The organism is Variovorax boronicumulans, from assembly GCF_019352895.1.
GTDB lineage: Bacteria > Pseudomonadota > Gammaproteobacteria > Burkholderiales > Burkholderiaceae_C > Variovorax > Variovorax boronicumulans_A.
The window spans coordinates 458682-512997 of record NZ_JAAAFX010000007.1 but is presented as its reverse complement, the minus strand read 5'-3'; the positions used below and the strand labels follow the sequence as shown (position 1 = coordinate 512997).

Genomic DNA, 54316 nt, shown 5'->3' with positions numbered 1-54316 from the left:
ACCTTGACGCCACCGCCCTTGCCGCGGCCACCCGCGTGAATCTGGGCCTTGACCACCCACACGGGGCCGCCAAGTTTCTGGGCGGCCTCGACCGCCTCCTGGACCGTGTAGGCCGCAATGCCGCGCGGCACGGGCACGCCGAACTTGGCAAGAATTTCCTTGCCTTGGTACTCGTGAATCTTCATGAGGTTTCTCTCGGACGGAGGTTTGAAAACGGGAGATGGTTGATGCTGTTGCTCGTGGGCCACGGCGTCCTGCAGGGCGGGGGCGACGAACAATCAACGACTGTATCATGGTGCGCCGCACCAAAGGCGAGCGCCTTCCTGCGGACATCACGTACCCTCTTTCTCCGTAGAAACACCCACCCCATGGCCAAGGTCTTCATCGACGGCGAAGCCGGCACCACCGGCCTCCAGATTCGCGAACGTCTCGCGAAGATGCCCCAGATCGACATCGTGAGCATCGCGCCCGAGCTGCGCAAGGACGTCAACGCCAAGCGCGACCTGATGGCCGGGGTCGACCTGGTGATCCTGTGCCTGCACGACGACGCGGCCATCGAGTCGGTGGCGCTGATCGACCAGTTGCCGGGTAAAAAGCCCAAGATCGTCGACGCCTCGACCGCGCACCGCACCAACCCCGACTGGGTCTTCGGCTTCCCCGAACTCGTCGAAGGCCACTGGCAAGCCGTCGCCAAGGCCGAGCGCGTGGGCAACCCCGGCTGCTATGCGACCGGTGCCATCGCCATCGTGCGCCCGCTGATCGACGCCGGCCTGCTGCCCCAGGATTTCGCGATCGCGCTGCCTTCGGTCAGCGGCTACTCCGGCGGCGGCCGCAGCATGATCGAGGCCTACGAGGCGGGCGACGCCGCGCCCTTCGAGACCTATGCGCTGGGCTTGAAGCACAAGCACATCCCCGAGATCATGAAGTTCACCGGCCTGACCCGTCGACCGGTGTTCATTCCGTCGGTGGGCAACTTCAAGCAGGGCATGCTGGTGCAACTGCCGCTGCACCTCGACGACCTGCCCGGCCAGCCGAAGGCCAGCGACCTGCACGACGCGCTCGCCGCGCACTATGCGAAGAGCAACACGCCCGAAGGCTTCGTCAAGGTGCTGCCCCCCACGGCCGACGGCAAGCTCGAGCCGACCGCGCTCAACGACACCAACGAGCTCGAGCTGCGCGTGTTCCCGAACGAGGACCACCGCCACGCCGTGGTGATCGCGCGCCTGGACAACCTGGGCAAGGGCGCCAGCGGCGCCGCGGTGCAGAACCTCAAGCTGATGCTGGGGCTCTGAGCCCCGGCCTCCTTTTCGCTCCGGCTTCCCGGACGCCCCGCGCTGCGGGCACCGGCGCGGGCCGCCTCACACGGCCCAGACCGCCCGCGCGCCACCTGCCACGGCCCGGCCGCATCGCACCATAATCGCGCCTCCAATCACATCGAGGAGGCTCTCATGGCTGTCAGTTTGCAGAAACCCACCGGCGCATTCGTCGCCGCGTCCTGGGCCGCGCTGGTCATCGGCTCGCTGGTCTATCTGATCGGGCTGTGGAACGGCTCCATGCAGCTCAATGAAAAGGGCTACTACTTCACCATCCTGATGTACGGCCTGTTCGCCGCCGTGTCGCTGCAGAAGAGCGTGCGGGACCGGCTCGAGGGCACCTCGGTCACCGCCATCTACTACGGCCTGTGCTGGATCTCGCTGCTGCTGTCGGTGGCGCTGCTGGCCGTCGGCCTGTTCAACGCCACGCTCGCCAACAGCGAGAAGGGCTTCTACGGCATGTCCTTCCTGCTCGCGCTGTTCGGTTCGGTGGCCGTGCAGAAGAACGTGCGCGACATCGCCTCGTACAAGAGCCAGCAGCCGCTGGCCGACGACGTGCCCGACGTGGGCTGACCCCCGCCCGGCACAGAACGCACGCAGGCGCCTGCGCGCGCTCCTCAGGCCAGCTCGTTGAAGCTGCTGTGCCCCATCAGCGCCGACAAGCGCGCCGCGATGTTGGCCACGATCTCGCAGACCTGGTCGACGTCGGGCGTGACCTTCTGGTCGATGCGCTCGATGTGCGGCACGTTGATGGCCGCGATCACATGGTTGGCCTGGCCCAGGATCGGGAAGGCGATGTTGCGCACGCCCTTGATCTGCTGGCTGGGCATCGAGGCGTAGCCGCGGCTGCGCACCTCGCCCAGCAGCGCGAACAGCTCGCCCGGGTCGAGCTCCTGCTCGCCCTCGACCTTGACCCGCGCGGCCAGCATGCGGGCGCGGTCCACCTCGTCGCGGAAGGCCAGCAGCACATGGCCGGCCGAGGTGTCGGTCAGGCCGATGGTCACGCCCACCTTGAGGCCGAAGGTCCAGCGGTCGGGGCCGTCGACCTGCGCGATCACCACCACGCGTCCCTGCTGGTACATGGCCAGGTGGCAGGACTGGTGGGCGCGGTTGGCCAGCTCGCGCATCAGCGGCAGCGCGGTCGCAACCAGCGACTTGAGCGGCTGCTGGCGGTGCGAGAGCTCGAACATGCGCAGCGTGAGCGTGTAGCGGTCGTTCTCGTCGACGCGCACGAAGCCGCGCCGCTCGAGCGTCACGGCCATGCGGAAGATCTCGCCGACGCTGCGCGACACCTTCTGCGCCAGCTCGTTGAGCGTGTAGCCATGCAGGCTGTCGGCCAGCGCCTCCAGGATGTCCAGGCCCTTCTCCAGCGCGGGCGCCGAATAGCGCGCGCTGGCGGCATCGTTGGCAGGGGCGGTCGGTTCGGTCATCTCGTCTCTCCATCACGCCGCAGCAGGCCGGCGTGCCTCGTTCATGTCAGGAATGCCGCGGCTCGCCGTCAGGCATGAAACTCGTACTGTCGCAGGGACTCGGGCTTCATGGTGATGGAAAAACCGGGCGCCGTCGGCGGCATGTAGGCCGCGCCGCGGATCACGCAGGGCGTCTCGAAATGCTCGTGCAGATGGTCCACGTATTCGATCACGCGGCCCTCGCGGGTGCCGGAGATGCAAAGGTAATCGATCATCGACAGGTGCTGCACGTACTCGCACAGGCCCACGCCGCCGGCGTGCGGGCAGACCGGCAGCTTGTACTTCGCCGCCATCAGCATCACGGCCAGGATCTCGTTCACGCCACCCAGGCGGCAGGAGTCGATCTGCACCACGTCGATCGCGCCGCGCATGATGAACTGCTTGAACATGATCCGGTTCTGGCACATCTCGCCGGTCGCGATCTTCACGGGCGACACGCCCTCGCGGATCTTGCGGTGGCCTTCGATGTCGTCCGGGCTGGTCGGCTCCTCGATGAACCAGGGCTTGGCGAAGGCCAGCTGATTGACCCAGTCGATGGCCTGATCGACCTCCCACACCTGGTTGGCATCGATCATCAGGTGACGGTCCGGGCCCAGCACTTCACGCGCCACCTTGAGGCGCCGGATGTCGTCCTGCAGGTCGCGGCCGACCTTGAGCTTGATGTAGTCGAAGCCCGCGTCGACCGCCTCCTGTGCGAGCCGGCGCAGCTTCTCGTCCGAGTAGCCCAGCCAGCCGGCCGAGGTGGTGTAGCAGGGGTAGCCCTCGGCCTCGAGCGTGCGGATGCGCTCCTCCTTGCCGACGGCGGCCTGCTGCAGCAGCGTGAGCGCTTCCTCAGGCGTGATGCAGTCCGTGATGTAGCGGAAGTCGATGCAGCGCACCAGTTCTTCCGGCGACATCTCGGCCACCAGTCGCCACACCGGCTTGCCCTCGGCCTTGGCCCAGAGGTCCCACACGGCGTTCACGATGGCGCCGGTCGCCAGGTGGATCGCGCCCTTGTCCGGACCGATCCAGCGCAGCTGGCTGTCGCTGGTCACGTGGTGCCAGAAGCGCCCCATGTCGGCCGCGATCACCGCCAGGTCCTGACCCACCAGCAGGTGGCGCATGGCGCGCAGCGCGGCGCAGCAGATCTCGTTGCCGCGGCCGATGGTGAAGGTCAGGCCATGGCCCTCGAGGCCCGGCTGGTCGGTCTCGAGCACCACGTAGGCGGCCGAGTAGTCCGGATCGGGATTCATCGCGTCCGAGCCATCCAGGTGCTGCGATGTGGGGAAGCGGATGTCGAGGACCCGGAGGTCGGTGATGCGCGTCATGGTGTGTCCGATAAGAGAAAGTGAAGGGCAGGTCAGCCGATGCAAGCGCACAGCCCATTCCAGGGATACCGCGGAACCGGCTCCGCCGGGCCGCCGGTATCGCCCCCTCGAGGGGGGAGTTGAGCTACACGAAGTGAGCGAGAGACGGGGGTGGGATTAATTTGACCAACCGCCATCGATCATGTGGATGGTCCCCGTCGTGAACGCCGATTCGTCCGACGCCAGGTACACCACCAGCGCCGCGACTTCCTCGGGCCGGCCGACGCGGCCGATGGGCTGGCGCGCCACGAAGGCCGCGCGCACCGCCGCCTCGTCGGCGTTCGCATCGCGCGCCTGGGCCGCGATGCGGCCGCGCAGCGAGGGCGACTCGATGGTGCCCGGGCAGATCGCGTTGCAGCGGATGCCCTTCTGCACGAAGTCGGCCGCCACCGCCTTGGTCAGGCCGATCACCGCCGCCTTCGAGGCGCCGTAGACGAAGCGGTTGGGCACGCCCTTCACGCTCGAGGCCGCCGAGGCCATGTTGATGATCGAGCCGCCGCCGTGCGCCAGCATGGCGGGCAGGAAGCTGCGGATGGTGCGATACATCGACTTGACGTTGAGGTCGAAGCTGAAGTCCCAGTCGCTGTCCTCGCATTCGAGGATGCTGCCGCCGTGCACGAAGCCCGCGCAGTTGAAGAGCACGTCGAGCGGGCCGATCTCGGCCGCCATGCGCGCCACGGCCGCGCTGTCGCGCACGTCCAGCTTCGCGGTCGTCAGGCCCGTCAGGCCCTCGGCGCGCGCGTCCTCGGCCAGTGCGGCCAGCGCCTCGTCGTTCATGTCCGTGGCCCAGACCTGCGCGCCTTCGCGTGCCAGCGCCAGCGCGCTCTCGCGGCCGATGCCGTTGCCGGCGGCCGTTACCAAAGTTCGTTTGCCCTGGACTCGTTGCGTCATGGTGTGCTTCCCGCGACGCATGCGCATCGCATTAATAAAAGAGTTTTTCGTTAGTGAAATTTAAGCGCGTCACGATACCAAAGGAAGGCCGCCCCTGGAGAACCCTTGCGCTCGGTGTTAACCCTATGGAGAAAGCAGGGTTCGGCCTGACAGAATCGCCGCCGACAACATAAAAACATCTTTCATTTGCAAAAACACAGGGCGCTGACTTTCTGTCGCGCTTCAGGGCCGGCCCCCACCGCGCGGCCTGCTTCCAAGGAGACCTCGTGAACTATCAGTTCGATTTCGAGCCGGTGCTCGCGCAGTGGCCGCTGCTGCTCGAAGGTGCCTGGACCACGGTCCAGCTGTCCTTCGTGGCGACCGTGCTCGGCTTTGCGCTCGGAACCGTGTGCGCGCTCGGCCGCAACAGCCGCCATCGCTGGCTGCAGCGCCTGACCGGCGGCTACGTCGAGGCCATCCGCAACTCGCCGTTGCTGATCCAGAGCTACTTCCTGATCTTCGGCCTGTCGAGTGCCGGCGTGACGATGCCGATCATGGTCGGCGCGGTGCTGGCGCTGGTCATCAACATCGGCGCCTACAGCTGCGAGATCATCCGCGCGGGCATCGAGTCGATCCACAAGGGCCAGCTCGAAGCCGCCGAATGCCTGGGCCTGTCGAAGGCGCAGGTGTTCTGGCACGTGATCCTGCGCCCGGCCGTCGAACGCGTGTATCCCGCGCTGGCCAGCCAGTTCGTGCTGCTGATGCTGGCCTCCAGCATCATGTCGTCGATCGGCGCCGAGGAGCTGTTCGGCGTGGCCAACCGGATCCAGTCGGACACCTTCCGCAACTTCGAGATCTTCCTGGTGCTGTGGGCCGTGTACCTGGCGCTGTCGTATGCGATGCGCCTGGGCTTCTGGCTGCTGGCGCAGATCGTCTTCCCGCGCCGGCGCAAGCTCGGCACCCCGCTGTGAGGGCCGCACCATGACATTCATGCCGGTCGATCACTTCGGTTTCCTTCTCATGGGCGCGTGGGGCACGCTGCAGCTCTCGGCGCTGGCCTTCGTCGGCGGCGGCCTGATCGGGCTGGCCGTGGCGCTGGCCCGGGTCTCGCCGCTGCGCGCCGTGCGCATCGCCGCCACCGCCTACATCCAGGTGGTGCAGGGCACGCCGCTGCTGGTGCTGATGGGCGTGTGCTTCTTCGGCCCCAACATCATGGGCATCGGCTCGGTGCCGGCGCTGGCCGCGGCGGCGCTCGCCATCACCATCTACTCCAGCGCCTTCCTCGGCGAGATCTGGCGCGGCTGCATCCAGTCGGTGCCCAAGAGCCAGTGGGAAGCCGCCGAATGCCTGGGCCTGACGCGCCTCGAACGCATGCGCCGCGTGATCCTGCCGCAGGCACTGCGCATTGCGACGCCGCCGACCGTCGGCTTCCTGGTGCAGATCATCAAGAACACCTCGATCGCCTCGCTGGTGGTGGGCTACGCCGAGCTCTCCTACAACGCCAAGGTGCTCAACAACTCGACCTTCCAGCCCTTCCTGTACTTCGGGTGTGCGGTGGTCCTTTATTTCATCATGTGCTATCCGCTGTCCCGCTGGAGCCGCACGCTCGAAAGGAAGCTCAATGCAACCCGTGGTTGAACTCGAACAGGTCCACAAGCGCTTCGGCCAGAACCATGTCCTGCGGGGCGTGTCCTTCTCCGTGAACCGCGGCGAGGTGGTCGCCATCATCGGCAAGAGCGGCTCGGGCAAGAGCACCGCGCTGCGCTGCATCGACCGCCTGGAGACCATCGACAGCGGCACCATCCAGGTCTGCAACCATCAGGTGCATGACGCCGCGCTCGACCTGCGCGCGCTGCGCCGCGACGTGGGCATCGTGTTCCAGAGCTACAACCTGTTCCCGCACCTGACGGTCAAGCAGAACATCACGCTGGCCCCGCAGTCGGTGAAGAAGCTGGGCGCCAGCGAGGCCAACGCGCTGGCGCTGGACGTGCTCCAGCGCGTGGGCCTGGCCGAGAAGGCCGACGCCTACCCCGAGCAGCTCTCGGGCGGCCAGCAGCAGCGCGTGGCGATCGCGCGCTCGCTCGCCATGCAGCCGCAGCTGATGCTGTTCGACGAGGTCACCTCGGCGCTCGACCCGGAACTCACCGGCGAAGTGCTCAAGGTGATGGAGAAGCTCGCGGGCGAGGGCATGACCATGATCCTCGTGACGCACGAAATGGCCTTCGCGCGCGGCGTGGCCAACAAGATCATCTTCATGCACCAGGGCCAGGTCTGGGAGCAGGGCGACGCCAGCATCCTGAGCGCGCCGCAGACGCCCGAACTGCGCCAGTTCCTCGGCACGGGGCTCTGAGCCAGCACCGCACCGGGGCCCGGTCCGCCCGCGTTTCTTCGTTCCCATAACTACAGGAGACTTTTCGATGACCCGTTCCCGCCCCGTGCGCCGCCGCGCCCTGCTGTCCGCGCTGCTGCTGGCCGCGCCCTTCGCGCTGATACAGCCAGCGCAGGCCGACCAGCTCGACAGCATCACCGCGGCCAAGAAGATCCGCATCGGCGTCGATCTTTCCGTGCCGCCCTATGGCATGAAGGACGAGCGACTCAACTCGACCGGCTCCGACGTGGACACCGCGCGGCTGATCGCGAAAAGCCTGGGCCTGGAGCTCGAGATCGTGCCCACCATGGGCGCCAACCGCATCCCCTTCCTGGTAACGGACAAGGTCGACATCGTGGTCTCGAGCTTCTCGATCACGCCCGAGCGCCAGAAGGTCATCGACTTCTCCACACCCTACGCCGCCATCCTGGCGGTGGTCGGCGCGCCGAAGGCGATGTCGATCAAGACGCCGGCCGACCTGGTGGGCAAGCGCATCGCGGTGGGCCGCGGCAGCACCAACGAGGCCGAGCTCAACAAGATCGTGCCGGCCGGCGCGCAGGTGGTGCGCTTCGACGACGACGCGACCTCGATCACCGCGGTGATCAGCGGCCAGGCCGACGCCTTCGCCACCGCGCCCTCGCTGTTCAACCGCATCAACCAGCTGGCGCCCGCCAAGCAGATGGAAACCAAGATCGTGATGCAGGCCAACATGCTGGGCATCGGCCTGCGCAAGAACGAGCCGGCGCTCAAGGCCCGCATCGACGCCATCGTGAAGGCCAACCTCAAGGGCCCGCTCAACGACATCTACCGCAAGTACCACGGCACCGAACTGCCGGCCGACCTGCTGAAGAGCGGCGACTGAGACCAAGGAAGCCCATGCTCGACCGCGAACTCCTTCCCTTCGTCGCCGCCGGCAAGAAGGCCTGGCCGATCCCGCCCGAACAGCTGCCGGTGGCCGAGTGGCGCCAGCGCTACGAGAGCCTGACGGTGGCCGCGCGCAAGCCGCGCCCGGTCGGCCTGAACGTGGTCGACACCACGATGGGCGACCCGGCGCAACCGGTGCCGGTGCGCATCTACCGCGGCGAGGGCACGCAGCCCCGACCGGCGATGGTGTTCATGCACGGCGGCGGCTGGGTCATCGGCAGCATCGAGTCGCACGACGAGATCGCTGCAGACATCGCGGCCGACACCGGCTGCACCGTGATCAGCGTGGGCTACCGGCTCGCGCCCGAGCACCCCTTTCCGGCCGCCTTCGAGGACTGCCTGAGCGTGCTGCACCACGTGGCCGCGCATGCCGCTGAACTGGGCATCGACGCCGCGCGCATCCTGGTGGGTGGCGACAGTGCCGGCGCCAACCTGGCGGCGGCGCTGAGCCTGGCGTTGCGCGGCACGCCGCAGGCGCCGCTCGGCCAGGTGCTGCTCTACCCCTGCCTGGACGTCGACTTCACGACGCCCTCGTACCTGGTCAACGCCGATGCGCCCGTGCTCACCAGCACCCAGATCCGCTGGTTCCTGCGGCAGTACCTGCAGGCCCCCGGCGATGCGAGCGACCCGCGCGCCGTGCCGATGGCCGCAGCCGACCTGCGCGGCTGTGCACCGGCCTTCATCGGCTCGGCCGAGAACGATCCGCTGCACGACGACGGCGCGCTCTACGCGCAGCGGCTGCGCCAGGACGGCGTTGACGTCACCTTCGACGACGGCCCCGGACTGATCCACGGCTACCTGCGTGCCCGCAGCACGTGCGCCGCCGCACGCCACAGCTACGCCGAGATGCTCGCCTGGGTGCAGGCCATCACGCGCGGTTGAACCTCGCCCCTTTCACCTCCTCACCCCGACGAAACACCATGACCCACAACCTGCACCGCATCGCCTCCGCCCTGCTCGTGGCTTCCGCCGCACTCTGCGCCACGCACGCCAGCGCCGACCAGCTCGACACCATCACCGCCGCCAAGAAGATCCGCGTCGCGATCGACCTGGCCGTGCCGCCGTACGCGATGAAGGACGAGAAGCTCAACGCTGTCGGCTCCGACGTCGAGACCGCGCAGCTGCTGGCCAAGAGCCTGGGCCTGGCGCTCGAGATCGTGCCCACCACCGGCGCCAACCGCGTGCCTTTCCTGCAGACCGACAAGGCCGACATCGTGATCTCGAGCATGTCGGTCACGCCCGAGCGTGAGAAGGTGGTCGATTTCTCGATCCCCTACGCCGCCATCCTGGCGGTGGTCGGCGCGCCCAAGAGCATGACCCTCACCGGCCCGGCCGACCTGGTGGGCAAGAAGATCATCTCCACGCGCGGCACCACCAACGACCAGGAAGTCACCAAGATCCTGCCGGCGGGCGCGCAGATCGTGCGTTTCGACGACGACGCCACCTCGATCACCGCGGTGGTCAGCGGCCAGGCCGACATCTTCGCGACCGCGCCGCCGCTGCTCAAGACCATCAACGAGAAGAACCCGGCCAAGCAGATGGAGCCGAAGTTCACGATGAAGGTCAACATGCTCGCGATCGGCCTGCGCAAGAACGAGCCGCGCCTCAAGGAAAAGCTCGATGCCTTCGTGAAGGCGCACCTGCAGAGCGGCGAGCTCAACACCATCTACAAGAAGTACCACGGCGCCGACCTGCCCGTGGAAGTGACGCGCAACGGAGGCTGAGCCGATGGCCAAGATCGACCAGGTCGAGATCGCGCAGATCGACATCGCACCCAAGGTGGTGCGCACCGACGCCATCCAGTCCTTCGTGACGCAGGAGACCGTGATGGTCACCGTGCGCTGCGACGACGGTTCCACCGGCACCGGCTACACCTACACCATCGGCACCGGCGGCTCGTCGATCGTGGCGCTGTTGCAGGACCACCTGGCGCCGCGCCTGATCGGGCGCGATCCGCAGCACTACGAAGCCATCTGGCGCGACCTCTTCTTCCACACGCACGCCACCGCGGTCGGCGCGATCACCAGCCTCGCGCTGGCGGCCGTCGACACCGCGCTGTGGGACCGCAACGCCCGCGTGGCGAAGCTGCCGCTGTGGCAGCTGGCCGGCGGCGCGCAATCGCGCGTGCCGGTCTACACCACCGAAGGCGGCTGGCTGCAGATTCCGCAGGCGCAGCTGGTCGAGCAGACGCTGGCGGCGCAGGCCGCGGGTTTCCTGGGCGCCAAGGTCAAGGTCGGCAAGCCGCACGTGGCCGAGGACATCGCCCGGCTGTCGGCGGTGCGCGCGGCGGTGGGCCCAGGCTTCGAGCTGATGGTCGATGCGAACCAGAGCTTCACGGTCTCCGAGGCGGTGCGCCGCGCGCGCCAGTACGAGGCCATCGACCTCGCCTGGTTCGAGGAGCCGATGCCGGCCGAGCACGTGCGCGCGCATGCGCAGCTGCTGGCCAGCACCAGCGTGCCGGTGGCGGTGGGCGAGTCGATGTACCACCTGTCGCAGTTCGCCGAGTACATCCAGCAGGGCGCCTGCTCGATCGTGCAGGCCGACGTGGCGCGCGTGGGCGGCATCACGCCCTGGCTCAAGATCGCGCACCTGGCCGAAGCGCACAACATCGCGATGTGCCCGCACTTCCTGATGGAGATCCACGTGAGCCTGTGCGCGGCCGTGCCCAACGGCCGCTGGGTCGAGTACATCCCGCAACTCGACGACCTCACGACCAGCCGGCTGCAGATCGAGTCCGGCTACGCGGTGGCACCGTCGACGCCCGGCCTGGGCATCGAATGGGACCCGGCCCAGCTCAAGGCACGCCGCAAGTTCGAGCCGCTGGTGGTGCGCGGCTGATCCTCGCGCGGGGCGGCCTCAGGCGATGAGCCAGAGGCCGAAGCCCAGCAGCAGGGCGTGCGCGGCCAGCGCGATGTAGAGCGCGGTGCGCGACGGGGTCGCCATCTCCTGCAGCGTCTCGCCGATGCGTTGCTGCAGCAGCGCACGCAGGGCCGGGTCTTCCACGCCAGCCTCGGTGCCGCCATGCGCGGCGCGCTCGGCCTGCCAGTCGGCCAGCAGCGTCGACAAGGGCAGGCGGTTCAGCACGAAGCCGATCACGGCCCGCACCGCGCGGCCCTCGCCCAGCACCGGCGCGAGCTGGCGGCTCAGTGCATCGACCGACAGCCATTCGGAGCTGCGCTGCAAGGCGCCATGGGTGCGCGGCATCGCCTCGACGCGGCCCGCGATGGCAGCGCCCAGGCGCTGCGCGATCGTGTCGCCATGCGCCAGCACCACCTGACGCAGCGCACGGCTGCGGCCCTGCGCGATGCCGAGCATCAGGTAGAGCGGGATGAAGCCCAACAGCAGCAGGGCGACCAGCACCGAGGGCGAGAACAGCAGCGCGATCACCGCGCCCGCGCCGCCGGCGCGCGCCGCGGGCATGCCCGGGCCGCTGAGCTGGCTGATGTAGAAGAAGAACACGCCGCCGCCCAGCAGGATGGCCAGCAGCGCACTCCGGAAGACGGCGCCGGCAAAGGCGGTGCCGGCGCGCAGGCCGGTGCGACCGAGGGAAGGCGAGGGGGAGGGGTTCGACGACATGGGCCGGATCATGCCAGCCGCCCCACGGCGCCATCGGCCGGCGCCGGCCGGCACTTCACTCGTCGTCGCTGTCGCTGCGCAGGACCTTGCCCACCACCGCACCGGAGAAGCCACGGGCCATCAGGAAGCGCGCCTGTTTGGCACGCTCCTTGGCATCCTGCGGCAAGGCATCGAAGCGACGCCGCCAGACTTCACGCGCGCGCGCCGGCTCGCTGTCCTTGAGCTGCGCCACGGCTTCGGTGATGGCCTCGGGCGCGATGCCCTTCTGCTGCAGTTCCTGGCGCACCCGCGCGGCACCCATGCGCGAGGCCCGCTGGTTGAGCACCGACTGCACCACGCGCGATTCGCTGATGAAGTCCTTGGCCGCCAGTTCGTCGAGCGCCTGCGCCAGGGTGCCCGGCACCTCTTCGTACTTCGCCAGCTTGCGTTCGAGTTCGGGCCGCGAATGCTCGCGCTGGCTCAGCAGGCGCAGCGCGCGGCCCTTGAGGGAGGGAGCGGCGAAACCCATGAAGGCATGCGGCGACCGGAAAGGCATGCCCGCCGCCAGGCGGCAGGCACGCCCGTCCCGATCAGGCCTGCGGCTGCTGCTTGGCGGCCTTGGCGTCGGCCTTGGCCTTGGCCTTGGCTTCCGCCTCGGCCGCTTCGGAACCTGCATCGGCCGCGAGCAGCGGGATGCCCAGCGATTCGCGCACCTTGTTCTCGATCTCGCGCGACAACGTCGGGTTCTCGCGCAGGAATTCGCGTGCGTTGTCGCGGCCCTGGCCGATCTTCTCGCCGTTGTAGGCGTACCAGGCGCCCGACTTGTCGACGATCTTGGCGGTCACGCCCATGTCGATGATCTCGCCTTCGCGGCTGATGCCTTCGCCGAACAGGATGTCGAATTCGGCCGTCTTGAAGGGCGGGCTGACCTTGTTCTTGACCACCTTGACCTTGGTCTCGTTGCCGATCGCCTCTTCACCCTTCTTGATCGTGCCGATGCGGCGGATGTCCAGCCGCACCGAGGCGTAGAACTTCAGCGCGTTGCCGCCGGTGGTGGTTTCGGGCGAGCCGAACATCACGCCGATCTTCATCCGGATCTGGTTGATGAAGATGACCATGCAGTTGGTCTTCTTGATGCTGGCGGTCAGCTTGCGCAGCGCCTGGCTCATCAGCCGCGCCTGCAGGCCCGGCAGCGAGTCGCCCATGTCGCCTTCGATTTCGGCGCGCGGCGTGAGCGCGGCGACCGAGTCGACCACGATCAGGTCGACCGCGCCCGAGCGCACCAGCGAGTCGACGATCTCGAGCGCCTGCTCGCCGGTGTCGGGCTGGCTGATCAGCAGGTCGGACAGGTTGACGCCCAGCTTCTGCGCGTACTGCACGTCGAGCGCATGCTCGGCGTCGACGAAGGCACAGGTGCCGGCCTGCTTCTGCATCTGGGCGATGACCTGCAGCGTGAGCGTGGTCTTGCCCGAGGATTCAGGGCCGTAGATCTCGATCACGCGGCCGCGCGGCAGGCCGCCGACGCCCAGCGCGATGTCCAGGCCCAGCGAACCGGTGGAGACCACCTGCACGTCTTCCAGCGCCTCGCCCTCGCCCAGCCGCATGATCGTGCCCTTGCCGAACTGCTTTTCGATCTGCGCGAGCGCGGCCTGCAGGGCCTTGGCCTTTTCGCTGCCGGCCACCGAGATGCTGCTGCCCTTGACGAGTGCGTCCATGAGAAATCTCCTTGAATATCAACGGGTTGTTGGGTTTTCATCCCGCTGCGTTTAATGACAGGCTGGATGCTTGAACAGTAGTGTAGCGGCCTGTACTTTCGCGGCAACCCACTTTTTGATCAGTTTGGCTTACTATTAAAGCCATGAGCGACAGCCCCTTCCCGACCGACCCCGACGCCTGGCGCCAGACCCATCTGGGCCGGCTGCTGGGCCATGCGATGCGCCGCTTCGACGAGCGCGTGCTGGCGCTGATGGCGCACGACGCCGACGTGCCGCTGGCCCTGTCGAACCTCGCGGCGCGCGCACAGGTCAGCGCGGCCCACATCCACATCACCCGGCACCTGGCGCGCGGCGGTTCGCGCCTGACCGAGCTGGCCGAGCGCGCCGGCATGACCAAGCAGGCGATGGGCACGCTGGTCGACCAGTGCGAGGCCTGGGGCCTGGTCACGCGCGAGGCCGATCCGCTGGACGCACGGGCGCGGCGCGTGCGCTTCACGGCCGACGGACTGGCCTGGCTCGAGGCCTTCCGCCGGGCCGTGGCGCAAGCGGAGAGCGAGTTCCGCGCGAGCGTGGGCGACGAGATCGCCACCGTGGTCACGATAGGCCTCGAGGCCTACGCCGGCTGAGGGTCGCAGACCTTGAGCCAACGCAAGCCCGCAGGCGGCACGACGCCTAGAATCCGCCGCGGAGACGAGTAAAAAAAGCGCGACGACGCGCCCCACAAGCCGGAGGTGGCTCATGCGGATTCTGATTGCGGAAGACGACCAGGTGCTGGCCGACGCCCTGCTGCGCAGCCTGCGCACCTCGGGCGCGGCGGTCGACCGTGTGGCCACCGGCTCGCAGGCCGACGCCGCGCTGATGACCAACAGCGAGTTCGACCTGCTGATCCTCGACCTCGGCCTGCCCAACCTGCACGGCCTGGAGATCCTCAAGCGGCTGCGTGCGCGCGGCTCGCAGCTGCCGGTGCTGGTGCTCACCGCGGCCGACAGCGTGGAAGAGCGCGTCAAGGGCCTGGACCACGGCGCCGACGACTACATGGCCAAGCCCTTCTCGCTGCAGGAGCTCGAGGCCCGCGTGCGCGCCCTCACGCGCCGCGGCATGGGCGGCACCAGCAACGCGATCAAGCACGGCCCGCTGCTCTACGACCAGGCCGGCCGCGTGGCCACCATCGACGGCAAGATGATCGAGCTCTCGGCCCGCGAGCTGGGCCTGCTCGAGGTGCTGCTGCAGCGCGCCGGCCGGCTGGTCAGCAAGGACCAGCTGGTCGAGCGGCTCTGCGAGTGGGGCGAAGAGGTGAGCATCAACGCCATCGAGGTCTACATCCATCGCCTGCGCAAGAAGATCGAGAAGGGCCCGATCCGCATCGCCACGGTGCGCGGCCTGGGCTATTGCCTCGAGAAAATTGCCTCCTGATGCACCTTCGCGCAGTGCCCGTCGCCCGCTCCGTCCGTCGAACCTGGGGGCGGGCGTGAAGCTCTTCCAGCGCGCCCAGCGCTCGCTGTTCGGCGAGATCCTCGACTGGATGCTCACGCCGCTGCTGCTGCTGGTGCCGGTGAGCATCGGCGTGACCTGGCTGGTGGCGCAGGGCATCGCCAACGCGCCCTTCGACCGCGCGCTGGAGAACAACGTGCGCACGCTGGGCCGGCTGCTGGTGGTGCAGGACGGCCGCCTGCAGTTCCCCTTGCCGCAGGCCGCGCGCGACATCCTGAGCGGCGACGACACCGACGTCGTCTACTACCAGGTGCTCGACGGCCGCGGCCAGTTGCTCAGCGGCGAGCGCGACGTGCCGCCGCCGCACTCCGACGAGCTGCCGACGGCGGACATGGTCTACCTGCACGACGCCACGATGCGCGGCAAGGCGGTGCGCATCGGCTCGCTGTGGGTGGCCGGCGCCACGCCCGAGGCGCCGCATGCGCTGGTGCAGGTGGCCGAGACGCGCGAGAAGCAGTCTTTGCTGGCCACCGAGATCATCAAGGGTGTGCTGCTGCCGCAGTTCGCCATCCTGCCGCTGGCGGTGCTGCTGATCTGGCTGGCGCTGGTGCGCGGCATCAAGCCGCTGTCGGTGGTGGAGGCGCGCATCCGCGAGCGCCGGCCCGACGACCTGAGCCCGCTGGACGAATCGGGCGTGCCGCTGGAGGTGATTCCGCTGGTGTCGTCGGTCAACGAACTGCTCAACAAGCTGCACGATTCGATCGCCACGCAGAAGCGCTTCCTGGCCGATGCCGCGCACCAACTCAAGACGCCGCTGGCCGGGCTGCGCATGCAGGCCGACCTGGCGCAGCGCGAAGGGGCCAATGCCGAGGAGCTCAAGCAGTCGCTCAAGCAGATCGGCCGCGCCAGCGTGCGGGCCACCCACACGGTCAACCAGCTGCTGTCGCTGGCGCGCGCCGAGGGCAGCAGCGCCACGCTCGGGCGCCAGTCCTGCGACCTGGCGCGCCTGACCATCGAGGTGGTGCGCGAAGCCGTGCCGCGCGCCATCGAGCGGCGCATCGACCTGGGCTACGACGGCGCCGAAGCCGGCACGCCGGGCGTCACGCTGCAGGGCAACCCGACGCTGCTCAAGGAGCTGGTGCGCAACCTGGTCGACAACGCACTGAACTACACGCCCTCGCCGCCCGAGCATTCGGGCGTGATCACCGCGCGGGTGCTGGCCGACCCTTTCGGCCGGGTGGTGGTGCTGCAGGTGGAGGACAACGGGCCGGGCATCGCCGCGGCCGATCGCGAGCTGGTGTTCCAGCCCTTCTACCGCGTGCTGGGCAGCGAGGCCGACGGCTCCGGCCTGGGCCTGCCGATCGTGCGCGAGATCGCACGCCAGCACGGCGCCAGCGTGCAACTGGAAGATGCCCATCCGGACCAGCAGCCGCCGGGCACGCGCTTCAGCGTGCGCTTCGAACTGGACGACAAGTAGCGGCTACGGTGCCTTGCGGATCTGCAGCAGCTCGGGCCGCACCTGCAGCTCGACGCGATGCGGTTCGGCTTCGCCGAAGCCGGCCGGCTGGAAGCCCAGGGCCGCGAAGCTGCCGCGGCTCCAGGCGAAGTAGCCCAGGTTCGCCAGCACCAGCACCAGGAGAACGAAGCGTCCGCTGCCGCGCATGCTCAGGCGCCCACGCGCTGGCGCGGCCGCACGCTGACTTCGGAGCTGTTGATGACCTGCAGGCCGGCCGCGGTCTGCACCCGCAGCTCGCCGCCCCAGCCCACGCCGTCGCAGAGCCCGGCGGTGCCGTCGCTGAGCTGCACCTCGCGCCCGCGCAACGTGTCGCGCAGGGCGAAGCGCTCGGCGAAGGGCGCGAAGCCGCGTTCGGCAAAGGCCTGCACGGTGTCGACCAGCGGCGGCACCAGGTCGCGCAGCAGTTCGCCCGCGCTCGCCTCGAGCCGCCATTCGCCGATCCAGGCCGGCGGCGTGTTGAGGCCCTCGGCCTCGCGTGGGCCCAGGTTCAGGCCGATGCCAATCACCAGGTAGCGTTGCGCGGCTTCGGACTGCGGCAGAGCGGTCTCGATCAGGATGCCGCCGAGCTTGCGGTCTTCGCGCCAGAGGTCGTTGGGCCACTTGAGCTGCAGGCCCGCGGCGCCGCCCGGGTCCAGGCTCTCGGCCACGCTGACGCCCACGGCCAGCGACAGGCCCGACCAGTCGCGCGGTGCCAGCGGCAGGCCCAGCGAGAAGGTCAGCGAGGCGGGCTGCGCCGCTTGCTGCGCGCTCTGCCAGGGCCGGCCCATGCGGCCACGTCCGGCGGTCTGGCGCAAGGCCACCAGCAGCACCGGCGCCACGTTGCCCTGGCGCGCGCGGCGCATGAGCTCGGTGCTGGTGGAATCGATCTCGGTCACGACCTCGACCGCGAAGCCGGGCAGCTGGGGCGCCACGGCGGCGGTGATCTCGTCCTCGAACCAGGCGCTGGTTGCGTGCATCGCGGGCGTCCTCAGTCGGCGGCCTTGGCCTTCTTGCGCTTCTGCTTCTTCTTGTCGGCCTTGTCGGCTTTCTCCGCCTTCTCGGCCTTGCCGGCCTTCTTCTCCGCCTTGCGCTCGGCCTTCTCGGCCTTGGCCTTCTTCCTGGCCTTGCGCGCCTTCTTCTCGTCTTCGTCCTTGGGCGTGAGCAGCGTGCCGCGGCAGGCTTCCGAGCCGCACCAGCACGGGAACTCGGCCAGCAGCTCGGGCGTGTACGGCAGGTCGATGATCAGGCCGTAGTCGTAGTTGAGCTCTTCACCGGCCGGGATGTCGCGGAGCGCCTTGATGAAGATGCGGCCCTCGATCTCGTCGGCCTCGCAGTTCGGGTCGCAGGCATGGTTGATCCACTTGGCGGCGTTGCCGTCGACCTTGCCGTCGATCACGCGCTTGTCGTCGACGTGGAAGTAGAAGGTGTGGTTGGGCTGCGCCGGATCGTGCGGATGGCGGCGCAGCGCTTCCTTCCAGGAGATCACCTCGCCCTTGTATTCGATCAGCGTGTCGCCCTTGGCGATGTCCTGCACGGCGAACACGCCCTTGCCATGGACACCGGAACGGCGGGTCTGGATGCGGCGGCCTGGGATCGAAGGGATTTTTGAAGGCATCGCCGAAGTCTGATAGTTTGAATATGCACACACATGCGCGTGCGTGCGCACGCGAGAGCCGCCGATTGTAGGGCGCACTCGCGTTGCACACTGCACGCCATGGCTGCCGTCCGAGGAGACCGCGGGCCGCCGACCGGCAGCCCGCGCCAGCCTCGCCCCATTTTTTGAATGCTGGACTTATGAAGACACTGGTAATTGCAGAGAAACCGTCGGTGGCGCAGGACATCGTCCGCGCCCTCACGCCCACGGCCGGCAAGTTCGAGCGCTACGACGAATACTTCGAGAGCGAGCATTACGTCGTGACCAGCGCCGTCGGCCACCTGGTCGAGATCCAGGCGCCCGAGGAATTCGACGTCAAGCGCGGCAAGTGGAGCTTCGCCAACCTGCCCGTCATCCCGCCGCACTTCGACCTCAAGCCGGTCGACAAGACCAAGACACGCCTCAACGCCGTCGTGAAGCAGGCCAAGCGCAAGGACGTGACGCAGCTCATCAACGCCTGTGACGCGGGCCGCGAGGGCGAGCTGATCTTCCGGCTGATCGAGCAGTACGCGGGCGGCAAGACGCCGCTGAACAAGCCGGTGCGCCGCCTCTGGCTGCAGTCGATGACGCCGCAGGCGATCCGCGACGGCTTCGCCTCCCTGCGCACCGAGCAGCAGATGCAGGGCCTGGCCGACGCCGCGCGTTCGCGCTCCGAGGCCGACTGGCTGGTGGGCATCAACGGCACGCGCGCCATGACCGCCTTCAATTCGCGCGACGGCGGCTTCTTCCTCACGACCGTGGGCCGCGTGCAGACGCCCACGCTGTCGGTGGTGGTCGAGCGCGAGGAGAAGATCCGCAAGTTCGTGAGCCGCGACTACTGGGAAATCCACGGCGCCTTCCAGGCCGAGGCCGGCCAGTACCCGGGCAAGTGGTTCGACGCCAACTTCAAGAAGCCGCCGCCGGGACCTGACGGCGTGGCCGACCCCGAGATGCGCGCCGACCGCGTGTGGAACGAACGCGAAGCCCGCGAGATCGCCGATGCGGCGCGCGGCAAGCCCGCCACCGTCACCGAGGAATCGAAGCCGACCACCCAGGCCTCGCCCGCGCTGTTCGACCTGACCTCGCTGCAGCGCGAGGCCAACGGCCGCTTCGGCTACTCCGCCAAGACCACGCTGGCGCTGGCCCAGAGCCTGTACGAACGCCACAAGGCGCTGACCTACCCGCGGACCGACTCGCGCGCACTGCCCGAGGACTACCTGCCGGTGGTCAAGGACACGATGAAGATGCTGGCCGACAGCGGCATGAAGCACCTCGCCCCGTTTGCCAAGCAGGCGGTCGACGGCAGCTACGTCAAGCCGAACAAGCGCATCTTCGACAACGCCAAGGTGTCGGATCACTTCGCCATCATCCCGACGCTGCAGGCCCCGAGCGGCCTGAGCGAGGCCGAGCAGAAGCTCTACGACTTCGTGGTGCGCCGCTTCCTGTCGGTGTTCTTCCCGAGCGCCGAGTTCCAGGTCACGACCCGCATCAGCACCGTCGAAACCAATGGCAAGAAGTACCCCTTCCGCAGCGACGGCAAGGTGCTGGTCAAGCCGGGCTGGCTCGCGATCTGGGGCAAGGAAGCCGTGAACGACGACGACGAGAAGGACGGCAAGAACCTGGTGCTGGTGAAGCCCGGCGAGGTCGTGAAGACCGCGTCGGCCGACCCCAAGGCGCTCAAGACCCGCCCGCCCGCGCGCTATTCCGAAGCCACGCTGCTGGGCGCGATGGAAGGCGCGGGCAAGACCATCGACGACGACGAGCTGCGCGAGGCCATGCAGGAGAAGGGCCTGGGCACGCCCGCCACGCGCGCGGCCACCATCGAAGGCCTGATCGCCGAGAAGTACATGCTGCGCGAAGGCCGCGAGCTGATCCCGACCGCCAAGGCCTTCCAGCTGATGACGCTGCTGCGCGGCCTGGGCGTGGAGGAACTCTCCAAGGCCGAGCTCACGGGCGAGTGGGAGTACAAGCTGGCGCAGATGGAGAAGGGCGCGCTGAGCCGCACCGACTTCATGCGCGAGATCGCCGAGATGACGCAGCACATCGTCAAGAAGGCCAAGGAATACGACCGCGACACCGTGCCCGGCGACTACGCCACGCTGGCCACGCCCTGCCCCAACTGCGGCGGCGTGGTGAAGGAGAACTACCGGCGCTACAGCTGCACCGGCAAAGCCGGCGCGGAGCCCTGCGGCTTCTCCTTCGGCAAGTCGCCGGCCGGGCGCACCTTCGAGGTGGTCGAGGCCGAGGCGCTGGTGCGCGACAAGCACATCGGCCCGCTGGAAGGCTTCCGCTCCAAGGCCGGCTGGCCCTTCACGGCCGAGATCATCCTCAAGTACGACGAGGAAGAAACCAAGAACTGGAAGCTGGAGTTCGACTTCGGCGACGACAAGGACGGCGAGAGCGGCGAGATCGTCGACTTCAGCCAGCAGGACACGGTCGGCCCCTGCCCGATCTGCGGCGCGCCGGTGTTCGAGCACGGCTCCAACTACGTCTGCGAGAAGTCGGTGCCCACCGAAGGCCAGCCGACGCCGAGCTGCACCTTCAAGACCGGCAAGGTGATCCTGACCCAGCCCGTGGAACGCGCGCAGATGGAGAAGCTGCTGGCCACCGGCAAGACCGACCTGCTCGACAAGTTCGTCTCGATGCGCACGCGCCGCGCCTTCAAGGCCTTCCTGGTCTGGAACAAGGACGAGGGCAAGGTGACCTTCGAGTTCGCACCGCGCGAAGGCGGGAGCAAGTTCCCCGCGCGCAAGACCTTCTCGAAGGCGGCGCCGGCGAAGAAGGTCGCGGCCAAGAAGACCGCCGCTGCAGCGAAGAAGACACCCGCCGCCAAGAAGGTCGCGGCCCCCAAGGCCCCGCGCAAGCCGGGCGCGGGCCTGAAGCCCAGCGACGCGCTGGCCGCGGTGATCGGCGCCGAACCCGTGGCGCGCACCGAGGTCATCAAGAAGCTCTGGGACTACATCAAGGCCAACAACCTGCAGGACGCGGCCAACAAGCGCGCGATCAACGCCGATGCCAAGCTGAAGCCCGTGTTCGGCAAGGACCAGGTGACGATGTTCGAACTGGCGGGCATCGTGGGCAAGCACCTCACCTCGGGCAGCTGAAGACCCAGGACCCGGGGGCGCGTACGGGGTGTTACCGACACCCCCGCGCGCCACCCCTACAGTGGGGCGTTCGATCGCCCCTCCTGGAGCCGCCTGTGCCTCTTTCCCTGCGTCCCTTTCTCGTCCCCGTGCTGCTCGCCGCGGCGGCGCTCGCCTCGGCCTGCAGCGGCCTGCCTTCCGCGGGCGACCGCCGTGTCGACGGCCCGACCGCGGGCAGCCCGCGCAGCGGCGTCGAGGCCTTCGGCACGATCGATGCCGGCGTGAGCCGCTACGAGCAGAAGAAGTAGCGCTGACCGTTCCTGTTCAGGCCGCGCCGGCCAGGTAGCCGTGCAGGGCGCCGCGCACCTGCCTGGACAGCGCCGGCAGGTCCGGCCTGCCGCCCGTGCCGATGTGCGCATGCGCGATCAGCCCGTAGAGGATGGTCTGGCTCACGCGGGCCACTTCCTTCTTCCGGCAGTCGGGCGCCAGGTCCGACGCGGCCTCGAGCGCGCCCACCCATTCGGCCACGAAGCGGTCGTACATCTTGCGGTAGGCCTCGGGGCTCGAGAGGTGCCGCTCCAGCAGGTAGTGCGCCCCCCAGGCCAGCGGCTGCTCGCGGTGGGCGTCGACCTGCGAATCGATCACCGCATCGACGATCTCGCGCAGCGGCCGGCCCGCCTGCGCGGCAACGGCCGCGCGCATGGCCAGCAGCAGTGCCTTGGAGCGCAGGTGCAGGCAGACGCGCGCCAGGTCCTCCTTGTTCTCGAAGTACTCGTAGAAGCTGCCGAGCCCCGTGCCCGCCACGGCGGCGATCTCGCGGATGGTGACCGCGGCATAACCCTTCTCGACCCAAAGCCGAACAAAGGCTTCCTGCAGCGCCTGCGAGGTGTGGCGTGCGCGGGATTGGCGCGGCTTTCTCCTGGGCGCGGCGGCCGGTGCGCGGGCGCTCGTCATCGGCGCCGAACCCGAACACCTTGCGGCCCGGTTGTTCCTAGAATTTTTGGAGACATCGAAGGCATTCTGCAATGACCCACCCCGACACTGCCCCCGAGGATTCGCGCACCGCCGTCTACACCGGCGAGGGCGACGCCTGGCAGCCCGGCGCGCTGTCGCGCGGCCCCTGGGACCCGCGCGCGCAGCACGGCGGCGCGCCCTGCGGACTGCTCGCGCACGTGGCCGAGCGCGCCGCGCCCGGGCCCGGCTGGCAGCTCGCGCGGCTCACGGTCGAGCTGGTCAGGCCGGTGCCGCTGGCGCCGCTGGCCACGCGCACGCAGGTGCAAAGCTCGCGCGCCACGGTGCGCGTGGGCATCGACCTGCTGGCGGGCGAGGTGGTCGTGGCGCGCGCGCATGCGTTGCTGCTGGCCCGGAACGCGCTGGTGCTGCCGGCGAACCTGCCGGGCTGGCCGGCAGCGCTGCTGCGGCCGCTGCCGCGCGACTGCAGCGAGCGCCTGCGCATCCCGGGCCTGCCCGACAGCGTGTCGTTCTACGGCAGCGCGGTCGAGTCCCGCGTGGCCGAAGGCGACGCGACGCAGCCCGGCCCCGGCGCCGCCTGGTTCCGGCTGGCGGTGCCGCTGCTGCAGGGTGTGGCCACCTCGCCCGCCATGCGCGCCGCGGCGGCCGCCGACTTCGGCAACGGCCTGAGCTGGGTGCTGCCGGCCGATCGCTTCCTGTTCACCAATGCCGACATGAGCCTGAACCTGTTCCGCGCGCCCGAGGGCGAATGGATCGGCCTGCGCTCGGCCACCGAGGCGCACGGCGATGGCGCCGGCCTGGTCGTGTCCCAGCTGCACGACGAGCGCGGCCCGATCGGCATCGCCACCCAGACGCTGGTGCTGCGCGAGCGTGCAGCCACCTGAACCCCTTCCCGACACTGGAGACAAAACCATGAGCACCACCGGCATCCACCCCGACAACCAGGTTCCCGAACTCAAGGACTACAACGTCTACACCCGCGACCCCGCGCTGCGCGCCGCAGTCGTTCGCGGTGGTGCCGGCTGGCGCGACGACGAGCTGGTGCGCCAGGGCGCCGAGTACGGCGCCGAAGCCACGCTGCGCGCCGCCGAGGACGCCAACCGCCACGAGCCCGAGCTGCACACGCACTCGCGCATCGGCGAGCGCATCGACCAGGTGCAGTTCCACCCGGCATGGCACACGATGATGGCCATCGCCCGGCGCAACGGCATCGCCAACCTGCCCTTCTTCGACGAGCGGCCTTCGGCCTGGGTCGGCTACGGCGCCTCGCTCTACATGCACAGCCAGATCGAGTCGGGCTCGACCTGCCCGACCACCATGACCAAGGCCTGCATCCCGGTGATGCGCCGCAACGCCGCGCTGTACGGCGACCTGCGCGCCAAGCTGGCGTCGAACGAACACGACGCGCGCGACATCCCGCTGGAGGGAAAGACCTCGATGACGGTCGGCATGGGCATGACCGAGAAGCAGGGCGGCAGCGACGTGCGCACCAACACCACGCGTGCCGTGCACGCAGGCAGCGGCCCCTGGGGCGACGAGTTCCTGATCACCGGCCACAAGTGGTTCTTCTCGGCGCCGATGTGCGACGGCCACCTGGTGCTGGCCAAGACCGACGAGCACGGATCGTCGTGCTTCTTCGTGCCGCGCTGGCGGCCCGACGGCAGCAAGAACCCGATCCACATCCAGCGCCTGAAGGACAAGGTCGGCAACCGCTCCAACTCGAGCAGCGAGGTCGAGTTCAAGGAGGCCTGGGGCGTGCGCGTGGGCGACGAGGGCCGCGGCATCCCGACCATCATCGAGATGGCGACCGTGACCCGGCTCGACTGCGCGCTGTCCAGCGCGGGCTTCATGCGGCAGGCCTTCACGCAGGCCGCGCACTATGCGAGCCACCGCTATGCCTTCGGCAAGGCGCTGGTCGACCAGCCGGTGATGACCGAGCTGCTGGCCGACATGGCGCTCGAATCCGAGAGCGCCACGCTGCTGGCGATGGAACTGGCTTCGCGCTTCGGCTCGGCCGCGCCGCTGGACACGGCCTGGCGTCGGCTGCTCACGCCGGCCGCGAAGTTCTGGAACTGCAAGCGCGCAGTGGCGCTGACCGGCGAGGCGATGGAGGTCTTCGGCGGCAACGGCTACGTGGAAGACGGCCCGATGGGCCGCCTCTTCCGCGAGGCGCCGGTCAACTCGATCTGGGAGGGCTCGGGCAACGTGATGTGCCTGGACGTGCTGCGCGCCGTCTCGCGCAACCCCGACGACGTGCAGTTGGTGCTCGAACAGCTGCAGGGCATCGCGGCCGGCGAGCCGCGCCTGCAGGCCGAGCTCGAGGCGCTGCGCCGCATGGTGCAGCTGCCGCCGCAGGAACTGGAGCGCCAGGCGCGCCGCTTCACGCAGCGCCTGGTGCGCGCGACGCAGGCCAGCCTGATGCTGCAGCATGCCAGCGCCGACGCCTCGGCCGCCTTCCTGTCGAGCCGCTTCGACCCCGACTGGGGCCCGGTCACCGGCATCAGCGCCGGCACGAGCGACCCCGGCGCGCTGGTGCGCGCGGCCTGGCACTGAAGAGGGCGGCAGCGATGGATTTCGTTTCCCTCCTCGACCAGCACGCCCTCGTCCAGCCCGAGCGCGAAGCCCTGCGGCAGAACGGCCGCGCCTGGACCTATGCCGAACTGGCCGACCTCACGCGCCGCGCGGCGACCGTGCTGCGCGCGCAGGGCGTCGGCCCGGGCGACAAGGTGGCGCTGCTGTGCTTCAACGCGCCGGGCTTCGTGCTCGCGATGTTCGGCGCCTGGCGCCTGGGCGCGGCGGTGGTGCCGGTCAACCACAAGCTGCAGGCGCCCGAGATCGATTACCTGCTGGCGCATTCGGGCGCCCGGCTGTGTCTGATCGACGGCACGCTGGCGCCACAGGCCGCGCGGGTGTCGCACCGCTGCGACTGGCTCGCGACCGAAAACGCCGCCGAAGGCCTGCCGCTGTTCGAGGAGCTGCTGGCGCAGGCCGCGCCGCTGGCCGACGCGCCGGCGCCGGCCACCGATGCGCCGGCCCAGATCCTCTACACCTCGGGCACCACCGGCAAGCCCAAGGGCTGCCTGCACAGCCACCACAACGTGTTCATGGCGGCGGTGTGCACGGCCGCCGGCATGGCGCTGTCGCGCAACGAGCGCACGCTGATCGCGATGCCGGTGTGGCACTCGTCGCCGCTCAACAACTGGCTGCTGGGCACGCTGCTGATGGGCGGCACCGTGGTGCTGCTGCGCGAGTACGCGCCCAAGGCCTTCCTCGACACGCTGGCAGCCGAGCGCATCACCTTCACCTTCGGCGCGCCGATCGCCTTTCTCGCGCCGCTGTCGGTCGTACCCGACGTGTCCGGCTACGACTTCAGCGCGATGCGCCTGTGGGCCTACGGCGGCGGCCCGCTGGGCGCCGACATGGCGCGCAAGCTGGCGCAGAGCTACCGCAGCGACCGCTTCGTGCAGGTCTACGGCATGACCGAATCGGGGCCCCTGGGCACGGTGCTGTACCCGGAGGACGCGATCGCCAAGGCCGGCTCGATCGGCCGCGCGGGCGTGCCCGGCGTGGCGGTGGAAGTGCGCCATCCGGACGGCCGGCGCTGCACGGCGGGCGAGGTCGGCGAGATCCACCTGCGCTCGCCCGCCGTGATGCAGGGCTACCTCGACAACCCGCAGGCCACGGCCGAGGCCTTCGACGCCCAGGGCTGGTACCGCACCGGCGACCTGGCGCGCATCGACGAGGACGGCTTCCTGTTCATCGTCGACCGGTTGCGCGACATGATCATCACGGGTGGCGAGAACGTCTATTCGAAGGAAGTGGAAGACGCGCTGGGCGCCCACCCCGAGGTGCAGGACGTGGCCGTCATCGGCCGCCCGCACCCCGAATGGGGCGAGACGGTGACGGCGGTGCTGGTGGCGCGCCCGGGTTGCACGCTCGAGGCGGGCGCGCTGACCGGCTTCCTCGAACAGCGGCTGGCGCGCTACAAGATCCCGCGGGTCTACGAAGTGCGCGAGACGCTGCCGCGCACGGCCACCGGCAAGCTGCTCAAGCACCTGCTGCGCGCGCCGGCCTGAGGGCCGGGGCACAGCGAAGCTCAGCGCCGCAGCAGCGCCTGGCGCAGCATGCGCGCCGCGCGGTCGCGGATCTTGCCGGGGGCGCTGCGGTGCGGCCGGTGCGGCTGCACGCGGGCCGCGGTGCAGGCGCCGAGGAAATCGTTGAGGATGGCCGTGTCGTCGACCGTGCTGATGGTGCCGCCGGCCTTGTGGAACTCGGGGTGCCACTGGGTGGCGGCGATGTAGCCGCGGCCGGCCCGGCCGTTCACGCGGCGGATCGCCTCGGGCACGCGGTCGGGGTAGCTCCAGGCCTCGACCTCGAAGCCCGGCGCCAGGTCCTTGATGCCCTGGTGGTGGATGCTGTTGACTCGCGCGTGCTGCACGCCCGGGTACATGCGCGAGAGCTGCGTGCCCTCGACCATCACGATGTCGTGGAAGTTCTGGTCGTAGCTCTCGGGGTCGCGGTGGCGCAGCGCGTTGGGATGCTGGGTCTCGATGTCCTGGAACAGCGTGCCGCCAAAGGCCACGTTGATCAGCTGCAGGCCGCGGCAGACGCCGAAGATCGGCTTGCCGGCCTGCTCGAAGGCCTCGACCAGCGCCAGGTCGTAGAGGTCGCGGATGCGGTCGCCGACCCAGGCGTCGCGCATCGGCACCTCGCCGTAGCTGCCGGGCCAGACGTCGGCACCGCCGTGCATCACCACGCCGTCGAGCCACTCGGCATAGTGCGAGAGCATGGTGTCGCCGCGCGCGGTCTCGCCGGTCGGGCAGGGCACCATCACCACCATGGCGCCGGCGGACATCAGCCAGTGCGCGATCGACTGCTCGACGTACTGCAGGGTCTTGTTGGTGAACAGGGAACGCGCCGGATCGGCGTGCTGGAAGCAGGCGGAAAGGCCGATCTTCAATCGACCCGCGACGTTCTGAGGCATGGCGGTGGCCGCGGGCGGCGCGGCGGGCAGAGACGGAAAGCCATTGTGGCGCTGCGCGGCCTCGCAGGCCAGTCGGACGACATGCCTATATGCTTTCGTGTTGCGCAGACCGCAGACGGACTGCGCCCCCATGAGGACATCGCGATGAAGACCATCCAAGGCCCGGGCATCTTCCTGGCCCAGTTCGCCGGCGACACGGCCCCGTTCAACTCGCTCGACGCCATTGCCGGCTGGGCCGCGGGGCTGGGCTACAAGGGTGTGCAGATCCCCAGCTGGGACGCGCGCCTGTTCGACCTCAAGAAGGCGGCCGAGAGCCAGACCTACTGCGACGAGGTGATGGGCACGCTGGCCCGGCACGGCCTGCAGATCACCGAGCTGTCGACCCACCTGCAGGGCCAGCTGGTGGCGGTGCATCCGGCCTACGACGCCGGCTTCGACGGCTTCGCGGCGCCCGAGGTGCGCGGCAACCCGGTCGCGCGCCAGCAATGGGCGGTCGAGCAGCTCATGCTCGCGGCCAAGGCCTCGTCGCGGCTGGGCCTGAAGGCGCACGCCACCTTCTCGGGCGCGCTGGCCTGGCCCTACCTGTATTCCTGGCCGCCGCGGCCGCCGGGCCTGATCGACGAGGCCTTCGACGAGCTCGCGCGGCGCTGGCTGCCGATCCTCAATGCCTTCGACGACGTGGGCGTCGACGTCTGTTACGAAGTGCACCCCGGCGAAGACCTGCACGACGGCGTGAGCTACGAGATGTTCCTCGAGCGCGTGGGCCAGCATCCGCGCGCCTGCCTGCTCTACGACCCGAGCCACTTCCTGCTGCAGCAGCTCGACTACCTGGCCTACATCGACCATTACCACGAGCGCATCAAGGCCTTCCACGTGAAGGACGCCGAGTTCAACCCGAGCGGCAAGCAGGGCGTCTACGGCGGCTTCCAGTCCTGGGTGAACCGGGCCGGGCGCTTCCGCTCGCTGGGCGACGGCCAGGTCGATTTCGGCGCCATCTTCTCGAAGATGGCCACCTACGACTTCGCCGGCTGGGCGGTGCTGGAGTGGGAGTGCTGCATCAAGCACCCTGAGGACGGCGCCCGCGAGGGCGCGCCCTTCATCGCCGAGCACATCATCCGCGTGGCCGACCGCGCCTTCGACGATTTCGCCGCGGGCGGGGTCGACCGGGCGGCCAACCGGAAGATGCTCGGCATCGGCTGATGTCGCGGCGCCGTCACGCCAATTAGCAACACTTGTGCCAGATCGGGTAGAATGTGCGGTTCGTTTCGATACCACGACGAAGCACTTCGTCATCCTGCCGGCTGACCTGTCCGATCCCCGGATCGCCAGGCGCCTCACTTTCAAGCCGGCCCAATACAGTGTGTTGGAGCGCCAGACCGGGCGCCCATGATTGCCACCACTGCCTTCGTTCCTGTTGAAGCGAATTTCGCGCTGTCTGCGTCCCAGGGTGCTTTCTTGAAAGCATCCCCCGGCCGGCCCGCGCCCGTTTTCAATTATTTTCAGCGTATTGCGGCGTCGCAATGCGCGAAGGCTTTCATGGACATCATTCAACACAGCGTGGCGGTGGGCAAGTACCTCGTCTCGCCGCTCATCAAGAACCTCGACGACGGTGGCTTCGCGGCTTCCGTGTCGATCCGCTCCGGCCACGGCAGCGGCATGCATGACCGCGTCATGCGCTTCACGCCCCATTTCTCGAGCCACGGCGCCGCGCTGCGCTACGCCGTCGACCAGGGCCTGGGCTGGGTGCGTGAACGCACCGTCCCGCGCCACGCTCCAATGCATTGCGCCGCCTGAGCGGCACACGCCTTTTCCCATCATCATCACGACAACTTTTCAGAGGTAATTCATGGCCAAGGAAGAACTGATCGAAATGAACGGCGCAGTGACGGAAGTCCTGCCCGACTCGCGCTACCGCGTGACGCTTGACAACGGTCACCAGCTGATCGCCTACAGTGGCGGCAAGATGCGCAAGCATCACATCCGCATCCTGGCGGGCGACAAGGTGTCGCTCGAACTCTCGCCCTACGACCTGACCAAGGGACGGATCACCTTCCGCCACCTGGAACGCCGCGGCCCGCCGCCCACCAACAACGGCGCCCAACGCCGTTGATCGACCGCAAAGAAGTACGCCCGTGACAGGTTCCGCCACCGGTTTCGGCACGCTGCCGCTCGCGCCGCAGACGCTCGCCAACCTCACGCAGCTCGGCTATCTGCAGATGACGCCCATCCAGGCCGCCAGCCTGCCGGTGGCGCTGCTGGGCAAGGACCTGATCGCCCAGGCCAAGACGGGCAGCGGCAAGACCGCGGCCTTCGCGCTCGCGCTGCTGGCCAACCTCAACCCGCGCCGCTTCGCGGTGCAGGCGATGGTGCTGTGCCCCACGCGCGAGCTGGCCGACCAGGTCACGACCGAGATCCGCCGGCTGGCACGCGCCGAGGAGAACATCAAGGTCGTCACGCTGTGCGGTGGCGTCGCCTTGCGCGGCCAGAACGCCAGCCTCGAGCACGGCGCCCACATCGTGGTCGGCACGCCCGGCCGGATCATGGACCACCTCGAACGCGGCAACCTGAGCCTCGAGGCGCTCAACACGCTGGTGCTCGACGAAGCCGACCGCATGCTGGACATGGGCTTCTTCGAGGACATCGTGACGGTGGCGCGCCAGTGCCCCGCCGAGCGCCAGACACTGCTGTTCTCGGCCACCTACCCCGAAGGCATCGCCAAGCTGGCGGCGCAGTTCATGAAGGCGCCGCAGCAGATCACCGTGGCGGCCCAGCACGAGGAAGGCAAGATCGTCCAGCGCTGGTACGAGGTCAAGAACAACGACCGCCTGCACGCGGTGTCGCTGCTGCTCGACCACTTCCGACCGCAGAGCACGCTGGCCTTCTGCAACACCAAGCAGCAATGCCGCGACCTGGTCGCGGTGCTGCAGGCGCAGGGCTTCAGTGCGATGGCGCTGTTCGGCGAACTGGAGCAGCGCGAGCGCGACCAGGTGCTGGTGCAGTTCTCCAACCGCTCCTGCTCGGTGCTGGTGGCGACCGACGTGGCCGCGCGCGGCCTGGACATCGCCCAGCTCGAAGCCGTGATCAACGTCGACGTGACGCCCGATTCGGAGATCCACATCCACCGCATCGGCCGCACCGGCCGCGCGGACGCCGAAGGCCTGGTGCTGAACCTGGCCTCGATGGACGAGATGGGCAGCGTCGGCAAGATCGAGCAGTTGCAGGGTCGCGAATCCGACTGGCACCCGCTGGCCGAGCTCACGCCCGGCACCGGCGAACCGCTGCGTCCGCCGATGTCCACGCTGCAGATCGTCGGCGGCCGCAAGGAGAAGATCCGCGCCGGCGACGTGCTGGGCGCGCTCACCGGCGAAGCCGGCTTCACCAAGGAGCAGGTGGGCAAGATCAACGTCAACGAGTTCTCCACGTATGTGGCTGTCGACCGTCGCATTGCGCGCGAAGCGGCCCACAAACTCTCCACCGGCCGCGTCAAGGGCAAGTCCGTCAAGGTACGGCTGCTCGACGATGTGGCTTAATTACGCCCTTCGACCCTTTTTTATCCCGAGCTACCATGCCCAAGAAAATTCGCACCGAGGCAGACCGCATTGCCACTCCCGCCCCCACGCCCCCGGCCGGTTACGCCATCCCCAGGTCCGGTGGCGGCCAAAAGGTGAGCCTGGAGCGCGGCACGTCGACGCGCAGCAAGAAGAACCCCGGCAAGCGCCCCAAGAAGGGCGGCTGATCTTTATCAGCCCCTTCGGACCGCTTCCGTGAACGACGCGCCTTCGGGCGCGTTTTTCATGGGGCCGCGGGACGAAGCTACCGCCCGGTAGAAAGTCGCAGACGCGACGCGTACCGCGGGCAAACCTCAGTCGACCGGTGCCCACCCGGTCCCCACAATTCCTTGCTTGCCCCTGTGCCGCCGACAACGCGGCACGGCCCGGGGTCTTTCGCGAGGGATCGACGTGGAACTGTTCTTTCAGCAACTTCTCAACGGCCTGACGGTCGGCGGCGTCTACAGCCTGGTGGCCCTGGGCCTGACGCTGGTCTACGGCATCCTGCACGTGCCGAACTTCGCCCACGGCGCGTTCTACATGTCGGGCGCCTTCGCCGGCTACTACCTGATGGTCAAGCTGGGCCTGAACTACTGGGTGGCGATGGCCGGGGCGGCCGCGATCGTGGCGGTCATCGCGATGCTGGCCGACCGGCTGGTGTTCCACCCGCTGCGCAACGCGCCCGAGCTGCACGACATGATCGCGGCCATCGGCATCCTGTTGTTCCTGGAGGCCGGGGCGCAGGCGATGTTCGGCGCCGACTTCCATCGCATGCCCACGCCCTACGGCCAGATCGTCGAGATCTTCGGCCTGACCGCGCCGCTGCAGCGCCTGCTGATCATCGTCGGCGCCTTCAGCCTGGTGGCGGTGCTGCACCTGTTCCTGACGCGCACCGTGACCGGCTCGACCATCATCGCGATGGCGCAGAACCCGCAGGGTGCGGCGCTGGTCGGCATCGACGCCACGCGGGTCAAGCTGCTGGTGTTCGCGATCTCCGGCGCGCTGGCGGCCATCGCCGCGGTGCTGTACGCGCCGATCAACCTGGTCTACCCGGCGATGGGCCACCTGGTGATCACCAAGGCCTTCGTGATCATCATCCTGGGCGGCATGGGCAGCTTCCCCGGCGCGATCGTGGGCGGCCTGATCATCGGGCTGGCCGAGAGCTTCGGCGGCTTCTACTTCTCCACCGACTACAAGGACATCATCGCCTTCGTGCTGCTGGTGGTGATCCTGTCGTTCCGCCCGCAGGGGCTGTTCACGCCCAAGGGGGCGCGCGCATGAGCCGGCTCTTCGAAGGCCGCACCGGCTGGGCCCTGCTGGCGCTGGCGGCGCTGGTGTTCCCGCTGTTCGCGCAGAACAACTACCTGATCTCGGTCGCGACGCAGGCCTTCATCATGGCCATCGCCGCACTGGGCCTGAACCTGATCACCGGCTACACCGGGCAGTTCAACCTCGCGCACGGCGCCTTCATGGCGGTGGGCGCGTACACGGTGGGCATCCTGACGGTCGACCATCAGGTGCCGTTCTGGATCGCCTTCCTGCTCGCGGGCGGCGTGACCGCGGTGCTGGGCTTCTTCGTGGGCCTGCTGTCGCTGCGCCTGAAGGGCCACTACTTCTCGATCTTCACGCTCTGCGTGAGCTACATCATGTTCCTGCTGATCGAGAAGTGGGAGAGCCTCACGCACGGGCCGGTGGGCATCATGGGCATCCCTTCGCCGCCGGGACTCGGGCCGGTGCAGTTCGGCACGCCGCTGTCGCAGTACTACCTGGTGCTGGCCTTCCTGGTGCTGGGCATCTGGGTCATGGCGCGCATCGTGCGCTCGCTGCTGGGCCGCAGCTTCATGGCGGTGCGCAACAGCGACGAGCTGGCCGAGGCGCTGGGCATCGACCTGATGCGCACCAAGACCCTGTCCTTCGTGCTGTCGGTGGTGTACGCGGGCTTCGCGGGCGCGCTCTATGCGGGCCAGGTGCGCTTTCTCGGGCCCGACCTGGCGAGCGAGGTCGTGACCTTCGACCTGGTGATGTTCGTGCTGGTGGGCGGCATCGGCACGCTGCTCGGGCCGCTGGTGGGCACGCTGCTGGTCACCTACCTCACGCAGAGCCTGCAGTTCCTGCAGGACTACCGCATGGTGGTGTTCGGCCCGGTGCTGATCGCGCTGATCATTTTCCTGCCCGACGGCCTGGTCGGTACCTGGCTCAAGCGGCGCGCGCGGCGTGCAGCGGCGCTGGCGCCGACCCCTGCTGCGAATCCTTCGGCCGCTGCAACCCCTGCGGCGCCCTCCAAGGAGGACCCGTCCCATGCTTGAGATCACCGGCCTCACCAAGCAGTTCTTCGGCCTGACCGCGGTCGACGACGTCACGACGCGCTTCGAGCGCGGCCAGGTCAGCGCCATCATCGGCCCCAACGGCGCGGGCAAGACCACCTTCTTCAACCTGGTGGCCGGCACGCACCCGCCGACCTCCGGACGCATCGTGTTCAAGGAGCGCGACGTGACCGGGCTGCGGCCCGACCACGTGGCACGGCTGGGCATCGCGCGCACCTTCCAGAGCACGCACCTGTTCGACAACGCCACCGTGCTCGACAACCTGATCGTCGGCCACCGGCTGCGCACGCAGTCGGGGCTGTGGGACGTGCTGATCCACTCCCGGCGGCTGCAGGACGAAGAACGCCTGTGCCGCGAGAAGGCGCGCGAGGCGCTGGACTTCGTCGGGCTGTCGCATGTGGCGAACCGCATCGCGGCCGACATCACGCAGGAGGAGCGCAAGCGCGTGGCCTTCGCGCTGGCGCTCGCGACCGACCCCGAACTGCTGCTGCTGGACGAACCGGCGGGCGGCGTGAACCCCGAGGAAACCGTCGGCCTGGCGGCGCTGATCCGCAAGCTGGTCGACCACGGCAAGACCGTGTGCCTGATCGAACACAAGATGGACATGATCATGCGGCTGGCCGACAAGATCGTGGTGCTGAACAACGGCGCCAAGATCGCCGAGGGCACGCCCGCGCAGATCCGGCGCGATCCGCAGGTGATCGAAGCCTACCTGGGAGCCGACCATGCTGCGGTTTGAGAACGTCGACCTGCATTACGGCAGCTTCCGCGCGCTGCAGGGCCTCACGCTGCATGCCGAGGCGGGCGAGCTGGTGGTGCTGCTGGGCGCCAACGGCGCGGGCAAGACCTCGATCTTCATGGCGGCCAGCGGCATCCACAAGCCCAGCGCCGGCAGCATCCGGCTCGGCGAGCGCGAGATCGCGGGCATGCGCACCGCGCAGATCGTGCAGGCGGGCCTGGTCCAGTGCCCCGAGGGCCGCAAGCTGTTCCCGATGATGACGGTGCGCAAGAACCTGGAGCTCGGCGCCTACGTGCACCGCGGCGACAAGGCCGGCATCCGGCGCTCGATCGACGAGGTGTTCGGCCTGTTCCCGATCCTGGAGAAGAAGCAGGACGATCCGGCCGGCTCGCTGTCGGGCGGCCAGCAGCAGATGGTGGCCATCGGCCGCGCGATGCTGGGCCGGCCCAAGGTGCTGCTGCTCGACGAACCCTCGCTGGGCCTGGCGCCGCTGGTGGTCAAGCAGGTGTTCGAGGTGATCCAGCGCATCAACCAGGCCGGCACCACCGTGCTGCTGGCCGAGCAGAACGCCTTCTCGGCGCTGGCCATCGCGCACCGCGCCTACGTGATCGAACGCGGGCGCATCACGCTCGAGGGCGACCGCGACTCGCTGCTCAACAACGAAGCCGTCCGGGCCGCCTACATCGGCGCCTGATTTTCTTTTTCACACCGGAGACAACACCCATGAAGAACGAGATTTTCCCCGCTGGCCTGCCCCGCCGTCGCCTGGCGGCCCTGCCGCTGGCCGTGGCCCTGCTGGCCACGCTCGGCGCTGGCGCCGCGTCGGCCCAGGACGTGGTCAAGATCGGCTTCACCGGCCCGCTCTCGGGCGGCGCCGCGCTCTACGGCAAGAACGTGGTCAACGGCATCGAGATGGCCATGAAGGAGATCAACGCCGCCGGCCTCGAGGTGGCGGGCAAGAAGGTCAAGCTCGAGCTGGTCGCGCTCGACGACAAGTACGCGCCGGCCGAGGCCGCGATCAACTCGCGCCGCCTGGTGCAGCAATACCAGACGCCGGCGGTGTTCGTGCCGCACTCGGGCGGCATCTACGCGATGCAGGCCTTCAACGAGCAGGAGAAGTTCATCGTGCTGGCCTACTCCAGCACGCCCAAGATCACCGAGACCGGCAACAAGCTGACGATCCGCATCCCGCCGACCTTCGCCGGCTACATCGAGCCCTTCACACGCTACGAGATGGCCAAGTTCGGCAAGAAGGTCGGCATGCTGCCGGGCGACCACGAGTACGCGAAGAACTGGAGCGCGCTGTTCGAGCCGGCCTGGAAGAAGGCCGGCGGCACCGTGGTGTCGAACAACCCGATGTCGTACAACCGCTCGGCCGACTTCTACAGCGGCGTGAGCCGCGTGCTGGCCGAGAAGCCCGACGTGCTGTTCATCGGCGGCCCGTCCGAGCCCTCGGCGCTGGTCGCCAAGCAGGCGCGCGAGCTGGGCTTCAAGGGCGGCTTCCTGGTGATGGACCAGGCCAAGTTCGACGAGATGGCCAAGGTCACGGACGGCCTGGGCGCGCTCGAGGGTTCGATCGGCGTGCTGCCGGTGTCGGACGACGTGCGCGTCGGCGCCAAGACCTTCGCCGCGGCCTACCGCGCCGCCTATGGTGCCGACAAGGCGCCCACCACCGAGTCCTCGTACAACTACGCGATGACCTACGCCCTGGCCGGCGCCATGAAGCTGGCCGGCACCACCACCGACGCCACGGCCATCCGCGCCAAGATCGGCGAGGCGATGACCAAGCTGCCGAAGGAAGTCAACGCGGCCGACTTCCGCGGCGTGGACGCCACGGGCGGCACGCTGCTCGACCCGCTGGTGGCCACCGTCGAAGGCGGCAAGATCAAGCCGGTGAACCTCAGCGACCTGATGAAGTGAGGCCGTGAAGCCCGCCGTGCTCAGCCGAGCACGGTGGCGACGAGCCACACGTTCGCGACGCTGATCACGGCGAACAGCGTCCACGCCGAGGCCTTCATCACGAGGCCGTTGGCGTGTTCGCCCATCAGCGCGCGGTCGCTGGTGAAGCGCACCAGCGGCCAGATCGCGAAGGGCAGCTGGAAGCTCAGCACCACCTGGCTGAGCACCAGCATCTTGCCGATGCCGCCGTCGCCGAACCAGCGCACGCCCAGGTAGGCCGGCACCAGCGCCAGCGCGCGCGTGATCAGGCGGCGCTGCCAGCAGGGGATCTTCAGGTCGAGGAAGCCTTCCATGATGATCTGGCCGGCGATGGTGCCGGTGAAGGTCGAGCTCTGGCCCGAGGCCAGCAGCGCGATGCCGAACAGCGTGGCCGCCAGCGAGCTGCCCACCAGCGGTTCGATCAGGTGGTAGGCGTCCTCGATGTCGGCCACCTCGTGGTGGCCGGTGGCGTGGAAGGCGCTGGCCGCCAGCACCATGATCGCGGCGTTGACCAGCAGCGCCAGCGACAGCGACACCACCGCGTCCAGCGTGCAGAAGCGCAGCGCCTCGCGCCGCGCCGCCTCGGTGTGGTCGAGCAGCCGGGTCTGGACGATCGACGAGTGCAGGTAGAGGTTGTGCGGCATCACGGTGGCGCCCACGATGCCGATCGCCAGGTACAGCGCGCCGGGCTGCTGCAGCCGCGCGAGGCTGGGGCCGAAGCCCATCGCCACGCCGAACCAGTTGGGCTGCGAGATCGCAAGCTCGACCGCGAAGCAGCCCGCGATGGTCAGCACCAGCGCCAGCACGATGGCCTCGACCCGGCGGAAGCCCGCACCCTGCAGGCCCAGCACCAGCAGGGTGTCGAAGGCGGTGATCGCGATGCCGACGGGAATCGACACGCCGAACAGCAGGTGCAGTGCGAGCGCACTGCCCAGCACCTCGGCCAGGTCGCAGGCCACGATGGCCAGTTCGGCGCCCAGCCAGAGGAAGCGGTTGACGCGCGGCGAATAGTGCTCGCGGCAGGCGCGCGCCAGGTCCTTCTGCGCCACCAGCCCGAGCCGCACGCACAGCGTCTGCAGCAGCATCGCCGCCAGGCTGGCCAGCAGCACGACGAAGAGCAGGCCGTAGCCGTACTTGGAGCCGGCCTCGATGTCGGTGGCCCAGTTGCCGGGGTCCATGTAGCCCACCGACACCAGCAGCCCGGGGCCGGCGTAGCGCCAGAGCTTGCGGTGGAAGGGCAGGCCGGGATCGATGGCGATGCTGCCCTTGACTTCGGAGGGACAGAAGGGCGCCGTGGCGGTGCGGGGCAGCAAGGACATGCGTCGGATGATAGGACGCGCCGCCATGGCGCATCGGCCGCATGGGACAGCACCCGTGGCAAGCGGGGGTGGCGTCCTACAGGTCGGGCCGGGGGCGCTGCCTAGCGTGGCACTCCCCCCACCTGAATACACCCGGAGAGCCCGACCGCCATGGCCAAATCCCGCGCCCCCGCACACCCGCCCGTCGATCCCGCCACGGCGGTTGCGGCCCAGGCTGCAGCACGCAACACCGACAGCGGACCGGCCCATCCGGCGCCGCCGAACGCCGCCCCCGGCGACCTGCCCGCCCAGAGGGCCGCCGACACGCAGGCCCTGGTGGCCGCGATCCCCGCCAACACCAACAAGCCGCTCGAACACGGCGAAGCCAACGCCCTGTTGGCACCCACGGGCCTGAGCGCCACACCGGCCTCGCGCCTGCCCGGCGGCAGCACGCTGTCGGAGGCCAACGCCTCGGACAAGACCGGCACGGTCGCGGCCGAAGGCGTGAACGCCACCATCGACACGCTGGACCGCGTGCGCGTCGATTCGGCCGGCCAGCGCCTCACGACCAACCAGGGCGTGCCGGTGGCCGACAACCAGAACTCGCTCAAGGCCGGCGTGCGCGGGCCGGCGCTGCTCGAGGACTTCATCCTGCGCGAGAAGATCACGCACTTCGACCACGAGCGCATCCCCGAGCGCATCGTGCATGCGCGCGGATCGGGCGCCCACGGCTTCTTCGAGGCCTACGCACCGCTGACCGAATACACCAAGGCCTCGCTGTTCGCCGAGGCCGGCAAGGTCACGCCGGTGTTCGTGCGCTTCTCGACCGTGGCCGGCGAGCGCGGCTCCAAGGACACGGCGCGCGACGTGCGCGGCTTCGCCGTCAAGTTCTACACCGACGAGGGCAACTGGGACCTGGTGGGCAACAACATGCCGGTGTTCTTCATCCAGGACGCGATCAAGTTCCCCGACCTGGTCCACGCGGTCAAGCCCGAGCCGCACCACGGCATGCCGCAGGCCGCCTCGGCCCACGACACCTTCTGGGACTTCGTCGGCCTGATGCCCGAATCCACCCACATGCTGATGTGGCAGATGAGCGACCGCGCGATCCCGCGCAGCTACCGGATGATGCAGGGCTTCGGCGTGCACACCTTCCGGCTGGTCAATGCAGCGGGCGAATCGGTGTTCGTCAAGTTCCACTGGCAGCCCAAGCTGGGCACGCACTCGCTGGTGTGGGACGAGGCGGTGAAGATCTCGGGCGCTGACCCGGACTTCCATCGCCGCGACCTCTGGGAAGCCATCGACGCGGGCGAGTACCCCGAGTGGGAACTGGGCCTGCAGATCTTCACCGAGGAACAGGCCGAGGGCTTCAGCTTCGACATCCTCGACGCCACCAAGATCGTGCCGGAGGAGCTGGTGCCGGTGCAGATCGTGGGCCGCATGGTGCTCAACCGCAACCCCGACAACTTCTTCGCCGAGACCGAGCAGGTGGCCTTCTGCACCGCGCACATCGTGCCGGGCCTGGACTTCACGAACGACCCGCTGCTGGCCGGGCGCATCCACTCCTACGTCGACACGCAGATCAGCCGGCTCGGCGGCCCGAACTTCCATGAGCTGCCGATCAACGCGCCGATCGCGCCGGTGCACAACAACCAGCGCGACGGCATGCATCGCCAGGCGATCCACCGCGGCCGCGTGGCCTACGAGCCCAACTCGCTGGCCGGAGGCTGTCCCTTCCAGGCCGGCGCCGCGCAGGGCTTCACCAGCGTGGCCAAGCGCATCGATGCGCAGGCATCGAGCGACAAGGTGCGCGCCAAGCCCGAGAAGTTCGCCGACCACTACACGCAGGCCACGCTGTTCTTCGAGAGCCAGACGCCGGTCGAGCAGGCCCACATCGCGGCCGCCTTCCGCTTCGAGCTGTCGAAGGTGACCGTGCCCGCAGTGCGCGAACGCGTGATCGCGGGCCTGGTCAACGCCTCGCCCGCGCTGGCGGCGCAGGTCGCTGCCGGCCTGGGCATGGCGGTGCCGCCGGCGCTGCCACGCGCGCTGGAGACGCCCGCGACGCCCGAGGTCGAGCGCTCGCCCGCGCTCTCGCTGATGGCGCGCCCCGGCGACGGCGGCATCCGCTCGCGCAAGATCGCGCTGCTGGTGGCCGACGGCATCGACGGTCCCTCGCTCACGGCGCTGCAGGCCGCGCTGTTCAATGCCGGCGCCGTGCCGCGGCTGGTCGGGCCGCGCCTGGGCCGCTTCACCGCGGCCACGGGCGAAGTCTTCGAGGCCGACGCCTCGATGGAAAACAGCCCCGGCTTCCTGTTCGACGCGCTGGTGCTGCCCGACGGCGAAGGCGCGGCCGAGGCGCTGGCGGCGGTCGCCCACACGCTGGACTTCGTCAAGGACCAGTACCGCCACTGCAAGACCATCCTTGCGCTGGGTGCCTCGCAGGCGCTGCTGAGCGAGGCCGGCGTGCCGCTGACCCTGCCCGACGGCGCGGCCGACCCGGGCCTGATCCTGGCCGACAGCGCCCACATCGCCGCCGCCACGGCCGACTTCATCGCCGCGGTGGGCCAGCACCGGCACACGGCGCGCGACAGCGATCCGCCGCGGGTCTGACCGCATTCGTCGACTTTGGCGGTCACGCGGGCGCCATGCCTGCGTGGCAGGCTGTGGCCCTTCCTCCCACCACCGATCGACGACGAATGAAGCTTCAAGCCAACTGCACCATGACCGTCCAGGCCGCGGTCGATTGCCCCGTGGTCGCGATGCTGCGCCCGCGCAGCGGCCTGGCGCAATGGATGATCAGCGAGCGCTACGAGCTCTCGCCCTGGGTGCGCACCACCGAGTACGTCGACAGCTACGGCAACCTGTGCCAGCGCCTGACCATTCCCGAAGGCGAGATGCGCATCGAGGTCGACATGGTGATGGAGACCGAGCAGTACATCCGCGTCACGCCCGGTGCGCCGCCGACGCCCATCGACCGGCTGCCCGACGACGCGCTGCTCTACCTGCTGCAAAGCCGCTACTGCCCGTCCGACAAGATGGAGGCGCGTGCGCTCGAGATCGTGGGCGACGCCGCGCCCGGCTACGACCAGGTGGAGGCGATCCGCCACTGGATTCACGCGAACCTGGTCTACCAGTACGGCGTGAGCGACGCCACCACCGACGCGCTCGACACGCTGGCGCACGGCGCGGGCGTGTGCCGCGATTTCTCGCACGTGGGCGTGGCCTTCACGCGCGCGCTCAAGATCCCGGCCCGGATGGTGGTGGGCTACCTGCACACGCTCGATCCGATGGACATGCACGCCTGGTTCGAGGCCTTCATCGACGGGCGCTGGTACACCTTCGACGCCACGCAGGCCCAGCCGCTGGGCGGGCGAATCGTGGTGGCCTACGGCCGCGATGCGGCCGACGTGGCCTTCGTCTCGAACTACGGACCGCTGGAGATGGGCGAGATGCGGGTCACGGTGCAGCATCTGGAGACGCCGCTGCCCTGAGCCTGCCCACGCGGCAGGCGCTTCAGCGCTGCCGCGCCTGCCGCGCAGCCCGGCGCTGCCGCTTCTGCCAGCGCGCGACCACGCCGCTGGCCAGCGTCGCGATGGCGAGCACCGCCACTTGGCGCGTCAGTTCGGAGGTGGTCTTCTGCAGCCGGAGCGCAATCTGGCGCTGTGTCTCGGCGGTGCGCGCGAGCGTGGCCTCGTCGGTCGATGCGCTCGGCGCCACGGCGCCGGCCGCCACTGCCGCGGGCGCCGCATCGGTGCCGGCATCGGCCGCCGCGGCCGTCGCACGCGTGCTGGCCACCGCCTTGGCCCCGGCCACCGAGCCGTGCTCGTCGGCATAGACCTTGGTGAACTCGGCGCCCAGCAGGAAGATCTGTGCCGCGTAGTAGACCCAGGCCAGCAGCACCACCAGCGAGCCGGCGGCAGCAAAGGATTCGGCCACGCCGCTCTTGCCGATGTACAGGCCGATCAGCATCTTGCCGACCTCGAACAGCACCGCCGTCACGACCGCGCCGACCCAGACGTCGCGCCAGCGGATCGCGGCGGTGGGCATGAACTTGAAGATCATCGCGAACAGCACGGTCGTGATGGCCAGCGAGATCAGCACGTTGAGGCCCTGCAGCAGCAGCTCCCAGCCCGGCATCAGGCCGCCGGCCCAGCCGCCGAAGGCCGCCACGCCGGCGCTGACCAGCAGCGAAACCATGAGCAGGAACACCAGCCCGAGGATCAGGCCGAAGGACAGTACGCGCGCGCGCAGCACCGCCCACACGCCGCTGGGCTTGTCGGCCTCGGGCACGTGCCAGATGCGGTCGAGCGCGCTCTGCAGTTCGGCGAACACCGTGGTCGCGCCGACCAGCAGCACCACGATGCTGATGCCGCCCGCCACCAGCCCGCGCGCGGGCGCGTCGGCGCTCTTGATCAGCCCCTGGACCGCGATCGCGCCGTCGCGCCCAATCAGGCCCTGCAGCTGCGCGACGATCTCGCCCTGCACCGCCTCGCGGCCGAACACCGCGCCCGCGATGGCGATCACGATCACCAGCAGCGGCGCCAGCGAGAACACGGTGTAGTAGGCGATCGACGCGCCCATGCTGGGCGCGAAATCGTCGATCCAGGCCGTGACGGCCTTGCGGCACAGGGCGAACAGGTGTTGGGGCTTCATGGCGGCGACCGGCAAGGGCAGGGTGGGAGGCGAAAGCCCACTGTGGCCCGGCCGGTGCGAGCGCCGGTGACGTCAAGCGCGGAAGCTGGAGTAGGCCAAAGACGATGCGCTCGCAGCGCGCCGCCGGCCCGTCGCGGTGCCGCCGCTCAACCCTTGGCCCGTTTGCGCCAGAAGCGCTGCGCCTTGTCGACCTGGCGCAGGGCCTTGCCGCTGGCGCGCACGCTCTCGGGCTGGCGCGCCGACAGCCAGCCGATGGCGAACCAGAGCGGCGGCGCATCCGCGGGCTGGGCCGCCTCGGCCGCATCGAAACAGGACTCGAGCGCCACCTGCTCGTCCTGGAACCAGCCCAGCGCGTCCTGGGCCGGGCCGAGCCGGCGCAGGTAGCGTGCGGCGCGCTTGTGATCGAACAGCGGCGCCACGAACTCGGCCAGGTAGCGCAAGCGCTTGAGCCGCTTGCGCACCGCGTGCCGGGCCTGCGCATCGAGCGATGCGAAATGCGCGCCGTCGCGCACCACGCGCGCATGCAGCTTGTCGAGCGTCGCGCGCAGCTGGCGGCGCGCCTCGGCCGGCGTGGCGCCTTCCTGCGGCGGCGCGTCGGCGCTGCGCGTGAGCGCCTGCGCCGTGAAGCCGATCAGCCCGACCAGCACCGCCTGGAAGGCCGCCGCACGCACCGCGTCGCCGGGCGCCAGGGCATCGACCCTGTCGGCCGGCCACGCGATCGGCGGCACGCCGGCCTCGTGCAGTGGCAGCGCGAGCGACTGCTGCTGCAGCTCGGCATCGCGGCGCGCGCCCAGCGCCTGGAACACCTCGACCAAAGGCGGCGTCCAGGCCGGGTCGAAGCCCGGGCCCAGCGCCTCGAGCGTGCGCAGCGCGGTGCGCAGGCGGCGGATGCCGATGCGCAGCTGGTGCAGCTGCTCGGCGTCCTCGCTGCCGGCGGCGATCTCGCTGGCGTTGGGCAGGATCTGCGCCAGGCAGGACGCCAGCACCGCGCGCTGCAGCGCCGGGCCATCGGGAAAGCCCTTGTCCGCATCGCCGAAGCGCGGCGGCGCGGCCTTGACTGCCGGCACCGAGGTCGTGCCCGCCAGCAGGCGTTCGCCGCACTCGGCCTTGGACACCGTGCTGAACCACAGCCGGTGCGTGCGCGACCAGCGCTGCGCCAGCGCCACCAGCCCGTCGACCGGGCCGCGCACCAGTTCCAGTTCGAGCTCGCACACCGCGGCCGTGCGCGGCGCGGCGACGCCCGGCGGGTGCGCGGTGATGGTGCCGGTGTCCAGCGCCAGCTCGACCACGGTGGACCCGCTGCGCAGCTGGCGCGTGAGCCGCCAGATGTCGGTGCCGTAGGTCGGCTGCAGCGGCTGGTCGGCCTTGGCCAGCAGCGCGGCGATGCGCTCGCCCACGGGCGTGCCCGCATGGCGCGCGACGTCCGGCACCGGCGCGTCGCCGGCGCGCGCCAGGCCCAGGTCGACGTTGTGCTCGAGCCGGTGCAGCGGCCCGTCGCCCAGCGCCTTGGCCGTCTGCACCCAGCGGCGGCCTTCCTTGCGCAGCCGCAGCACCGCGCCGTGCGCGCCCAGCGTGCCGTCGGCCGTGTCGAAATAGCGCGCCTGCAGTCGGGTGCGCTGCACCAGGGCGCGGCGCACGGCCGACTCGACGGCCTTGAGCCGCTCGGCGGGGATGTGGAACTTGAATTCGATTTCCATGGCAGTCGAGGTCCGAAAGAGCCGAAGAGTGTCGGGCATGATCGCCTGCATGTCCGACGCGTACCAGATCGATATCCCGCCCTCCTTCTTCGCGCTCTACGCCGACCCGGCGCGCCAGCGCCTGCGCGAACCCATCGAACTCGTGCGCCAGCGCTACGAGGTGTGCGAGGACCTGGCGACCCACCTGACCGAGCATGCGCGCATCCTGGCGCATGTCGAGGTGCCCTCGGAGGACGAGGTGCTGCACCGCATCCACGACGGCCTCGCCACCCCCGAGTCGGGCGTCTCGGCCGCCGAGGCCCGCTGGATCGTCACGCGGCTGGCCGAGCTGCTGGGCTGGCAGAGCCCGCTGTAGGCCGAGGCTGCCGGCCCATCGGCTATGCTTTGCGCCATGGCCCGCTCGCACATCGCGTCGATCATTCGCACCATCCGGAAGATGGTGGGTTGACGCGCGGCTTCTGCAGCCATTCGAAACCCGCCCCCTGAGGCGGGTTTTTTTCTGTCTCCCGGGGTGCCCTCAAAGTCACTGGAGATTGAAAGATGCAAGAAACCGACACGCCTTCGAAGCCTTCCACGCCCGCCGTGCTGCACCTGGTCTGCGGCAAGATCGGCGCCGGCAAATCGACACTCACGAAGCGCCTCGCGGCGGCACCGCACACCGTGCGCATCAGCGAAGACGACTGGCTCGCGCGGCTGTACCCGGGCGAGATCCACGCGCTTGCGGACTACGTGCGCTGCGCGGGCCGGCTGCGCGAGGCCATGGCCGGCCACGTCGAGGCGCTGCTCGCGGCCGGCACCTCGGTCGTGCTCGACTTTCCGTCGAACACCGTGGCGACCCGGCGCTGGGCCCGCGGCGTGTTCGAGAAGGCGGGAGCCACGCATCGCCTGCACCACCTCGATGTGCCCGACGACGTGTGCAAGGCCCGGCTGCGCGCACGCAACCTCGCGGGCGGGCATCCCTTCGAGACCTCGGACGCGGAGTTCGACCAGATCAGCCGCCACTTCGTCGCCCCCACGGCGGACGAAGGCTTCCACGTCATCCGCCACGATTGACCATGCACGCACGGACCCGAGAAGAACTGACCCACTACCTGGCCTGCCACCCGGGCGAGCACGAGCGCCTGCACGCATTGCGCGCGCAGATCGCGCACGACGACGGCATCTTCAGCCGCGCCAATATGGCGGGCCACATCACCTCCAGCGTGCTGGTCTTCGATGCCGACCGCAGCCATGTGCTGCTGATCCACCACAAGGTCTACCGCAGCTGGATGCAGCCGGGCGGCCATGTCGAGCCCGATTCGGCCAGCCTGTTCGAATCCGGCCTGCGCGAAGTCGAGGAAGAGACCGGCCTGCCGGCCGCCGACACGCAGCCGCTGCGGGACGGCCGGGCGCTGGACATCGACACCCACGCGATCGCGGCCCGCCCGGCCAAGGGCGAGGGCGCGCACCGGCACCACGACTTCATGTTCGCCGTGGTGGCGACCCGGCCCTTCGCACCCAGGCCCCAGCTCGAGGAGGTCAACGGCGTCGAATGGATGCCCATCGCGGACTTCCTGGCGATCCCGGGCCGGCGCATGCGGCATCTGGTGCCTAAATTGCGTGCCCTGCTTGACCCGGCCCCTGCGGCCGCCCCTAGAAACACGCCCTTCGATCCCAACCGATGAGGTGATTCCTTGACAGCTTCCCTTCGCTTCCTGAACCCCGGCCAGGCCGCCCGGCGCCTCGGCGTGTCCGCCAAGGCGCTGCGTCTCTACGAAGCGCGCGGCCTGGTGGCGCCGGAGCGCAATGCCGCGGGCTGGCGCGCCTACGGCCCCGAACAGATGCAGCGGGCCGCGGACATCGTGGCGCTGCGCGCGCTGGGCCTGAGCCTCGCGCAGGTGGCCAGCGTGCTGCAGGGCGAGGCCGACGGGCTCGCGCCGGCGCTGGCGGCCCACCAGGCCGCGCTGGAAGCGCGCGTGCGCCAGCTGGCCGGCACCATCGACCAGGTCCGCGGCCTGCGCACCGAACTCGAACGGGGCCACCCGCCGACGCTCGACGAGCTCACGCGCCTGCAGCATGCGCAGCCCGGCCTCGGCGTCGAATTCGCACTGCCCTGGCCCTGGGGCGGTGAAACGTTCACGCTGCGCGACATCCGGCCGTTGAACTACATCGTCGGCCCGCTGGGCAGCGGCAAGACGCGGCTGGCCCTGCGTCTCGCGGAAGCCCTGCCGGGCGCCGCCTTCCTGGGGCTGGAACGGGCCACGGACGGCCGCGCGCAGGTGCGGCTCAACGCCGACCCGGCCCTGCGATGGCGCGTCGAGCAGACGCTGGCCCGGCTGGTCGAGGAGGGCGCCTGGGCCTCGGAGGCGCTGCTTGCTCTGCTCGTCGGCCTGGAGGACGAAGGCCCGGCAGCACTTGTCATCGACCTGGTGGAGCAGGGCCTGGACAGCGCGACGCAGCAGGCCCTGGCCGCCCATCTGCGCGCCCGCGGGCCCGACGCCCGGCCGTTGTTCCTCATGACCCGTTCCTGCGCGATGCTGGAGCTGGCCGCCGTGGGCACCGACGCGGCCATCCTGCTGTGCCCCGCCAACCACAGCCCGCCCACGCGGGTCCTGCCCTTTCCGGGCGCGCCCGGCTACGAGGCCGTCGTGACCTGCCTGGCCCCGCCCGAGGTCCGGGCCCGTACGGAAGGCGTCATTGCCTGGCGGCCGCCACAGGGGCAGGACGCGGCGTCAGGCCAGGGCCTGCGCGCCTAAGCCGCAGGCAAGGCGTCGCGCAGGCGCTGCGCATAGCCTTGCAGCACCGCCGCCGCCGGCTCCTTGCGCGGCCAGCTCAGGCCGACACCGTCGTCCGCATGGCGCGGCACCACGTGCAGGTGGAAATGGAACACCGTCTGGCCGCCTTCGGGGCCGTTGGCCTGGAGCAGCGTGAGGCCCGGCGGGTCGAAGGCGTCGCGCACGGCGCTCGCCACCTTCTGCGCGGTCTGCATCACGGCGGCGGCTTCTTCGGGCGTGAGCTCGAACAGGTTGGCCGCGTGGCGCTTGCTGGCCACCAGCACATGGCCGGGGTTGACCTGGCCGATGTCCATGAAGGCAATGGTCAGTTCGTCCTCGTACACGTGTGCGGCCGGAATCTCGCCCGCCACCAGGCGGCAGAAGATGCAGTGTCCCGGGGGCGAGGTGTCGACGAACTTGGGCATGGGCGGGGTCTCCTTCGGGGGTGTGGCGCCGCCGTGCGCGGCGCGGTGTCTCGATGATAGGGAGATCGGGCGACGGACCCGCAGCCCCTAGGCGGACGGCCCCGGGACGATCACGCGCGGCCGATGCGCCTGCACGCAGAACAGCACGCTCGCCACCACGCAGGCCATGGCCAGCCACTCCAGCCCGGTGGGCAGCCGCTGTTCCCAGAGGAAGCCGTAGAGCAGCGCGAACAGGGTCTCGAACAGGATCATCTGGCCCACCATGGTCAGCGGCAGCAGCCGGCTCATGCGGTGCCACAGCGCATTGCCCGCGATGGAAGCGCCCAGCGCCACGCAGACCACCACCACCGCCAGGCGCCCCCATTCGGCCGCGCTGTGCGTGTCGCCGTCGAGCCACAGCGCGAAGGGCAGCAGCAGCAAGGCCTGCGCGCCCGTGACCACGCCGGTCGCGAGGTTCCAGTCCTGCACCGACACCTGCGGCAGCCGTGCCAGATGTCGGCTGTTGCGCACGGCATAGCCGGTCCACGACGCCAGCGCGCCGATCGCGCACAGCAGGCCGACCAGCCCGCCGGCCGGCGCCTCCCCGCCCAGCGACTGCCAGCCGATGCAGGCCACGCCCGCCAGCCCGCACAGCAGCGAGGGCGCGAGCCGGCGCAGCGGCACGGCCTGGTGCTCGCGGCTGCCGATCACCGTCACCAGCATGGGCAGGAAGCCGATCACCAGCGAGGTCATGGCGATGCCGCCGCGCTGCACCGCGTTGGCCAGCAGCACGTAGTAGGCGGTGTTGCCCCACAGGCTCAGCCAGCACAGCGCCCACCAGTCGCGCCGGTCCAGCTGCGCCGCGAGCCGCCGCCAGCGCGGCAGCAGCAAGGCGGCGGCGAACAGGCCGTAGGCCAGGAAGCGCCCGACCGCCAGCTGCAGCGGCGTGAAGCCGCGCACCAGCTCGGGCGCGAGGAACACCAAACCCCACAGCGCGCCGGCGCCGATGCCGCAGGCGATGCCGGTCCAGATATGGCGGTCGGGGGTGCGGGTGAAAAGGGCGCCGTTGCTCATGCCCGCACTATCGCCGGTCGGCGCGCGCTGGCTTCCTGTCGCCCGCCGCGGTCGATGCGGGCACCGCCAGCGCGTCGGCCGCGTGCAGCCCGCGGCTCGCGAAGCGCTTGCGGTAGTCGCGCGGTGCCACGCCCAGATGGCGCTGGAAGGTGACCCGCATGCGCTCCTCGTCGCCGAAGCCGCACTGCAGTGCGATCTGGTCGACGTGGCTGGCCGAATCCTCCAGCAGGCGGCGCGCCGCCTCGAGCCGGAGCACCTCGACCGCCTTGGCCGGCGTGCGACCGGTCTTCTGCTTGTAGAGGCGGGCGAAGTTGCGCGGGCTCATGCACGCCCGCTCGGCCAGCAGGTCGACGCTCAGGTCGGCGCGGCGCAGGTTGCCGGCGATCCAGAGGTTGAGTTCGTCGAAGGCGGACGTCGCATCGGTCTGCGACTGGAGCAGGGCGCTGAACTGCGAGTGCCCGCCGGGCCGCTTGAGGTACACGACCAGCTCGCGCGCGACTTCCATCGCCACGGCGTGCCCGCAGTCGGCCTCGACCAGCGCCAGCGCGAGGTCGATGCCGGCCGTCACGCCAGCCGAGGTCCACACCGGCCCCTGCTGCACGAAGATCGCGTCGCGATCGATCTGCACCAGCGGGAAGCGCTGGTTCATCATGTCGAACATCAGCCAGTGGGTGGTGGCGCGCTTGCGGTCGAGCAGCCCGGCCGCGGCCAGCAGGAAGGCCCCGCTGCACACCGACGCGGTGCGCCGGCTGCGGCCCGAGGCACGCCGCAACCACTGGACCAGCGGTGCCGAGTCGTCGAGCACCGAGGCCATGTGCGGCGAGCCGGGCACGATGAGCGTGTCGACCGACGACGGGCGGCAGCCGGCCAGCCGCGTGGTCTGCAGCTCGAGCCCTTCCGCGCTGCGCACCAGGCCGCCGTCGAGACTGGCCGTCACGCGCTCATAGCCCTTGAGCCCACGCGCCTCCATCGCCTTGGTCGCGGCCCAGAACACCGTCTGCGCGCCGGTCAGGTCGAGCAGGCCCACGTCCGGATAGGCGACGAACAACACGCGCCGTGCCTTCTGGGAGTTTGGCCGTATTTCAGGGGTATCAGTCATTTCAGCCTGATTGTTCCATCCCTACGATCAAGGCGTCAAACACACTCCAGAAGGCATGAAATGAAGATCGTCGTGATCGGAGGCACCGGCCTCATCGGAACCAGGCTGGTCCGACAGCTCGTCGCACGCGGCCACCAGGCCGTGGCCGCCTCGCCCAACACGGGCGTCAACACCCTCACCGGCGAAGGCCTGGCCGACGCGCTCGCCGGCGCGCAGGTGGTGGTCGACGTGGCCAACTCGCCCTCGTTCGAGGACCGGGCCGTGCTCGACTTCTTCGAGACCTCGGGGCGCAACCTGCTCGCGGCCGAAGCCGCGGCGGGCGTAAAGCACCTCGTGGCGCTGTCGGTAGTGGGCACCGAACGCCTGCAGGGCAGCGGCTACTTCCGCGCCAAGCTCGCACAGGAGAAGCTCATCCAGGCCGGCGCGATTCCCTACACGATCGTGCGCGCCACGCAGTTCATCGATTTCCTCGGCGGCATCGCGCAGTCGGCCACCGAAGGGCAGACCGTGCGCCTGTCGCCGGCGCTGGTGCAGCCCATCGCCTCGGACGACGTCGCATCGGCGATGGCCGACGCAGCCCTCGGCGCACCGCTCCAGGGCATGCGCGAGATCGCCGGCCCGGAACGCATCGGACTGGCCGCGCTGGTGCAGCGCTACCTGAGCGCCATCGGCGACCCGCGCACCGTGGTGGCCGATGCGAAGGCCCTGTACTTCGGCGTCCCACTCGACGACCGCTCGCTCACGCCCGACGACGACGCGCAGCTCGGCACGATCGGTTTCGAGGCCTGGCTGGCGGCGCGATGAACGTCGGCAGGGGCTACCGGCTCTCCGAGTTCCTGATCTGGACCCGGCGGGAGCTCTACGTCCTGCTCGCGCTGGGCGTGGTGCCGGTGTGCCTGTACGAACTCGCGCAGTGGCGCTGGCTCACGGTGCCGTGGACCGTGGTCGCTCTCATCGGCACGGCCACCGCCTTCATCGTGAGCTTCAAGAACACGCAGACCTATGGCCGCACGCTGGAGGCGCAGCAGGTGTGGGGCGGCATCCTCAACGTGAGCCGCGCCTGGGGCCTCATGAGCCGCGACTACGTGAAGAACGAGCAGGTCACGCGGCAGCTGGTCGACCGCCACCTCGCCTGGGTCACGGCGCTGCGCTACCAGATGCGCCGGCAGCGCGCCTGGGAGAGCACCGGCCGCCGCACCAATGCCGAGTACCAGCGCCACTACTGCGTGCCCGAGCAGGAGACGACGCTCGAATCGGCGCTCGCCAGGCTGATCCCGCCGGACGAGCTCGCCGTCGTCCTGGCCTCGCGCAACAAGGCCACGCAACTGATGGCCCAGCAGAGCCGCGCGATCCAGGGGCTGTTCGCGCGCGGCGACATCGTCATCAACTTCTTCATCGAGATGGAGAAGGTGCTCAAGGAGCTGCTCGACCACCAGGGCCGCAGCGAGCGGATCAAGAACTTTCCCTATCCGCGGCAGTACGCGATCATCAACACCTTCTTCATCCGCTTCTTCTGCGTGCTGCTGCCCTTCGGCCTGCTCAAGGAGTTCGACGGGCTCAACGCCATCGCCAATGGCTGGATGAAGGGGCACATGGTGTGGCTCGTGATCCCCTTCAGCGTGATGATCTCGTGGATGTACACCACGCTGGAGCAGGTCGGCGCCAGCACCGAGAACCCGTTTGAAGGCGGCGCCAACGACGTGCCCATCGCGCAGATCAACCGGATGATCGAGATCGAGCTGCGCGAACTGCTGGGTGACACCGACCTGCCACCGCTGCTGCGACCGAAGAACAACATCATCCTGTGACGCCGGCGCGCGGTGCCCGTCGGCGCCGCCCTCGTTCGTGTTTGTCCCTAAACTTTCGGGCATGCACTTCCTCGCCCGCGTTTTTCCTTCGGCCTTGCGTCACCCTGCTGCAAGGCTCGCGCCCTGGCTGCTGGCCGCGGCTGCCGCCCTGCTCGCACCCGCCGCGCAGGCGCAATCGCTCGGCTGCAACGGCTACCTCGTGAGCCGGGGCGACTCGCGCGTGTCGGTGCTGCAGAAGTGCGGCCAGCCGCTGGACCGGGAGAGCATCTGCGTGCCGACCTACCAGCTGGGCTGGATCGTGCCCTCGCAACGCCGCCAGGGCCCCGATGCGCTGCTGCTGCCGCAATGCGTACCGATGGAAGACTGGACCTACGACCGCGGCCCGGGGGCCTTCCTGGGTATCGTGCGGCTCTACAACGGCGCGGTCGAATCGGTGCGCGACGGCGACCGCATGCGCTGATCGCGGCACGCCGGCGGCGCGGGCATGGCGCCGGCCTACGCGAAGTCCAGCGACCTTCCCGTGGCGCGGCAGCGCGCGCGGCATGACAGTTCGGCTCTTTGCCCCGGACCGCTCCATGCCCGACACCCTGCCGCCCCCCGCCCTCGAAGAAGGCGCCCCCCACCCGCTCGGCGCCACCTACACCGGGCGCGGCGTCAATTTCGCCGTGTTCTCGGCGCATGCCACCCGCGTGCAGGTCTGCCTCTACGACGAGGCCGGCACCACCGAGACCGCCTGCATCACGCTGCCCGAGTACACCGACGAGGTCTGGCACGGCTTCGTGCCCGGCCTCGAACCCGGCACCCGCTACGGCCTGCGGGTGCACGGCCCCTACGAGCCCGAGCAGGGCCACCGCTTCAACCATCACAAGCTGCTGCTCGACCCCTACGCCAAGGCGCACATGGGCGAGCTCAAGTGGGGCCCCGAGCTGTTCGGCTACACCGTGGGCCATCCCGACGGCGACCTGAGCTTCGACGAGCGCGACAGCGCGCCCTTCATGCCCAAGTGCGTGGTGGTCGATTCGCGCTTCGAGTGGAAGCAGACCGACGCCGTGCGCGTGCCCTGGAACCAGACCGTGTTCTACGAGACCCACGTGCGCGGCTTCACCATGAAGCACCCGAAGGTGCCCGAGCTGTTCCGCGGCACCTTCGCCGGCCTGGCCATGGACGAAGTCATCGGCCCGATCAAGGCGCTGGGCGTGACCAGCGTCGAACTGCTGCCGGTGCAGATGTTCCTCAACCAGCCCTTCCTCACCGAGAAGGGCCTGACCAACTACTGGGGCTACGACACCATCGGCTTCTTCGCGCTCGACCAGCGCTACATGGACGGCCCGAACATCGACGAGTTCAAGCACATGGTCGACCGCTTCCACGCCCACGGGCTGGAGGTGATCATGGACGTGGTCTACAACCACACGCCCGAAGGCAACGAGATGGGCCCGACGCTCTCGTTCAAGGGCATCGACAACGCGAGCTACTACCGCCTGATGCCCGAGGGCGAGGGCACCGGTCCGCGCTACTACATCAACGACACGGGCACCGGCAACACCGTCAACCTGAGCCATCCGCGCGTGCTGCAGATGGTGACCGACAGCCTGCGCTACTGGGTCACGGAGATGCACGTCGACGGCTTCCGCTTCGACCTGGCGACCATCCTGGCGCGCGAGGACCACGGCTTCGACGAAGGCGGCGGCTTCCTCGACAGCTGCCGGCAGGACCCGCTGCTGTCCAGCGTCAAGCTGATCGCCGAACCCTGGGACATCGGCCCGGGCGGCTACCAGGTCGGCGGCTTCCCGCCCGGCTGGGCCGAGTGGAACGACGGCTTCCGCGACACGGTGCGCGCCTTCTGGAAGGGCGACGAGGCCATGGCGCCCGCGCTGGCGCAATGCCTCACGGCCAGCGGCGACCGCTTCAACAAGCGCGGCCGCCGGCCCTGGGCCAGCGTCAACTTCATCACCGCGCACGACGGCTTCACGCTGGCCGACACCACCAGCTACAACGAGAAGCACAACGAAGCCAACAACGAAGGCAACCGCGACGGCCACGGCGACAACCGCAGCTGGAACTGCGGCGCCGAAGGCCCGACCGACGATGCGGAGGTGCTGGCGCTGCGCGCCCGCCAGCAGCGCAACATGCTCGCCACCCTGCTGCTGTCGCAGGGCACGCCCATGCTGCTGGCCGGCGACGAGTTCGCGCGCACCCAGCAGGGCAACAACAACGCCTACTGCCAGGACAGCGACATCTCCTGGTTCGACTGGGAGGCCGCCAGCGCGCCGCCCGGCCGCAGCCTGACCGAATTCACCCAGCACCTGACGCAGCTGCGCCACACGCTGCCGGTGCTGCGCCGCAACCGCTTCCTGAGCGGCGAATGGAGCGAGGCCGCGCAGGTCAAGGACTCGACCTGGTTCGCGCCGGACGGCGCCGAGATGGACGAGGCGCATTGGCAGGACCCGCAGACCCGCTGCTTCGGCCTGCTGCTCGAAGGCCATGCGCCGGCCTCCTCGCTGCCGCGGCCCGCGGCCGACGACAGCGTGCTGCTGGTCTTCAATGCGTGGGAAGGCGCGATCGACTTCCAGCTGCCCGAGCGGCCCGAGGGCAAGGGCTGGACGCGCGTGGTCGACACCGCGCTCGACGCGCAGGAAGATGCAGCCTTCCAGCCCGGCCACGGCTACACCGTGACCGGACGCTCGCTGCTGGTGTTCACCTCGCCGGCCTGATCCCACGCCGGGAGCGCGCATGACCGTCATCTGCCAGGCCTGCCAGGCACTCAACCGCGACAAGGCCATGTTCTGTCGCGGCTGCGCGGCCAAGCTGCCGGCCTTTGCGGCCACCGGGCCGTCGGCACTGGAGACGCTGGCGCCGGCCCGACCGCGTCACACGGCACTGGAGACGCTGGCGCCGGCCCGACCGCGTCACACGGCACCGGCGGTTGCGCCGCCGCGACACGGCCTGACGGCGGTGCCCGGGGCGCGCGGCTGGTTCGTTGCCGTGGCGCTGCTGAGCGCTGTGCTGATCGCGCTGCTGGTCTGGATCGCGCTGATCCCGGCGCGGCCGGGTGCGTCCGTCGTGCCGGCCAAGGCGGCGGAGAGCGTGGCCCTTCCGGCTTTTGCAGCGACGACGGCGATTGCACCTTCGGCGAGTCCGGCGCCTTCGATGCCGGCTTCGTCGAACCCCACGCGGTCGCCGGCCGTGGTCCCCTTCGAATCTGCCCTGGCACCCGGCGAGATGTCGGTCGACAAAGCCCCGGCGCTCACAGCTTCACCGCCCGCGCGTCCGGCAAACCCGGCTCGCGTCGCCACGACCGCAAGCAAGCCCTCGGCGGCCGCAGGGCGGTCCGACCCGCGCGTCGGCTGCGAGCACCTGTTCTTCGCCTTCGCCGCTCGCTGCGAAGCCAGCCACTGCGCCGAGGCCGCCTATGCGCGCCATCCACGCTGCGACGCGGTGCGCGCACAGCGCCAGCGCGACGAGGCCCGGCGCAATCTCACCTCAGGCTACTGACCGGCTGCGCCTTCCTCAAGGCGCGTCGCCGGTCTCGTCGACCCGCTCGGTGTTGGTGGTGCTGCGGCTGCCCTTGAGGTGCAGTTCGACGTCGGTGGCGCGGTCGCCGACTTTGGACACCGCTTCCTTCAGCTGGGTGTCGGTCACATCGAGCTTTTTGGCCCATTCGGCCAGCGAGGCGGCGGATTGCGTGTCGATGCGGTCGGGGGAAGCGGCGGGGGTGTCGGGCTTGGACATGGTCGGGCTTTCAAATGATGGGAGAAGCACGCCAGCCTGGCGCTGCGCTCGACGTGGTCCGGTAGGCCATCCGACGCCGTGATCGTCGGCG

At 69.5% G+C, this 54316-nt stretch carries 57 protein-coding genes (1 of these 57 running past the window's edge); 38 read left to right on the top strand and 19 right to left on the bottom strand.

Annotated elements, in window-relative coordinates; translation table 11 throughout:
- A protein-coding gene (gene sucC, locus K0H49_RS17400; protein ID WP_219215067.1) for an ADP-forming succinate--CoA ligase subunit beta crosses the window boundary here: on the bottom strand, positions 1 to 185 show its beginning. It extends 979 nt beyond the left edge of the window; 185 of the gene's 1164 nt are visible here — the first part of the coding sequence; it begins with the start codon at positions 183 to 185; its stop codon lies off the left edge, out of view.
- 183 nt (positions 186 to 368) lie between these two features.
- Between sucC and argC the strand changes: the two genes are divergently transcribed.
- Positions 369 to 1292, top strand: a complete 924-nt coding sequence (gene argC, locus K0H49_RS17395) for an N-acetyl-gamma-glutamyl-phosphate reductase (RefSeq protein WP_219215066.1) — start codon at positions 369 to 371, stop codon at positions 1290 to 1292.
- Between the two features lie 156 nt (positions 1293 to 1448).
- Positions 1449 to 1886 (top strand): inner membrane protein YiaA, encoded by a 438-nt coding sequence (gene yiaA, locus K0H49_RS17390; protein WP_219215064.1) that lies wholly within the window; start codon positions 1449 to 1451, stop codon positions 1884 to 1886.
- Between the two features lie 44 nt (positions 1887 to 1930).
- Here the strand turns inward: yiaA and K0H49_RS17385 are convergent, their stop codons facing one another.
- The 3 genes from K0H49_RS17385 to K0H49_RS17375 form a co-directional block, all read right to left on the bottom strand.
- Positions 1931 to 2743: an IclR family transcriptional regulator gene (locus tag K0H49_RS17385; protein ID WP_219215062.1), complete on the bottom strand. Its 813-nt coding sequence runs from the start codon at positions 2741 to 2743 to the stop codon at positions 1931 to 1933.
- Positions 2744 to 2811: 68 nt separating this feature from the next.
- A complete protein-coding gene (locus tag K0H49_RS17380) occupies positions 2812 to 4089 on the bottom strand; it encodes an L-fuconate dehydratase (RefSeq protein ID WP_219215059.1) in 1278 nt (425 codons plus the stop codon).
- A 156-nt stretch (positions 4090 to 4245) separates the two neighbouring features.
- The gene (locus K0H49_RS17375; RefSeq protein ID WP_219215056.1) at positions 4246 to 5019 is read right to left on the bottom strand and encodes an SDR family oxidoreductase; all 774 of its coding nucleotides are present in this window, start codon (positions 5017 to 5019) and stop codon (positions 4246 to 4248) included.
- Positions 5020 to 5285: 266 nt separating this feature from the next.
- Here K0H49_RS17375 and K0H49_RS17370 point away from each other — a divergent pair, with 266 nt between their 5' ends.
- From K0H49_RS17370 to K0H49_RS17340, 7 genes are all read left to right on the top strand, one after another.
- Positions 5286 to 5969, top strand: a complete 684-nt coding sequence (locus K0H49_RS17370; protein WP_219215052.1) for an amino acid ABC transporter permease — start codon at positions 5286 to 5288, stop codon at positions 5967 to 5969.
- 10 nt (positions 5970 to 5979) lie between these two features.
- A complete protein-coding gene (locus K0H49_RS17365) occupies positions 5980 to 6636 on the top strand; it encodes an amino acid ABC transporter permease (protein ID WP_374122370.1) in 657 nt (218 codons plus the stop codon).
- Positions 6620 to 7348, top strand: coding sequence for an amino acid ABC transporter ATP-binding protein (locus tag K0H49_RS17360; RefSeq protein ID WP_183028657.1), 729 nt, complete (start codon positions 6620 to 6622; stop codon positions 7346 to 7348). Before K0H49_RS17365 ends, K0H49_RS17360 begins: the two co-directional genes overlap by 17 nt.
- A 67-nt stretch (positions 7349 to 7415) precedes the next feature.
- The gene (locus tag K0H49_RS17355) at positions 7416 to 8228 is read left to right on the top strand and encodes a transporter substrate-binding domain-containing protein (RefSeq protein ID WP_219215050.1); all 813 of its coding nucleotides are present in this window, start codon (positions 7416 to 7418) and stop codon (positions 8226 to 8228) included.
- Between the two features lie 14 nt (positions 8229 to 8242).
- Positions 8243 to 9172: an alpha/beta hydrolase gene (locus K0H49_RS17350; RefSeq protein WP_219215048.1), complete on the top strand. Its 930-nt coding sequence runs from the start codon at positions 8243 to 8245 to the stop codon at positions 9170 to 9172.
- Positions 9173 to 9210: 38 nt separating this feature from the next.
- Entirely contained in the window at positions 9211 to 10014 is an 804-nt protein-coding gene (locus K0H49_RS17345; RefSeq protein WP_219215044.1) for a transporter substrate-binding domain-containing protein, read from the top strand.
- Between the two features lie 4 nt (positions 10015 to 10018).
- Positions 10019 to 11128, top strand: a complete 1110-nt coding sequence (locus tag K0H49_RS17340) for a mandelate racemase/muconate lactonizing enzyme family protein (protein ID WP_219215041.1) — start codon at positions 10019 to 10021, stop codon at positions 11126 to 11128.
- Between the two features lie 18 nt (positions 11129 to 11146).
- Here K0H49_RS17340 and K0H49_RS17335 read toward each other — a convergent pair whose 3' ends face one another.
- The 3 genes from K0H49_RS17335 to recA all read right to left on the bottom strand — a co-directional run bounded on the left by K0H49_RS17335 (position 11147) and on the right by recA (position 13560).
- On the bottom strand, positions 11147 to 11866 hold the full coding sequence (locus K0H49_RS17335) for a hypothetical protein (protein ID WP_219215037.1): 720 nt from the start codon (positions 11864 to 11866) through the stop codon (positions 11147 to 11149).
- Between the two features lie 55 nt (positions 11867 to 11921).
- Entirely contained in the window at positions 11922 to 12374 is a 453-nt protein-coding gene (gene recX / locus K0H49_RS17330) for a recombination regulator RecX (protein ID WP_219215035.1), read from the bottom strand.
- 61 nt (positions 12375 to 12435) lie between these two features.
- Complete coding sequence (gene recA / locus K0H49_RS17325) at positions 12436 to 13560, bottom strand: recombinase RecA (protein ID WP_219215033.1); 1125 nt, start codon at positions 13558 to 13560, stop codon at positions 12436 to 12438.
- A gap of 143 nt (positions 13561 to 13703) precedes the next feature.
- Between recA and K0H49_RS17320 the strand changes: the two genes are divergently transcribed.
- The 3 genes from K0H49_RS17320 to K0H49_RS17310 all read left to right on the top strand — a co-directional run bounded on the left by K0H49_RS17320 (position 13704) and on the right by K0H49_RS17310 (position 16468).
- A complete protein-coding gene (locus tag K0H49_RS17320) occupies positions 13704 to 14186 on the top strand; it encodes a MarR family winged helix-turn-helix transcriptional regulator (protein WP_219215030.1) in 483 nt (160 codons plus the stop codon).
- A 112-nt stretch (positions 14187 to 14298) separates the two neighbouring features.
- On the top strand, positions 14299 to 14973 hold the full coding sequence (locus tag K0H49_RS17315) for a response regulator (RefSeq protein WP_219215027.1): 675 nt from the start codon (positions 14299 to 14301) through the stop codon (positions 14971 to 14973).
- A gap of 55 nt (positions 14974 to 15028) precedes the next feature.
- The gene (locus K0H49_RS17310; RefSeq protein ID WP_219215023.1) at positions 15029 to 16468 is read left to right on the top strand and encodes a sensor histidine kinase; all 1440 of its coding nucleotides are present in this window, start codon (positions 15029 to 15031) and stop codon (positions 16466 to 16468) included.
- Between the two features lie 3 nt (positions 16469 to 16471).
- On the opposite strand, the gene K0H49_RS17305 is transcribed toward K0H49_RS17310, so the two are convergent.
- The 3 genes from K0H49_RS17305 to K0H49_RS17295 are packed head-to-tail and all read right to left on the bottom strand — an operon-like array spanning position 16472 to position 18101.
- Entirely contained in the window at positions 16472 to 16654 is a 183-nt protein-coding gene (locus K0H49_RS17305; protein WP_219215020.1) for a sporulation protein, read from the bottom strand.
- Between the two features lie 2 nt (positions 16655 to 16656).
- Positions 16657 to 17463: a biotin--[acetyl-CoA-carboxylase] ligase gene (locus K0H49_RS17300; protein WP_219215017.1), complete on the bottom strand. Its 807-nt coding sequence runs from the start codon at positions 17461 to 17463 to the stop codon at positions 16657 to 16659.
- 11 nt (positions 17464 to 17474) lie between these two features.
- Positions 17475 to 18101 (bottom strand): SET domain-containing protein, encoded by a 627-nt coding sequence (locus K0H49_RS17295; RefSeq protein WP_219215014.1) that lies wholly within the window; start codon positions 18099 to 18101, stop codon positions 17475 to 17477.
- A 179-nt stretch (positions 18102 to 18280) separates the two neighbouring features.
- Here K0H49_RS17295 and K0H49_RS17290 point away from each other — a divergent pair, with 179 nt between their 5' ends.
- Both K0H49_RS17290 and K0H49_RS17285 read left to right on the top strand, forming a co-directional pair.
- Positions 18281 to 21223 (top strand): DNA topoisomerase III, encoded by a 2943-nt coding sequence (locus K0H49_RS17290; RefSeq protein ID WP_219215011.1) that lies wholly within the window; start codon positions 18281 to 18283, stop codon positions 21221 to 21223.
- A 95-nt stretch (positions 21224 to 21318) separates the two neighbouring features.
- Positions 21319 to 21510, top strand: coding sequence for a hypothetical protein (locus K0H49_RS17285; RefSeq protein ID WP_219215009.1), 192 nt, complete (start codon positions 21319 to 21321; stop codon positions 21508 to 21510).
- A 16-nt stretch (positions 21511 to 21526) separates the two neighbouring features.
- Here the strand turns inward: K0H49_RS17285 and K0H49_RS17280 are convergent, their stop codons facing one another.
- The gene (locus K0H49_RS17280) at positions 21527 to 22156 is read right to left on the bottom strand and encodes a TetR/AcrR family transcriptional regulator (RefSeq protein WP_219215005.1); all 630 of its coding nucleotides are present in this window, start codon (positions 22154 to 22156) and stop codon (positions 21527 to 21529) included.
- Positions 22157 to 22227: 71 nt separating this feature from the next.
- On the opposite strand from K0H49_RS17280, the gene K0H49_RS17275 reads away from it, so the two are divergent.
- The 3 genes from K0H49_RS17275 to K0H49_RS17265 are packed head-to-tail and all read left to right on the top strand — an operon-like array spanning position 22228 to position 26250.
- Positions 22228 to 23058, top strand: a complete 831-nt coding sequence (locus tag K0H49_RS17275; RefSeq protein ID WP_219215002.1) for a thioesterase family protein — start codon at positions 22228 to 22230, stop codon at positions 23056 to 23058.
- A 28-nt stretch (positions 23059 to 23086) separates the two neighbouring features.
- On the top strand, positions 23087 to 24727 hold the full coding sequence (locus tag K0H49_RS17270) for an acyl-CoA dehydrogenase family protein (RefSeq protein ID WP_219215000.1): 1641 nt from the start codon (positions 23087 to 23089) through the stop codon (positions 24725 to 24727).
- Positions 24728 to 24741: 14 nt separating this feature from the next.
- Positions 24742 to 26250, top strand: coding sequence for a class I adenylate-forming enzyme family protein (locus K0H49_RS17265; RefSeq protein WP_219214997.1), 1509 nt, complete (start codon positions 24742 to 24744; stop codon positions 26248 to 26250).
- 20 nt (positions 26251 to 26270) lie between these two features.
- Here the strand turns inward: K0H49_RS17265 and K0H49_RS17260 are convergent, their stop codons facing one another.
- Positions 26271 to 27158, bottom strand: a complete 888-nt coding sequence (locus K0H49_RS17260; protein WP_219214996.1) for a gamma-glutamyl-gamma-aminobutyrate hydrolase family protein — start codon at positions 27156 to 27158, stop codon at positions 26271 to 26273.
- Positions 27159 to 27302: 144 nt separating this feature from the next.
- Here K0H49_RS17260 and K0H49_RS17255 point away from each other — a divergent pair, with 144 nt between their 5' ends.
- From K0H49_RS17255 to K0H49_RS17210, 10 genes are all read left to right on the top strand, one after another.
- Positions 27303 to 28358 carry a sugar phosphate isomerase/epimerase family protein gene (locus tag K0H49_RS17255; protein WP_219214994.1) on the top strand — a complete coding sequence of 352 codons (1056 nt, stop codon included), beginning with the start codon at positions 27303 to 27305 and terminating at the stop codon, positions 28356 to 28358.
- A gap of 336 nt (positions 28359 to 28694) precedes the next feature.
- Positions 28695 to 28952 carry a hypothetical protein gene (locus tag K0H49_RS17250; protein ID WP_219214992.1) on the top strand — a complete coding sequence of 86 codons (258 nt, stop codon included), beginning with the start codon at positions 28695 to 28697 and terminating at the stop codon, positions 28950 to 28952.
- A gap of 52 nt (positions 28953 to 29004) precedes the next feature.
- The gene (gene infA / locus K0H49_RS17245; protein ID WP_219214990.1) at positions 29005 to 29268 is read left to right on the top strand and encodes a translation initiation factor IF-1; all 264 of its coding nucleotides are present in this window, start codon (positions 29005 to 29007) and stop codon (positions 29266 to 29268) included.
- Between the two features lie 22 nt (positions 29269 to 29290).
- The gene (gene dbpA, locus K0H49_RS17240; RefSeq protein WP_219214988.1) at positions 29291 to 30688 is read left to right on the top strand and encodes an ATP-dependent RNA helicase DbpA; all 1398 of its coding nucleotides are present in this window, start codon (positions 29291 to 29293) and stop codon (positions 30686 to 30688) included.
- 35 nt (positions 30689 to 30723) lie between these two features.
- Positions 30724 to 30894: a hypothetical protein gene (locus K0H49_RS17235; protein WP_219214986.1), complete on the top strand. Its 171-nt coding sequence runs from the start codon at positions 30724 to 30726 to the stop codon at positions 30892 to 30894.
- 223 nt (positions 30895 to 31117) lie between these two features.
- Positions 31118 to 31987 (top strand): branched-chain amino acid ABC transporter permease, encoded by an 870-nt coding sequence (locus K0H49_RS17230; protein WP_219214984.1) that lies wholly within the window; start codon positions 31118 to 31120, stop codon positions 31985 to 31987.
- Positions 31984 to 33012: a branched-chain amino acid ABC transporter permease gene (locus tag K0H49_RS17225; protein WP_219214981.1), complete on the top strand. Its 1029-nt coding sequence runs from the start codon at positions 31984 to 31986 to the stop codon at positions 33010 to 33012. The genes K0H49_RS17230 and K0H49_RS17225 overlap by 4 nt, the downstream gene beginning before the upstream one ends.
- The gene (locus K0H49_RS17220; protein WP_219214978.1) at positions 33005 to 33769 is read left to right on the top strand and encodes an ABC transporter ATP-binding protein; all 765 of its coding nucleotides are present in this window, start codon (positions 33005 to 33007) and stop codon (positions 33767 to 33769) included. Before K0H49_RS17225 ends, K0H49_RS17220 begins: the two co-directional genes overlap by 8 nt.
- Positions 33756 to 34463, top strand: coding sequence for an ABC transporter ATP-binding protein (locus tag K0H49_RS17215; protein ID WP_219214976.1), 708 nt, complete (start codon positions 33756 to 33758; stop codon positions 34461 to 34463). The genes K0H49_RS17220 and K0H49_RS17215 overlap by 14 nt, the downstream gene beginning before the upstream one ends.
- A 29-nt stretch (positions 34464 to 34492) precedes the next feature.
- Positions 34493 to 35689 (top strand): ABC transporter substrate-binding protein, encoded by a 1197-nt coding sequence (locus K0H49_RS17210; protein ID WP_219214973.1) that lies wholly within the window; start codon positions 34493 to 34495, stop codon positions 35687 to 35689.
- A 20-nt stretch (positions 35690 to 35709) separates the two neighbouring features.
- On the opposite strand, the gene K0H49_RS17205 is transcribed toward K0H49_RS17210, so the two are convergent.
- The gene (locus K0H49_RS17205; RefSeq protein ID WP_219214970.1) at positions 35710 to 37026 is read right to left on the bottom strand and encodes an Nramp family divalent metal transporter; all 1317 of its coding nucleotides are present in this window, start codon (positions 37024 to 37026) and stop codon (positions 35710 to 35712) included.
- Between the two features lie 150 nt (positions 37027 to 37176).
- Between K0H49_RS17205 and K0H49_RS17200 the strand changes: the two genes are divergently transcribed.
- Positions 37177 to 39615 carry a catalase gene (locus tag K0H49_RS17200; RefSeq protein WP_219214968.1) on the top strand — a complete coding sequence of 813 codons (2439 nt, stop codon included), beginning with the start codon at positions 37177 to 37179 and terminating at the stop codon, positions 39613 to 39615.
- 86 nt (positions 39616 to 39701) lie between these two features.
- A complete protein-coding gene (locus K0H49_RS17195; RefSeq protein WP_219214966.1) occupies positions 39702 to 40496 on the top strand; it encodes a transglutaminase-like domain-containing protein in 795 nt (264 codons plus the stop codon).
- 22 nt (positions 40497 to 40518) lie between these two features.
- On the opposite strand, the gene K0H49_RS17190 is transcribed toward K0H49_RS17195, so the two are convergent.
- The gene (locus tag K0H49_RS17190; RefSeq protein ID WP_219214964.1) at positions 40519 to 41658 is read right to left on the bottom strand and encodes a YihY/virulence factor BrkB family protein; all 1140 of its coding nucleotides are present in this window, start codon (positions 41656 to 41658) and stop codon (positions 40519 to 40521) included.
- Between the two features lie 146 nt (positions 41659 to 41804).
- Entirely contained in the window at positions 41805 to 43355 is a 1551-nt protein-coding gene (locus tag K0H49_RS17185) for a CYTH and CHAD domain-containing protein (RefSeq protein ID WP_219214961.1), read from the bottom strand.
- Between the two features lie 49 nt (positions 43356 to 43404).
- Between K0H49_RS17185 and K0H49_RS17180 the strand changes: the two genes are divergently transcribed.
- The 4 genes from K0H49_RS17180 to K0H49_RS17165 all read left to right on the top strand — a co-directional run bounded on the left by K0H49_RS17180 (position 43405) and on the right by K0H49_RS17165 (position 46090).
- On the top strand, positions 43405 to 43710 hold the full coding sequence (locus K0H49_RS17180; protein WP_219214959.1) for a hypothetical protein: 306 nt from the start codon (positions 43405 to 43407) through the stop codon (positions 43708 to 43710).
- A gap of 185 nt (positions 43711 to 43895) precedes the next feature.
- Entirely contained in the window at positions 43896 to 44408 is a 513-nt protein-coding gene (locus K0H49_RS17175; RefSeq protein ID WP_219214958.1) for an AAA family ATPase, read from the top strand.
- A 2-nt stretch (positions 44409 to 44410) separates the two neighbouring features.
- The gene (locus K0H49_RS17170; protein ID WP_219214955.1) at positions 44411 to 45019 is read left to right on the top strand and encodes an NUDIX hydrolase; all 609 of its coding nucleotides are present in this window, start codon (positions 44411 to 44413) and stop codon (positions 45017 to 45019) included.
- Positions 45020 to 45028: 9 nt separating this feature from the next.
- Positions 45029 to 46090: a MerR family transcriptional regulator gene (locus tag K0H49_RS17165; RefSeq protein WP_257624931.1), complete on the top strand. Its 1062-nt coding sequence runs from the start codon at positions 45029 to 45031 to the stop codon at positions 46088 to 46090.
- On the opposite strand, the gene K0H49_RS17160 is transcribed toward K0H49_RS17165, so the two are convergent.
- The 3 genes from K0H49_RS17160 to K0H49_RS17150 form a co-directional block, all read right to left on the bottom strand.
- A complete protein-coding gene (locus K0H49_RS17160; protein ID WP_219214952.1) occupies positions 46087 to 46533 on the bottom strand; it encodes an HIT family protein in 447 nt (148 codons plus the stop codon). The genes K0H49_RS17165 and K0H49_RS17160 overlap by 4 nt on opposite strands.
- An 87-nt stretch (positions 46534 to 46620) precedes the next feature.
- Entirely contained in the window at positions 46621 to 47586 is a 966-nt protein-coding gene (locus tag K0H49_RS17155) for a DMT family transporter (RefSeq protein ID WP_219214949.1), read from the bottom strand.
- 7 nt (positions 47587 to 47593) lie between these two features.
- Positions 47594 to 48685 (bottom strand): GlxA family transcriptional regulator, encoded by a 1092-nt coding sequence (locus K0H49_RS17150; protein WP_219214946.1) that lies wholly within the window; start codon positions 48683 to 48685, stop codon positions 47594 to 47596.
- Positions 48686 to 48745: 60 nt separating this feature from the next.
- Here K0H49_RS17150 and K0H49_RS17145 point away from each other — a divergent pair, with 60 nt between their 5' ends.
- From K0H49_RS17145 to K0H49_RS17125, 5 genes are all read left to right on the top strand, one after another.
- Positions 48746 to 49489, top strand: a complete 744-nt coding sequence (locus K0H49_RS17145; protein WP_219214944.1) for an SDR family oxidoreductase — start codon at positions 48746 to 48748, stop codon at positions 49487 to 49489.
- Positions 49486 to 50493 (top strand): bestrophin family protein, encoded by a 1008-nt coding sequence (locus K0H49_RS17140; RefSeq protein WP_219214941.1) that lies wholly within the window; start codon positions 49486 to 49488, stop codon positions 50491 to 50493. The genes K0H49_RS17145 and K0H49_RS17140 overlap by 4 nt, the downstream gene beginning before the upstream one ends.
- 61 nt (positions 50494 to 50554) lie before the next feature.
- Entirely contained in the window at positions 50555 to 50953 is a 399-nt protein-coding gene (locus tag K0H49_RS17135) for a DUF2845 domain-containing protein (protein WP_219214938.1), read from the top strand.
- 115 nt (positions 50954 to 51068) lie between these two features.
- On the top strand, positions 51069 to 53207 hold the full coding sequence (gene glgX / locus K0H49_RS17130) for a glycogen debranching protein GlgX (RefSeq protein WP_219214937.1): 2139 nt from the start codon (positions 51069 to 51071) through the stop codon (positions 53205 to 53207).
- A gap of 19 nt (positions 53208 to 53226) precedes the next feature.
- Entirely contained in the window at positions 53227 to 53988 is a 762-nt protein-coding gene (locus tag K0H49_RS17125; RefSeq protein ID WP_219214934.1) for a hypothetical protein, read from the top strand.
- Between the two features lie 15 nt (positions 53989 to 54003).
- On the opposite strand, the gene K0H49_RS17120 is transcribed toward K0H49_RS17125, so the two are convergent.
- Entirely contained in the window at positions 54004 to 54225 is a 222-nt protein-coding gene (locus K0H49_RS17120) for a DUF3606 domain-containing protein (protein ID WP_219214930.1), read from the bottom strand.
- Positions 54226 to 54316: the final 91 nt, after the last annotated feature.

What these genes read in the sequence shown, in the direction of transcription:
- argC (WP_219215066.1), top strand. Translation starts at nt 369, where the DNA reads ATGGCCAAGGTCTTCATCGACGGCGAAGCCGGCACCACCGGCCTCCAG.
- yiaA (WP_219215064.1), top strand. Translation starts at nt 1,449, where the DNA reads ATGGCTGTCAGTTTGCAGAAACCCACCGGCGCATTCGTCGCCGCGTCC.
- K0H49_RS17385 (WP_219215062.1), bottom strand. Translation starts at nt 2,743, where the DNA reads ATGACCGAACCGACCGCCCCTGCCAACGATGCCGCCAGCGCGCGCTAT.
- K0H49_RS17380 (WP_219215059.1), bottom strand. Translation starts at nt 4,089, where the DNA reads ATGACGCGCATCACCGACCTCCGGGTCCTCGACATCCGCTTCCCCACA.
- K0H49_RS17375 (WP_219215056.1), bottom strand. Translation starts at nt 5,019, where the DNA reads ATGACGCAACGAGTCCAGGGCAAACGAACTTTGGTAACGGCCGCCGGC.
- K0H49_RS17365 (WP_374122370.1), top strand. Translation starts at nt 5,980, where the DNA reads ATGACATTCATGCCGGTCGATCACTTCGGTTTCCTTCTCATGGGCGCG.
- K0H49_RS17360 (WP_183028657.1), top strand. Translation starts at nt 6,620, where the DNA reads ATGCAACCCGTGGTTGAACTCGAACAGGTCCACAAGCGCTTCGGCCAG.
- K0H49_RS17355 (WP_219215050.1), top strand. Translation starts at nt 7,416, where the DNA reads ATGACCCGTTCCCGCCCCGTGCGCCGCCGCGCCCTGCTGTCCGCGCTG.
- K0H49_RS17350 (WP_219215048.1), top strand. Translation starts at nt 8,243, where the DNA reads ATGCTCGACCGCGAACTCCTTCCCTTCGTCGCCGCCGGCAAGAAGGCC.
- K0H49_RS17345 (WP_219215044.1), top strand. Translation starts at nt 9,211, where the DNA reads ATGACCCACAACCTGCACCGCATCGCCTCCGCCCTGCTCGTGGCTTCC.
- K0H49_RS17340 (WP_219215041.1), top strand. Translation starts at nt 10,019, where the DNA reads ATGGCCAAGATCGACCAGGTCGAGATCGCGCAGATCGACATCGCACCC.
- K0H49_RS17335 (WP_219215037.1), bottom strand. Translation starts at nt 11,866, where the DNA reads ATGTCGTCGAACCCCTCCCCCTCGCCTTCCCTCGGTCGCACCGGCCTG.
- recX (WP_219215035.1), bottom strand. Translation starts at nt 12,374, where the DNA reads ATGGGTTTCGCCGCTCCCTCCCTCAAGGGCCGCGCGCTGCGCCTGCTG.
- recA (WP_219215033.1), bottom strand. Translation starts at nt 13,560, where the DNA reads ATGGACGCACTCGTCAAGGGCAGCAGCATCTCGGTGGCCGGCAGCGAA.
- K0H49_RS17320 (WP_219215030.1), top strand. Translation starts at nt 13,704, where the DNA reads ATGAGCGACAGCCCCTTCCCGACCGACCCCGACGCCTGGCGCCAGACC.
- K0H49_RS17315 (WP_219215027.1), top strand. Translation starts at nt 14,299, where the DNA reads ATGCGGATTCTGATTGCGGAAGACGACCAGGTGCTGGCCGACGCCCTG.
- K0H49_RS17305 (WP_219215020.1), bottom strand. Translation starts at nt 16,654, where the DNA reads ATGCGCGGCAGCGGACGCTTCGTTCTCCTGGTGCTGGTGCTGGCGAAC.
- K0H49_RS17300 (WP_219215017.1), bottom strand. Translation starts at nt 17,463, where the DNA reads ATGCACGCAACCAGCGCCTGGTTCGAGGACGAGATCACCGCCGCCGTG.
- K0H49_RS17295 (WP_219215014.1), bottom strand. Translation starts at nt 18,101, where the DNA reads ATGCCTTCAAAAATCCCTTCGATCCCAGGCCGCCGCATCCAGACCCGC.
- K0H49_RS17290 (WP_219215011.1), top strand. Translation starts at nt 18,281, where the DNA reads ATGAAGACACTGGTAATTGCAGAGAAACCGTCGGTGGCGCAGGACATC.
- K0H49_RS17280 (WP_219215005.1), bottom strand. Translation starts at nt 22,156, where the DNA reads ATGACGAGCGCCCGCGCACCGGCCGCCGCGCCCAGGAGAAAGCCGCGC.
- K0H49_RS17275 (WP_219215002.1), top strand. Translation starts at nt 22,228, where the DNA reads ATGACCCACCCCGACACTGCCCCCGAGGATTCGCGCACCGCCGTCTAC.
- K0H49_RS17270 (WP_219215000.1), top strand. Translation starts at nt 23,087, where the DNA reads ATGAGCACCACCGGCATCCACCCCGACAACCAGGTTCCCGAACTCAAG.
- K0H49_RS17265 (WP_219214997.1), top strand. Translation starts at nt 24,742, where the DNA reads ATGGATTTCGTTTCCCTCCTCGACCAGCACGCCCTCGTCCAGCCCGAG.
- K0H49_RS17260 (WP_219214996.1), bottom strand. Translation starts at nt 27,158, where the DNA reads ATGCCTCAGAACGTCGCGGGTCGATTGAAGATCGGCCTTTCCGCCTGC.
- K0H49_RS17255 (WP_219214994.1), top strand. Translation starts at nt 27,303, where the DNA reads ATGAAGACCATCCAAGGCCCGGGCATCTTCCTGGCCCAGTTCGCCGGC.
- K0H49_RS17250 (WP_219214992.1), top strand. Translation starts at nt 28,695, where the DNA reads ATGGACATCATTCAACACAGCGTGGCGGTGGGCAAGTACCTCGTCTCG.
- infA (WP_219214990.1), top strand. Translation starts at nt 29,005, where the DNA reads ATGGCCAAGGAAGAACTGATCGAAATGAACGGCGCAGTGACGGAAGTC.
- K0H49_RS17235 (WP_219214986.1), top strand. Translation starts at nt 30,724, where the DNA reads ATGCCCAAGAAAATTCGCACCGAGGCAGACCGCATTGCCACTCCCGCC.
- K0H49_RS17225 (WP_219214981.1), top strand. Translation starts at nt 31,984, where the DNA reads ATGAGCCGGCTCTTCGAAGGCCGCACCGGCTGGGCCCTGCTGGCGCTG.
- K0H49_RS17220 (WP_219214978.1), top strand. Translation starts at nt 33,005, where the DNA reads ATGCTTGAGATCACCGGCCTCACCAAGCAGTTCTTCGGCCTGACCGCG.
- K0H49_RS17215 (WP_219214976.1), top strand. Translation starts at nt 33,756, where the DNA reads ATGCTGCGGTTTGAGAACGTCGACCTGCATTACGGCAGCTTCCGCGCG.
- K0H49_RS17210 (WP_219214973.1), top strand. Translation starts at nt 34,493, where the DNA reads ATGAAGAACGAGATTTTCCCCGCTGGCCTGCCCCGCCGTCGCCTGGCG.
- K0H49_RS17205 (WP_219214970.1), bottom strand. Translation starts at nt 37,026, where the DNA reads ATGTCCTTGCTGCCCCGCACCGCCACGGCGCCCTTCTGTCCCTCCGAA.
- K0H49_RS17200 (WP_219214968.1), top strand. Translation starts at nt 37,177, where the DNA reads ATGGCCAAATCCCGCGCCCCCGCACACCCGCCCGTCGATCCCGCCACG.
- K0H49_RS17195 (WP_219214966.1), top strand. Translation starts at nt 39,702, where the DNA reads ATGAAGCTTCAAGCCAACTGCACCATGACCGTCCAGGCCGCGGTCGAT.
- K0H49_RS17190 (WP_219214964.1), bottom strand. Translation starts at nt 41,658, where the DNA reads ATGAAGCCCCAACACCTGTTCGCCCTGTGCCGCAAGGCCGTCACGGCC.
- K0H49_RS17185 (WP_219214961.1), bottom strand. Translation starts at nt 43,355, where the DNA reads ATGGAAATCGAATTCAAGTTCCACATCCCCGCCGAGCGGCTCAAGGCC.
- K0H49_RS17180 (WP_219214959.1), top strand. Translation starts at nt 43,405, where the DNA reads ATGTCCGACGCGTACCAGATCGATATCCCGCCCTCCTTCTTCGCGCTC.
- K0H49_RS17175 (WP_219214958.1), top strand. Translation starts at nt 43,896, where the DNA reads ATGCAAGAAACCGACACGCCTTCGAAGCCTTCCACGCCCGCCGTGCTG.
- K0H49_RS17170 (WP_219214955.1), top strand. Translation starts at nt 44,411, where the DNA reads ATGCACGCACGGACCCGAGAAGAACTGACCCACTACCTGGCCTGCCAC.
- K0H49_RS17160 (WP_219214952.1), bottom strand. Translation starts at nt 46,533, where the DNA reads ATGCCCAAGTTCGTCGACACCTCGCCCCCGGGACACTGCATCTTCTGC.
- K0H49_RS17155 (WP_219214949.1), bottom strand. Translation starts at nt 47,586, where the DNA reads ATGAGCAACGGCGCCCTTTTCACCCGCACCCCCGACCGCCATATCTGG.
- K0H49_RS17150 (WP_219214946.1), bottom strand. Translation starts at nt 48,685, where the DNA reads ATGACTGATACCCCTGAAATACGGCCAAACTCCCAGAAGGCACGGCGC.
- K0H49_RS17145 (WP_219214944.1), top strand. Translation starts at nt 48,746, where the DNA reads ATGAAGATCGTCGTGATCGGAGGCACCGGCCTCATCGGAACCAGGCTG.
- K0H49_RS17140 (WP_219214941.1), top strand. Translation starts at nt 49,486, where the DNA reads ATGAACGTCGGCAGGGGCTACCGGCTCTCCGAGTTCCTGATCTGGACC.
- K0H49_RS17135 (WP_219214938.1), top strand. Translation starts at nt 50,555, where the DNA reads ATGCACTTCCTCGCCCGCGTTTTTCCTTCGGCCTTGCGTCACCCTGCT.
- glgX (WP_219214937.1), top strand. Translation starts at nt 51,069, where the DNA reads ATGCCCGACACCCTGCCGCCCCCCGCCCTCGAAGAAGGCGCCCCCCAC.
- K0H49_RS17125 (WP_219214934.1), top strand. Translation starts at nt 53,227, where the DNA reads ATGACCGTCATCTGCCAGGCCTGCCAGGCACTCAACCGCGACAAGGCC.
- K0H49_RS17120 (WP_219214930.1), bottom strand. Translation starts at nt 54,225, where the DNA reads ATGTCCAAGCCCGACACCCCCGCCGCTTCCCCCGACCGCATCGACACG.